Origin of the sequence: Corynebacterium ciconiae DSM 44920 (assembly GCF_030440575.1) — a bacterium.
GTDB lineage: Bacteria > Actinomycetota > Actinomycetes > Mycobacteriales > Mycobacteriaceae > Corynebacterium > Corynebacterium ciconiae.
On record NZ_CP047189.1, the window covers coordinates 1,034,225 to 1,091,256 of the forward strand.

The 57,032-nt window shown below is 62.5% G+C and carries 54 protein-coding genes (2 of these 54 running past the window's edge); 40 read left to right on the plus strand and 14 right to left on the minus strand.

Features of this window, described 5'->3' with window-relative positions:
• Window positions 1-468, plus strand: partial view of a MogA/MoaB family molybdenum cofactor biosynthesis protein gene (locus CCICO_RS04600; protein WP_018020014.1) — the 3' portion only. 126 nt of this gene lie to the left of the window's left edge; only the last 468 of its 594 coding nucleotides appear in the window; the start codon falls outside the window, past its left edge; its stop codon occupies window positions 466-468.
• Between the two features lie 17 nt (window positions 469-485).
• Here CCICO_RS04600 and mobA read toward each other — a convergent pair whose 3' ends face one another.
• The 3 genes from mobA to CCICO_RS04615 all read right to left on the minus strand — a co-directional run bounded on the left by mobA (window position 486) and on the right by CCICO_RS04615 (window position 2,986).
• On the minus strand, window positions 486-1,133 hold the full coding sequence (gene mobA / locus CCICO_RS04605) for a molybdenum cofactor guanylyltransferase (RefSeq protein ID WP_018020013.1): 648 nt from the start codon (window positions 1,131-1,133) through the stop codon (window positions 486-488).
• Window positions 1,130-1,618 carry a cyclic pyranopterin monophosphate synthase MoaC gene (gene moaC, locus CCICO_RS04610; RefSeq protein WP_018020012.1) on the minus strand — a complete coding sequence of 163 codons (489 nt, stop codon included), beginning with the start codon at window positions 1,616-1,618 and terminating at the stop codon, window positions 1,130-1,132. Before moaC ends, mobA begins: the two co-directional genes overlap by 4 nt.
• Window positions 1,619-1,702: 84 nt before the next feature.
• Entirely contained in the window at window positions 1,703-2,986 is a 1,284-nt protein-coding gene (locus CCICO_RS04615) for a molybdopterin molybdotransferase MoeA (protein ID WP_018020011.1), read from the minus strand.
• Between the two features lie 70 nt (window positions 2,987-3,056).
• Here CCICO_RS04615 and CCICO_RS04620 point away from each other — a divergent pair, with 70 nt between their 5' ends.
• Complete coding sequence (locus CCICO_RS04620) at window positions 3,057-3,476, plus strand: molybdenum cofactor biosynthesis protein MoaE (protein ID WP_018020010.1); 420 nt, start codon at window positions 3,057-3,059, stop codon at window positions 3,474-3,476.
• 22 nt (window positions 3,477-3,498) lie between these two features.
• Here the strand turns inward: CCICO_RS04620 and CCICO_RS04625 are convergent, their stop codons facing one another.
• From CCICO_RS04625 to CCICO_RS04635, 3 genes are all read right to left on the minus strand, one after another.
• Complete coding sequence (locus CCICO_RS04625) at window positions 3,499-3,759, minus strand: MoaD/ThiS family protein (protein WP_018020009.1); 261 nt, start codon at window positions 3,757-3,759, stop codon at window positions 3,499-3,501.
• A gap of 93 nt (window positions 3,760-3,852) precedes the next feature.
• On the minus strand, window positions 3,853-4,929 hold the full coding sequence (gene moaA / locus CCICO_RS04630; protein ID WP_018020008.1) for a GTP 3',8-cyclase MoaA: 1,077 nt from the start codon (window positions 4,927-4,929) through the stop codon (window positions 3,853-3,855).
• 132 nt (window positions 4,930-5,061) lie between these two features.
• Window positions 5,062-6,879: a long-chain fatty-acid--CoA ligase gene (locus tag CCICO_RS04635; RefSeq protein WP_018020007.1), complete on the minus strand. Its 1,818-nt coding sequence runs from the start codon at window positions 6,877-6,879 to the stop codon at window positions 5,062-5,064.
• 712 nt (window positions 6,880-7,591) lie between these two features.
• On the opposite strand from CCICO_RS04635, the gene rho reads away from it, so the two are divergent.
• The 20 genes from rho (at window position 7,592) to CCICO_RS04735 (ending at window position 29,031) form a co-directional block, all read left to right on the plus strand.
• Window positions 7,592-9,613 (plus strand): transcription termination factor Rho, encoded by a 2,022-nt coding sequence (gene rho, locus CCICO_RS04640; protein ID WP_018020006.1) that lies wholly within the window; start codon window positions 7,592-7,594, stop codon window positions 9,611-9,613.
• 1 nt (window position 9,614) lies between these two features.
• Window positions 9,615-10,688, plus strand: coding sequence for a peptide chain release factor 1 (gene prfA, locus CCICO_RS04645; protein ID WP_018020005.1), 1,074 nt, complete (start codon window positions 9,615-9,617; stop codon window positions 10,686-10,688).
• 1 nt (window position 10,689) lies between these two features.
• Entirely contained in the window at window positions 10,690-11,550 is an 861-nt protein-coding gene (prmC, locus tag CCICO_RS04650; protein ID WP_040357771.1) for a peptide chain release factor N(5)-glutamine methyltransferase, read from the plus strand.
• A 200-nt stretch (window positions 11,551-11,750) separates the two neighbouring features.
• Window positions 11,751-14,942, plus strand: coding sequence for an alkaline phosphatase (locus CCICO_RS04655; RefSeq protein ID WP_018020003.1), 3,192 nt, complete (start codon window positions 11,751-11,753; stop codon window positions 14,940-14,942).
• Window positions 14,943-15,048: 106 nt separating this feature from the next.
• Window positions 15,049-15,864 carry a TIGR03943 family putative permease subunit gene (locus CCICO_RS04660; protein WP_018020002.1) on the plus strand — a complete coding sequence of 272 codons (816 nt, stop codon included), beginning with the start codon at window positions 15,049-15,051 and terminating at the stop codon, window positions 15,862-15,864.
• A 124-nt stretch (window positions 15,865-15,988) separates the two neighbouring features.
• Window positions 15,989-16,897, plus strand: coding sequence for a permease (locus CCICO_RS04665; protein WP_051067270.1), 909 nt, complete (start codon window positions 15,989-15,991; stop codon window positions 16,895-16,897).
• A gap of 164 nt (window positions 16,898-17,061) precedes the next feature.
• Complete coding sequence (locus CCICO_RS04670) at window positions 17,062-17,718, plus strand: L-threonylcarbamoyladenylate synthase (RefSeq protein ID WP_018020000.1); 657 nt, start codon at window positions 17,062-17,064, stop codon at window positions 17,716-17,718.
• Between the two features lie 247 nt (window positions 17,719-17,965).
• Window positions 17,966-19,138: an MraY family glycosyltransferase gene (locus CCICO_RS04675; protein WP_018019999.1), complete on the plus strand. Its 1,173-nt coding sequence runs from the start codon at window positions 17,966-17,968 to the stop codon at window positions 19,136-19,138.
• Window positions 19,139-19,210: 72 nt separating this feature from the next.
• Entirely contained in the window at window positions 19,211-19,633 is a 423-nt protein-coding gene (locus CCICO_RS04680; protein ID WP_026161496.1) for a Cg1360 family ATP-synthase-associated protein, read from the plus strand.
• Window positions 19,634-20,108: 475 nt separating this feature from the next.
• Complete coding sequence (atpB, locus tag CCICO_RS04685; RefSeq protein WP_018019997.1) at window positions 20,109-20,885, plus strand: F0F1 ATP synthase subunit A; 777 nt, start codon at window positions 20,109-20,111, stop codon at window positions 20,883-20,885.
• A gap of 86 nt (window positions 20,886-20,971) precedes the next feature.
• The gene (locus CCICO_RS04690) at window positions 20,972-21,211 is read left to right on the plus strand and encodes an ATP synthase F0 subunit C (RefSeq protein ID WP_018019996.1); all 240 of its coding nucleotides are present in this window, start codon (window positions 20,972-20,974) and stop codon (window positions 21,209-21,211) included.
• Window positions 21,212-21,241: 30 nt separating this feature from the next.
• Complete coding sequence (locus CCICO_RS04695; protein WP_026161495.1) at window positions 21,242-21,811, plus strand: F0F1 ATP synthase subunit B; 570 nt, start codon at window positions 21,242-21,244, stop codon at window positions 21,809-21,811.
• Window positions 21,812-21,816: 5 nt separating this feature from the next.
• Window positions 21,817-22,635: a F0F1 ATP synthase subunit delta gene (locus CCICO_RS04700; RefSeq protein ID WP_018019994.1), complete on the plus strand. Its 819-nt coding sequence runs from the start codon at window positions 21,817-21,819 to the stop codon at window positions 22,633-22,635.
• Window positions 22,636-22,695: 60 nt separating this feature from the next.
• Entirely contained in the window at window positions 22,696-24,372 is a 1,677-nt protein-coding gene (gene atpA, locus CCICO_RS04705; RefSeq protein ID WP_208854324.1) for a F0F1 ATP synthase subunit alpha, read from the plus strand.
• Window positions 24,373-24,423: 51 nt separating this feature from the next.
• Window positions 24,424-25,401 carry a F0F1 ATP synthase subunit gamma gene (locus tag CCICO_RS04710; protein WP_018019992.1) on the plus strand — a complete coding sequence of 326 codons (978 nt, stop codon included), beginning with the start codon at window positions 24,424-24,426 and terminating at the stop codon, window positions 25,399-25,401.
• A gap of 3 nt (window positions 25,402-25,404) precedes the next feature.
• A complete protein-coding gene (gene atpD / locus CCICO_RS04715; protein WP_018019991.1) occupies window positions 25,405-26,850 on the plus strand; it encodes a F0F1 ATP synthase subunit beta in 1,446 nt (481 codons plus the stop codon).
• 10 nt (window positions 26,851-26,860) lie between these two features.
• Window positions 26,861-27,229, plus strand: coding sequence for a F0F1 ATP synthase subunit epsilon (locus CCICO_RS04720; RefSeq protein WP_018019990.1), 369 nt, complete (start codon window positions 26,861-26,863; stop codon window positions 27,227-27,229).
• A 237-nt stretch (window positions 27,230-27,466) separates the two neighbouring features.
• Window positions 27,467-27,934 (plus strand): DUF2550 domain-containing protein, encoded by a 468-nt coding sequence (locus CCICO_RS04725; RefSeq protein WP_018019989.1) that lies wholly within the window; start codon window positions 27,467-27,469, stop codon window positions 27,932-27,934.
• A gap of 42 nt (window positions 27,935-27,976) precedes the next feature.
• On the plus strand, window positions 27,977-28,669 hold the full coding sequence (gene nucS, locus CCICO_RS04730) for an endonuclease NucS (RefSeq protein ID WP_018019988.1): 693 nt from the start codon (window positions 27,977-27,979) through the stop codon (window positions 28,667-28,669).
• Between the two features lie 68 nt (window positions 28,670-28,737).
• Window positions 28,738-29,031 carry an Rv1322 family protein gene (locus CCICO_RS04735; protein WP_026161494.1) on the plus strand — a complete coding sequence of 98 codons (294 nt, stop codon included), beginning with the start codon at window positions 28,738-28,740 and terminating at the stop codon, window positions 29,029-29,031.
• 30 nt (window positions 29,032-29,061) lie between these two features.
• Here the strand turns inward: CCICO_RS04735 and mce are convergent, their stop codons facing one another.
• Window positions 29,062-29,520, minus strand: coding sequence for a methylmalonyl-CoA epimerase (gene mce, locus CCICO_RS04740; RefSeq protein WP_018019986.1), 459 nt, complete (start codon window positions 29,518-29,520; stop codon window positions 29,062-29,064).
• A gap of 162 nt (window positions 29,521-29,682) precedes the next feature.
• Here mce and CCICO_RS04745 point away from each other — a divergent pair, with 162 nt between their 5' ends.
• Both CCICO_RS04745 and CCICO_RS04750 read left to right on the plus strand, forming a co-directional pair.
• Window positions 29,683-30,024 carry a thiamine-binding protein gene (locus CCICO_RS04745; RefSeq protein ID WP_018019985.1) on the plus strand — a complete coding sequence of 114 codons (342 nt, stop codon included), beginning with the start codon at window positions 29,683-29,685 and terminating at the stop codon, window positions 30,022-30,024.
• 8 nt (window positions 30,025-30,032) lie between these two features.
• Entirely contained in the window at window positions 30,033-30,938 is a 906-nt protein-coding gene (locus CCICO_RS04750) for a tetratricopeptide repeat protein (RefSeq protein ID WP_018019984.1), read from the plus strand.
• Here the strand turns inward: CCICO_RS04750 and glgB are convergent.
• Both glgB and CCICO_RS04760 read right to left on the minus strand, forming a co-directional pair.
• Window positions 30,935-33,142, minus strand: a complete 2,208-nt coding sequence (glgB, locus tag CCICO_RS04755; protein ID WP_018019983.1) for a 1,4-alpha-glucan branching protein GlgB — start codon at window positions 33,140-33,142, stop codon at window positions 30,935-30,937. The two genes, CCICO_RS04750 and glgB, sit on opposite strands and share 4 nt — an antisense overlap.
• A gap of 312 nt (window positions 33,143-33,454) precedes the next feature.
• Window positions 33,455-35,485, minus strand: a complete 2,031-nt coding sequence (locus tag CCICO_RS04760; RefSeq protein WP_026161492.1) for an alpha-1,4-glucan--maltose-1-phosphate maltosyltransferase — start codon at window positions 35,483-35,485, stop codon at window positions 33,455-33,457.
• A gap of 281 nt (window positions 35,486-35,766) precedes the next feature.
• Between CCICO_RS04760 and CCICO_RS04765 the strand changes: the two genes are divergently transcribed.
• The 7 genes from CCICO_RS04765 (at window position 35,767) to CCICO_RS04795 (ending at window position 42,914) form a co-directional block, all read left to right on the plus strand.
• Window positions 35,767-36,624, plus strand: coding sequence for an ABC transporter ATP-binding protein (locus CCICO_RS04765; protein ID WP_026161491.1), 858 nt, complete (start codon window positions 35,767-35,769; stop codon window positions 36,622-36,624).
• A gap of 20 nt (window positions 36,625-36,644) precedes the next feature.
• Window positions 36,645-37,466 (plus strand): NUDIX hydrolase, encoded by an 822-nt coding sequence (locus CCICO_RS04770; protein ID WP_083878309.1) that lies wholly within the window; start codon window positions 36,645-36,647, stop codon window positions 37,464-37,466.
• A gap of 33 nt (window positions 37,467-37,499) precedes the next feature.
• Window positions 37,500-38,672 (plus strand): class I SAM-dependent methyltransferase, encoded by a 1,173-nt coding sequence (locus CCICO_RS04775; protein ID WP_018019978.1) that lies wholly within the window; start codon window positions 37,500-37,502, stop codon window positions 38,670-38,672.
• Between the two features lie 57 nt (window positions 38,673-38,729).
• Window positions 38,730-39,527 carry an electron transfer flavoprotein subunit beta/FixA family protein gene (locus CCICO_RS04780; RefSeq protein ID WP_018019977.1) on the plus strand — a complete coding sequence of 266 codons (798 nt, stop codon included), beginning with the start codon at window positions 38,730-38,732 and terminating at the stop codon, window positions 39,525-39,527.
• Between the two features lie 30 nt (window positions 39,528-39,557).
• A complete protein-coding gene (locus CCICO_RS04785; protein ID WP_018019976.1) occupies window positions 39,558-40,508 on the plus strand; it encodes an electron transfer flavoprotein subunit alpha/FixB family protein in 951 nt (316 codons plus the stop codon).
• A gap of 120 nt (window positions 40,509-40,628) precedes the next feature.
• The gene (locus CCICO_RS04790) at window positions 40,629-41,753 is read left to right on the plus strand and encodes a cysteine desulfurase family protein (RefSeq protein WP_018019975.1); all 1,125 of its coding nucleotides are present in this window, start codon (window positions 40,629-40,631) and stop codon (window positions 41,751-41,753) included.
• Between the two features lie 84 nt (window positions 41,754-41,837).
• The gene (locus tag CCICO_RS04795; RefSeq protein WP_018019974.1) at window positions 41,838-42,914 is read left to right on the plus strand and encodes a GTP-binding protein; all 1,077 of its coding nucleotides are present in this window, start codon (window positions 41,838-41,840) and stop codon (window positions 42,912-42,914) included.
• 36 nt (window positions 42,915-42,950) lie between these two features.
• Here the strand turns inward: CCICO_RS04795 and CCICO_RS04800 are convergent, their stop codons facing one another.
• Together CCICO_RS04800 and CCICO_RS04805 are read right to left on the minus strand one after the other, a co-directional pair.
• Entirely contained in the window at window positions 42,951-43,721 is a 771-nt protein-coding gene (locus CCICO_RS04800; protein WP_018019973.1) for a spermidine synthase, read from the minus strand.
• A 45-nt stretch (window positions 43,722-43,766) separates the two neighbouring features.
• On the minus strand, window positions 43,767-45,758 hold the full coding sequence (locus CCICO_RS04805; RefSeq protein ID WP_018019972.1) for a chorismate-binding protein: 1,992 nt from the start codon (window positions 45,756-45,758) through the stop codon (window positions 43,767-43,769).
• A 106-nt stretch (window positions 45,759-45,864) separates the two neighbouring features.
• Here CCICO_RS04805 and CCICO_RS04810 point away from each other — a divergent pair, with 106 nt between their 5' ends.
• From CCICO_RS04810 to CCICO_RS04825, 4 genes are all read left to right on the plus strand, one after another.
• A complete protein-coding gene (locus CCICO_RS04810) occupies window positions 45,865-46,539 on the plus strand; it encodes an aminotransferase class IV (protein WP_018019971.1) in 675 nt (224 codons plus the stop codon).
• 380 nt (window positions 46,540-46,919) lie between these two features.
• Window positions 46,920-48,017: a tRNA 2-thiouridine(34) synthase MnmA gene (mnmA, locus tag CCICO_RS04815; RefSeq protein ID WP_018019970.1), complete on the plus strand. Its 1,098-nt coding sequence runs from the start codon at window positions 46,920-46,922 to the stop codon at window positions 48,015-48,017.
• Entirely contained in the window at window positions 48,017-49,003 is a 987-nt protein-coding gene (locus CCICO_RS04820; RefSeq protein ID WP_018019969.1) for a uroporphyrinogen decarboxylase/cobalamine-independent methonine synthase family protein, read from the plus strand. The genes mnmA and CCICO_RS04820 overlap by 1 nt, the downstream gene beginning before the upstream one ends.
• A 200-nt stretch (window positions 49,004-49,203) precedes the next feature.
• On the plus strand, window positions 49,204-49,362 hold the full coding sequence (locus CCICO_RS04825; RefSeq protein ID WP_018019968.1) for a hypothetical protein: 159 nt from the start codon (window positions 49,204-49,206) through the stop codon (window positions 49,360-49,362).
• A gap of 43 nt (window positions 49,363-49,405) precedes the next feature.
• Here the strand turns inward: CCICO_RS04825 and CCICO_RS04830 are convergent, their stop codons facing one another.
• The gene (locus CCICO_RS04830; protein ID WP_018019967.1) at window positions 49,406-50,077 is read right to left on the minus strand and encodes a 3'-5' exonuclease; all 672 of its coding nucleotides are present in this window, start codon (window positions 50,075-50,077) and stop codon (window positions 49,406-49,408) included.
• Between the two features lie 96 nt (window positions 50,078-50,173).
• On the opposite strand from CCICO_RS04830, the gene ligA reads away from it, so the two are divergent.
• A complete protein-coding gene (gene ligA / locus CCICO_RS04835; RefSeq protein ID WP_051067264.1) occupies window positions 50,174-52,261 on the plus strand; it encodes an NAD-dependent DNA ligase LigA in 2,088 nt (695 codons plus the stop codon).
• Here ligA and CCICO_RS04840 read toward each other — a convergent pair.
• Window positions 52,233-52,889 carry an ACT domain-containing protein gene (locus CCICO_RS04840; protein WP_026161490.1) on the minus strand — a complete coding sequence of 219 codons (657 nt, stop codon included), beginning with the start codon at window positions 52,887-52,889 and terminating at the stop codon, window positions 52,233-52,235. The two genes, ligA and CCICO_RS04840, sit on opposite strands and share 29 nt — an antisense overlap.
• Before the next feature lie 160 nt (window positions 52,890-53,049).
• Here CCICO_RS04840 and gatC point away from each other — a divergent pair, with 160 nt between their 5' ends.
• The 3 genes from gatC to thpR all read left to right on the plus strand — a co-directional run bounded on the left by gatC (window position 53,050) and on the right by thpR (window position 55,617).
• Window positions 53,050-53,343 (plus strand): Asp-tRNA(Asn)/Glu-tRNA(Gln) amidotransferase subunit GatC, encoded by a 294-nt coding sequence (gene gatC / locus CCICO_RS04845; protein ID WP_018019964.1) that lies wholly within the window; start codon window positions 53,050-53,052, stop codon window positions 53,341-53,343.
• Window positions 53,344-53,361: 18 nt separating this feature from the next.
• A complete protein-coding gene (gene gatA / locus CCICO_RS04850) occupies window positions 53,362-54,846 on the plus strand; it encodes an Asp-tRNA(Asn)/Glu-tRNA(Gln) amidotransferase subunit GatA (RefSeq protein WP_018019963.1) in 1,485 nt (494 codons plus the stop codon).
• A 111-nt stretch (window positions 54,847-54,957) separates the two neighbouring features.
• Entirely contained in the window at window positions 54,958-55,617 is a 660-nt protein-coding gene (gene thpR / locus CCICO_RS11380) for an RNA 2',3'-cyclic phosphodiesterase (RefSeq protein ID WP_363324758.1), read from the plus strand.
• Window positions 55,618-55,706: 89 nt separating this feature from the next.
• Here thpR and CCICO_RS04855 read toward each other — a convergent pair whose 3' ends face one another.
• On the minus strand, window positions 55,707-56,030 hold the full coding sequence (locus CCICO_RS04855) for a hypothetical protein (RefSeq protein WP_018019961.1): 324 nt from the start codon (window positions 56,028-56,030) through the stop codon (window positions 55,707-55,709).
• A 59-nt stretch (window positions 56,031-56,089) separates the two neighbouring features.
• Here CCICO_RS04855 and CCICO_RS04860 point away from each other — a divergent pair, with 59 nt between their 5' ends.
• Window positions 56,090-57,032: the 5' portion of a DHA2 family efflux MFS transporter permease subunit gene (locus CCICO_RS04860; protein ID WP_244264000.1), read on the plus strand. 569 nt of this gene lie beyond the right edge of the window; 943 of the gene's 1,512 nt are visible here — the first part of the coding sequence; its start codon is at window positions 56,090-56,092; its stop codon lies beyond the right edge, outside the window.

The window sequence follows — 57,032 nt, forward strand, 5'->3', positions numbered from 1 at the left end:
GATCTTTCGGGGCCGAAGGCTCGGCAGGGGTTATGCGACTATGGGGTCACGGTCGGGCAGATCACCGTGGTTGAAGACGGCGTGGAGTCGGTGCAAGAGGCCATTATCGAAGCGATCGAAGCGGGCGCGCGAGTGGTGTTTACCACCGGTGGTACTGGCGTGTCGCCGCGGGATCTCACCCCGGAGGCGACGGCGCCGCTGCTCGATGTGCAGTTGCATCAGATCTCCACGCAGATTCTGCTCCGCGGGCTGCAGGCAACCCCGTTGGCGGCATTGTCGCGGGGGCTTGTGGGTATTGCGCGCCGGGCCAGTCAGCGCCCGGCAGTGATCATCAATGCCCCTGGTTCGCGCGGCGGGGTGGCCGATGTGCTTGCGGTGGTGGGCCCGCTGCTGAGCCATATTGTGGATCAGATGGATGGCGCGAGCGAGCACGAACACCGGGAACACGAGCACCAGCACGAGCGGTGAGGTCTACGGGTCTGGTGTTAGTCGGAGGGAAAGTCCTCTAGGGCCGCGAGGGTGTCGTAGTCGCGTTCGGAGCCATCGCCTGGGATCTCGCCGATGCGTTGATTGCTCAGCAGCGCCGAGACCGCAGCCCCCGCGCATTCTGAGAGCTCTGCCACGGCGCGCGTCAGCGACTCGGTTCGCCAGAGCGCGCACAGTGGCTGTCGGTGGCCATCGCTACTACGCACCAGAGTGAGATCGATCCCAGGGCGCGGAGCAGGCTTATCGACGCCCACCTCCCGTCCATCATCACCTTCGTCCTGCGTGTTTTCTGCGAGGGCCGCGGCAAGCTGCGGATAGAGCCTGGCTGAATGAGGCGCATCCACCGCGAGCACCAAGGTGGTGGGGTGGGGCGGGTGATCTGCCGCAAGGCGGGTAACCCCCGCGGCGATCGCCGCTACAGGTCCTGAAAAAGGCGGCGTCTCGCGGGCCTGCACCACCCCTGCCGGCAGCTGCACCGCGCGGGTGGTGACTAGGCAGACGCGTGCGCTGGGCAGGTAAGCGTCGATAGTGGCAAGACAGTGGTCGATGAGCCGGCGGCCGTGCACCGTTACGGTGGCTTTATCCCGTCCGCCCATGCGGCTGCCCCGGCCGCCAGCCAGCAGGATCACATCAACGCCGGTGCTCATTGGGGAATCTCGCGGGACCAGTCACCCGAGCGGCCACCCGACTTGGCGATAATTGCGCTTCGGCGAATATAGGCGGATCGATCCACGCCTTTCACCATGTCGATGACGGCGAGTGCCGCGACGGACACGGCGGTCAATGCCTCCATCTCCACCCCGGTGCGATCGGCGGTGCGCACCGTCGCGGTGATCGCCACGTGATCGTCGCGGAGCTCAAGCTCCACCGAGCAGCCGTGTACCCCGATGGTGTGGGCCAGCGGCAGTAGCTCGGGCACTTTCTTTGCCGCGGAGATGCCCGCGATGCGCGCCACCGCCAGCACATCGCCCTTGGGCACGCGGTTATCCCGCAGCGCGCTCATCACCTCAGAAGAACAGGCCACCTCGCCATACGCAGTGGCCTCTCGCACGGTGGGGGTTTTGGCGGTGACATCCACCATGTAGGCAGTGCCGGCCTCGTTGAGGTGGGTGAACGTGAGATCCTTACTCATGGGAGGTCCTTACAATAAGTGAGCTATTTCGGTGGGGGATGTGGTTGGGTACTCGGAGCTGCCTTCGGGGCACTGGCGGTGGTACTAGAGCCGAGTGCACAGCACTCGAATCTCGTCGCCATCGTCTCTATCACCAGCCCCTGCGGGCACGATGGCTAGCCCATCAGCGACTGCTAGTGAGCTGATGAGATGGGAGCCAAGGCCGCGATGATGGGCGGGCACAGCACGCACCGTGGTCGCCGTAACCGGCCCAGTGCGTTCGAGGCACACCGGCACGAATCTAGCGCGCCGGGCGTCGCCGGGAAAGTGCCCGCCGGCGGTAGCTACGACGATAGGAAGATCCCACTGGCCAGGGGTGTGCACTCTGCTGCGTAGTAGCCGTATGAGCGCAGCGACGTAGAGATGGAAGGAGGCATACACACTCACCGGATTGCCCGGCAGGCAGGCGATGAGTGTGGAGTTGACCAGCCCAAGGCCTTGGGGCTTACCAGGCTGCTGGGCGATGGCGCCAAACCACACCCCGTGCTGGCTAAGGACTTCTTTGACCACGTCGAAGGAGCCTGCGGAGACACCGCCGGAGGTGATGATCATATCGGCCCGTTCGCTGAGTTCACCTAGGGTGCGCTCAAACTCTGCAGGCGTATCGGAGCTGCAGTGTACGCGGATGCAGTCGGCGCCAGCTGCGGCGACAAGCGCGGCGAGCATCGGGCCGTTGGAGTCGGGGATCTGCCCCGCGCCGAGTTCCTCGCCGGGGGCGCGTAGCTCATCGCCGGTGGAGAGCACAGCCACGGTGGGCACGGAGTAGACCTCCAGTTCGGAGTGGCCTACTGAGATCGCTGTGGCTAGTACGCCGGCATCCACCACGGTGCCCGCGCTCAGCACAGTCTGTTCGAGGTGGACGTCTTCACCGGCGGCACGAATATGCTGCCCTGCTCTGGCTGTGCCCTGCAGGCATACCTCGGCGGGGCACTCGCTCAGCCCGATCGGCATATCGGAGGCCTCCACTGGGACCACGGCCAGCGAGGTATCGGCAACGGAGCCGGAGACCTCGATCGGTGCGCCTGTCATGATGCGCACGGCTTCGCCCGGTTGGGGGCTGCGTGGGGCGCTACCGGCGGGCACATCGGCCACCACCGGCAGGGTGGTGCTATCTCCTGTGAGATCGGTGTAGTGGACAAGGAAACCATCCATCGCCGAGTTGTGAAACGCCGGGATGGGGTAGCGGGCGCGAATATCGGTGGCGAGCACCCGCCCGCGTGCCTGCTCGACCGCGCACATCTCGGTGGTGGGGGTGGTTGAGGCGAGGTAGCGCTGACCGAGCTCGGCAACGGCGCGCAGGTGATCGTCGACACTGCGAAACTGTGGCATAGTAGGCAAGTCTAGCGAGTGCCGGTGAGTGCGCTCCGTCAACCGCCGCGCAGAAAGGATATCCCTCTCAATGGTCGCCACCAGCTCCGGAATGTGCACCGAGCCGATCGATATGGCCGCGCTTTCAGCGGCGGTGGCTTGCCCCGAGGCGGGGGCGGTAGTCACCTTCGATGGCCGGGTGCGCAATCATGACCACGGCCATAGTGTGACCTCATTGGAGTACTCCGCGCACCCAGCGGCGGGGCGCATCATCGTGGAGGTGGCAGAGGAGATCGCTGAGCGCTTCGATCTTCACGCCGTGGCGGTCTATCACCGCACTGGCGCCTTGGGGATTGGCGATGTCGCGCTCGGGGCGGCGGTGGCTTCCTCCCATCGTCAGGAGGCCTTTGCCGCCATCGCTGCGCTTGTCGACGCCATCAAGCTGCGCCTGCCAGTGTGGAAGAAACAATATTTCGCCGACGGCACCTACGAGTGGTCGAACTGCGCCTAAACATCTCAGCCCTGCTTCGGGCTTAACCGCCAGCGAAGGGCGGCAGAAGATCCATGCTCTCTACCGTCTCGAGCGGGCGGGAGGAATCCGCCTCCAGATGATCGTCGATGAACACCGCACAGCTTCCCAGCACCGATGCGGCCGCGGGGTAGCGCTGAGCCAGCGCCGCCCGAGCATCAGCGACTGTGGCATGGGCCGGCATCGAGAGCGTGCACTGTTCGCAGCCGACGGCATCGGCGGCAGCGGCAAAGAAACGAACCTTGACGTTCAGGTCATTGGTCACGGGCGGATATTCTCCTTGAAATCGGACTCACAGGCAGATCGGGCGCGGCTAGCCTCGCTTAAGAATACGCGGAGGGCTCAACCGAGATGGCCTCTATCCACCAATTTCAGACATCAGGCGCTGCGGCTGAATGAAGCTGCGATCATCAATTCCGTGGCCAGCTTTTTTCTCAGCCATGCCCTGGGCCCATGCGGCCATGATCTCCTCATCGCTCGCCCCTGAACGCAGCAGTGAGCGCAGATCCGTCTCGCTCCGAGAAAAGAGGCAATTGCGCATGAAACCATCGGCGGTCAGCCGTGAGCGATCACAATCGCCGCAGAAGGGGTGGGTCACAGCCGCAATCACGCCGATCTCACCGGAGTGGTGGGGGTGGTCACGCTCGACCGCAGTCCACAGCTCTGCAGGGGCTGAGCCGCGCGGGGTAGAGGAGGGACTCAACTCGAAATCCTTCGCCAGTGTCTCCACAATGTCGCGGGCGGTGATCATGATGTTGCGATCCCACTGCTCGGGCGGGCCTAAAGGCATTTGCTCAATGAAGCGCAACTGGGCCCCGGTGCGCAGGGCGAAATGCGCAAGCGGCAGGATATCTTGTTCGTTCGAACCCGGCATCACCACAGTGTTGATCTTCACCGGTGATAGCCCCGCCTGTAGTGCCGCGTCGATCGATGCCAGCACATCGTCTAGCCGGTCGCGGCGAGAGAGGACGTGATAGCGGTGGCGATCAAGAGAGTCCAAGGAGATATTGACGCGGTCAAGGCCGGCGTCGACAAGCTCAGCGGCCCTCTTATCCAACCCCAAGCCATTGGTGGTCAAGGCGGTACGCGGCGCGCGGCCTTCATCGGTGCGCAAACTAGAGGCGAAGGCGATGATCTCCGGCAAAGAGCGGCGCAGCAGCGGCTCACCGCCGGTGAAACGCAAGTGGCGGATACCGAGGCGCTCTACCGCGATGCGCAGAAGACGGCACACCTCTTCATCGCTGAGAGTCTTCTCTTGGGCCAGCCAGTTCAACCCCTCAGCTGGCATGCAATAGGTACAGCGCAAATTGCATTTATCGGTCAACGACACCCGCAGATCTCTAGCCACGCGGCCGAATGTGTCCTGCAAAAGCAGACGAGAAGGCTCGCCGGTGGCCTCGCGCGGTGAGGGATAAGAGGCAGTGTCGATGTTCATGGTGCAGACCAGACTATAGCCGCACCGTAGCTCATGCCACCACGGCGCGTCGAAGGCCGGCGCCTGTGGGCGGGTTCGAACCGAGGTTTGCTCATGCTGTGCGGCGTGGCGATCGACGTGTTGGCGGTGGTTTTAGTCCGTGCTGTCGCCTTGGCGCTGTGCGGTGTCGTGCTGGGTCGGCTCGGCGCTCGGCTGCGCACCCGCTGGCTGCTCGGTGCGCTGGGTGTTGCGTGGCGTGGACGAGCCGGGGCCGATCAACTTAATCACGCAATAATCCCCATCGCGCAGGTGCATGCGCAGGTCCTTCTTGTCGAACTTATCCACGCTCGTCTTATCGATGCTGTCCACAAAGGTCCAATACTCCGGCAGCATCCAGCGCGGCAGGCGTTCCCTTAAACTATCGCGCAGCCGCTCGGCGGTGGCGCGGGTGGGCTCCACCCCAGGATGCAACACGGTCACCGACAGGGGGCGCTCGCCCCACTTATCGTCTGGGTAACCAATCACTGCGGCCTCCACGACGTCATCGTGTTCCATCACCATGTTTTCCAGCTGCACTGAGTAGATCCACTCGCCGCCGGAGCGAATCACATCTCGCGCACGATCCTCGATGGTGAGGAAGCCATCCTTGGTCACTGACCCCACATCGCCGGTCTTCAACCACCCATCGGCGGTAAACTGCTCGACCGCATGATCTACCGGTTCGCCCCTAAACACCGCAGCGGGCTTGTCGTCGTGCTCAGTGGGGGAGTCATAGTAGCGCTCGGTGACATAGTTGCCGCGTACCTGGATCTCGCCCTGGTTGCGGTCGGTAGAGGACTGGATAGCACCATCGTTGACCACCCGGAACTCCACAGAGGGTGAAAATCGGCCCTGGGAGGTGCGATACAGCCAGCGGCGCTCGCCAGAGGCGCCCACCGGCGGCCTGGAGACCGTGCCCACCGTGGATGTCTCTGTCATGCCCCACACATGCACCACATCAACGCCATAGCGTTCTTCCCACAGCTGGATCAACACCGGCGGCACCGGGGATCCACCCACAAACAGCTCGGTCAAACTCATGCGCTGGGGCGGGTGCGAGAGATAGTGCACCATGAGAGAAATCCACAAGGTGGGCACCCCGTGGGCCATACGCGGATGGCAGGTTTCAATGATCTCCGCGAGCCGCGGGGCCGAGACATCCGGGCCCGGCATAATCAGCGGCGTGCCGGACATAAACGCCGTCACCGGAACCCCCCAACTCAACACGTGATAGATCGGCACACAGCACAAAAAGGGCACCCCGTGGGCGATCGCCATCGCATCGCTCGAGCGTAACTCCAAGGTCTGAATGTAGATCGAACGATGGGAATAGGCCACGCCCTTAGGTGCGCCCGTGGTGCCCGTGGAATAGCACATCGCCGCGGCGGTGGTTTCATCCAACTCCGGCCAGTCGAAGTGGGCCGGGCGTCCATCGAGGAGTGCTTCGTAGGAATAGACCGGCAGATTCTCGGGGATGAGCTCGCGCAGCCGCGCTGGGTCCTCAAGGCCGGTAAACACCACCGCAGTTACGGTGGGGCAGCCCTGCAAAATCGAGCCCAAAGGTGCGGCGAGGGAAGGATCGGCCACAATCACCCGGGTTTCGGCGTGATTAATAATGTGGCGGATCTGATCGTGCATAAGCTGCTTATTCAGCGGTGCGAATACCGCCCCCATACACGAGGCGGCGAAAAGCACCTCGAGGTGTTCGGCGCAGTTGAACATGAACGTACTCACGCGTTGATCGCCGTCGATACCGAGCTCATCGCGCAGGGCATGGGCGAAGGCAGCCGCACGGGCGCCGATGGCCGAAAACGTTGTGGTCTCGGGGCCGTTATCCGTCCACGTGGTCACGGTGGTGTCGCCGAAGACGGTCGAACCGTAATCCAGAATCCGCGCCAAGGACAGGGGAATATCGTGCATGGTGCTGCGCATAGGCTCTAGCTTAACTGTTTGCCCCGCCACTCTCGCTGCACTGTATAGATAATGCTGACTACGCGGCTCGATCACAGCGTTGATGGCTTTCGTGGCCGGCCCTGTGCGCACAGCCCTATGGTGAGGCGGCCCGATCCGGTGAGGCGTAGTGGGTGAGCAAGGCAGTGGGCAGCGGACTGGGTCGGCGGTGGTGTCTCTTCGCAGGAGAGTTACAGCTCTGTTATGATCGACTGTCAGTAGCACGCACCTCGACACTGGTTGGGGATCGTGCACTACGCTCTCGGTGCGAACACAGGCGTCAACGAGGCTGCAGACGTCGCACACACACCCCGCACTCCTTCACAACACCTCCACGGTGGTGAGTTGCGGTGCCGTGCGGACCTACGCAGCGTTTATCATGCGTTGATCGATCGCCTTGGAGGAGGCGGCCTCACCGCTCGTGCTTATCGACGTCCACGTGGACGGCCATGAGCCCGCACTCCGCGGCGCCTCGCGTTTACGCCACGCGTTCGACTACCTGCCGGCGTGTTGTCGCTGGAGAATCACTATCCGCAGGTAGTCCCCACATCAAACTCCACAGTAGCTTTTAACCTCGAATGCCCATCCGTGCCCTCATCCTTGGGCAGGTGTTCCTACCCGCTGCATACGGCGTGTTTCCTGCATGGCCGCGGCGATCTACGGGGGATGAAGAAAAAGCGATGAAAGGAACTTCGTGACCGATAAGGACACTTCCGCTAAGGACCTCAACTCCCTGCGGCTGCCGGAACTGCGCGCCATGGCCCGCGACTTGGGGCTGCGCGGTCTCTCCGGCAAGCGCAAGGTTGAGCTCGTCGATGCCATCAAGGCCGCCCAGTCCGGCGCTGCCGGTGGCAATGGGGGACAGGGCTCGAAGCGCGCTGCGGCGAACAACGATGCCGCGGAGACTTCCGCCGACACCGAGGATCACTCGCCTCGCTCGCGGCGTCGTCGCGCGACTGCTAAAGCCCACACCCCAGAACCGCACGAGGGCTCCAACGATCCCGGAGCTGAGAAGTCCGCGAAGTCCGAGCAGAACAGCGAGAAGGCGCAGAAGGCCGACAGGGCTGAGTCTTCTCAGAACTCCGACTCCGAGGAGGAGCCGGTGTACTACGAGTCCCGCTCCGCAGCCCGACGCGCCCGCCGCCACAAGCAGCGCCAGATTCAGCGCGAGCGCCGCGAGAATGACCGCGGCGAGGATGAAGACGATAACAACGATTCCGAGGACACCTCCTCGAACGACAATCGCGACAATCGCGATAACCGTGACAACCGCGAGCGCGATAATCGTGACCGCGACCGTGACAACCGCGAGAACCGCAATCGCGATCGCGACAACCGCGGCAAGAATAAAAACCGCGATCACCACGATGGCGATGACTCTGAGAACAACGATGATCAGGGTGGCAATCGCCGCAATCGTCGCGATCGTAATGACAAGGGCGGTCGCCGCAACCGCCGCGAGCGCAATAACCGCCGCGGCCGAGGCAACGATCGTAATGACCGCAATGACCGCGGCAATGACGGCCAGGATGATAACGACAACCGCAATGATGACCAGCTGCAGCCGGTGGCTGGCATTTTGGACATCGTGGATAACAACGTCGCCTTCGTCCGCACGACCGGCTACCAGGCCGGCACCCAGGACGTGTTCGTTAACCAGAACATGATCCGTAAAAATGGGCTGCGCCGTGGTGATGCAATCACCGGCCAGGCCAAGGTGGGCGGTAACAACCGCGGCAACAACCGCCGCCAGAAGTACAACCCCTTGGCACGGGTCGATACCGTCAACGGCATGAGCGTGGACGAAGCCCGCCAGCGTCCGGACTTCTCTAAGCTCACCCCGCTGTATCCGAATCAGCGTCTGCGTTTGGAGACCGAGCAGAAGATCCTCACCACCCGCGTGATCGATTTGATCATGCCCATCGGTAAGGGCCAGCGTGCCCTGATCGTCTCCCCGCCGAAGGCCGGTAAGACGACGATCCTGCAGAACATCGCGAACGCTATCGCCACCAATAACCCTGAGTGCTACCTGATGGTGGTGCTGGTGGACGAGCGCCCCGAGGAAGTCACGGACATGCAGCGCAGCGTCAAGGGTGAGGTCATTGCCTCCACCTTCGACCGCCCGCCGAGCGAGCACACCGCCGTGGCCGAGTTGGCCATCGAGCGCGCAAAGCGTTTGGTGGAGCAGGGCGAGGATGTTGTGGTGCTGCTGGATTCCATCACTCGTTTGGGTCGTGCCTACAACAACTCCTCTCCGGCCTCGGGCCGCATTCTCTCTGGTGGTGTGGACTCCAATGCGCTCTACCCGCCGAAGCGGTTCTTGGGTGCTGCCCGCAACATCGAAAACGGTGGCAGCCTCACGATCATTGCCACCGCTATGGTTGAGACCGGTTCTGCTGGCGACACCGTGATCTTCGAGGAGTTCAAGGGCACCGGCAACGCGGAGCTGAAGCTGGATCGCAAGATCTCCGAGCGCCGCGTCTTCCCGGCCGTGGATGTGAACCCCTCTGGTACCCGTAAGGACGAGCTGCTACTCGCCCCGGAGGAAGCCCGCATCGTGCACAAGCTACGCCGGATCCTCTCCGCGCTGGATAACCAGCAGGCTATCGATCTGTTGATCAAGCAGCTGAAGAAGACCAAGAACAACGGCGAGTTCATGGTGCAGGTGGCTTCCTCCGCGCCGATGGCGGCCGACCAGGAGGAGGACTACTCCTAAGATGAGCCAAGTTTCAGCAGTTGATGACATCCTGGCCGAGTATCACGGCCTGGAGCAGCAGATGGCTGATCCTGAGCTGCACAACGATCAAAAGGCCGCGCGCCGCGTCGCAAAGCGATACTCGGAGCTGGGCCCGATCGTGAAGGTGTACCGGGAGCTGGAGTCCACCCGCGAGGACCACGAGGCCGCCAAGGAGATGGCCTACGAGGATCACGATTTCGCGGAGGAAGCCGAGCGCCTCGGGCAGCGTGCCGTGGAGCTCGAGGAGCAGCTGGCCGATTTGTTGGCCCCGCGCGATCCCCACGATGGCGATGACATCGTGATGGAGGTCAAATCCGGTGCCGGTGGCGAGGAGGCTGCGCTCTTTGCCGGCGAGCTGGTGCGCATGTACCAAAAGTTCGCCGACAAGAACGGTTTCTCCACTGAGGTGCTGGATTTGGCCGAGTCGGATCTGGGTGGCGTGAAGGACATCACGCTGTCCATCCGCTCGAAGCAGCCCTCCCGCGACGGCGCCTGGAGCGTGTTTAAGTTCGAGGGCGGAGTGCACCGTGTGCAGCGCGTGCCCGTCACCGAATCGCAAGGTCGTATCCAAACCTCGGCGGCCGGCGTGCTCGTCTACCCCGAGCCGGAAGAGGTGGAGGATGTGGAGATCGACGAGAAGGATATCCGCGTGGACGTCTACCGTTCTTCCGGCAAGGGCGGCCAGGGCGTGAACACCACTGACTCGGCCGTGCGCATCACCCACCTGCCGACCGGTGTGGTGGTGACCTGCCAGAAGGAGCGTTCGCAGATTCAAAACCGCGCCCGCGCCATGCAGGTGCTGGCCGCTCGTCTGCAGCAGATGCGGGAGGAAGAAGCCGAGGCTGAGGCCGCCGAGGGGCGCGCCAGCCAGGTCCGCACCATGGACCGCTCGGAGCGTATCCGCACCTACAACTGGCCGGAAAACCGGATCTCTGATCACCGCATCAACTACAAGGCCAACAACCTTGATTCGGTGCTGGACGGCCAGCTCGAGGAACTATTCACCGCCCTGCAGGCCGCCGAACGCGCCGCACGCTTGGAGGCGGAGAACTAACGTGACCGACCTTCTGGTCCGGCAAGCGTTACACGAGGCAACCGCTCGTCTTATGGCGAGTGGTTGCCCTTCTGCGCTTATCGACGCCTCCTCACTGCTCGCACACCACCTCGGCATTGAGCGATCCCAGCTGTTTTTTCATCACGGTGACGCTCTGCCGCGCCCTGTGGACTTTGACGCGCTCATTGCCCGGCGCGCACGCCGAGAACCCCTCCAGCACATCCTCGGCGTCGCCGCCTTCGGGCCGGTGGAGCTGGCGGTGGGGCTGGGGGTGTTTATCCCGCGGCCCGAAACCGAGATCTTGGCCGAGTGGGCCATCGCGCGTCTTCGAGCGATGCTCGCCTCGGGGGTGCGCACCCCTCGCGTGGTGGATCTGTGCAGCGGATCGGGGGCGCTGGCCTGCTGGATTGCCCACGCTGTGCCGCAGGCAGAGATAGCAGCAGTCGAGCTGAGTGCCACGGCGCGGAAGTACACTACGCAGAACACTTCGCGCTATCCGAGGATCACTGTGGTTGCCGGTGATGCCACCGATCCTCGGCTGCTGTCTACGTGGAGCGGGCAGGTGGATGTGGTGGTGACAAACCCGCCCTATGTGCCGGAAGGTAGCGTCGTCGAGCCGGAGGTGGCTGCTGATCCCCACGCGGCTGTGTTCGCTGGGGCAGATGGGATGAGCGTGATCGAGCCGATGATCCCCGTGGTGGCGCGATTAGTGCGCCCGGGTGGGCACGTCGGCATCGAGCATGACGACGCCACTTCTGCCACCGTGTGCGCGGCGCTGGAGAGTAGTGGGTGTTTCCATGGTGTTGAGGCCCTGGCTGATCTCAACGGCATCGCCCGCTTCGCGGTAGCTGAACGAAACTAAGTAGTTTCCCAAGCGTCATCGAGTGTTCATGCGGGTGTCGCTCGGCGGTATGGGATGGGACACACCACTTTTCTAGGGTGGCACTCTGAGGCATCGACCATGCCCGAGCCACCGCGCCCTGCAGCCGCTGAACAGTGGTGTGTGCTGAGCGTGGCAGGTGGCTGCCGACGTGGATAGCTCGAGGGAATACAGACACCATCATGGCGATTTCTACCCGTACCGCACGCCTGTCACTGGCGGGGTTGCTTATTGTTGCGCTCACAGGATTCGGCCTCAACCACAGCGCTTTTGACCCATCACAGCGGATGCAGGCGCCGCTCGCTGTAGCCGAGACCCCCACACCCGATACCCCGGCGGGGGATATGAGCAACTGCCGTGTCGTGGGAGAAGACGGCAGCGTTGTAGCCCCAGGCCCCGGTGATTGTGCCCGTTTTGGCACAGCGGGGCAGGGCAGAAGCGCGGCGAAGGCCCGCAATGTGATCCTGATTGTGGGTGACGGTATGGATCAACAAACCATCACCGCGGCACGAAACTATCTCAAGGGCGCGGGCGGACGCTTCGAGGGCATTGATAATCTGCCAGCCACCGGCGCCTACACCCATCATTCGATCGACCGCGATGGCAGCTTCAACCTGGTGACGGATTCCGCGGCCTCCGCCACGGCGTGGTCCACCGGCACCAAAACCTATAATGGCGCGATTGGGGTAGACCTTGAGGGCAAGCCTGTGCGCAACGTGGTGGAAATGGCCAAGGAACGAGGCATGCGTACTGGCAATGTCACTACCTCTGAAATCCAGGACGCCACCCCAGCAGCTATGGGGGCACATGCTGTGGACCGCGCGTGTTATGGACCTGAGGAGGATAAGCAGGAGCGCTGCCGTGGTGGGGAATATTCCGCGCAGTATCGCGAGAATGGCGGGCTCGGGTCAATCTCTGAGCAGCTGGTGGAAACCCGTGCGGATATCACCTTGGGTGGCGGAAGGGAATCCTTGGAGCACATCGTGCAGGAATCCGGCCCTGCTCGTTCTCCTTTCATCGACAGTGACATGCAGTGGCACAAGGGCCGGAGCGTGCTCGACAACGCCATTGATGCCGGCTACACCGTGGTCACCACCGCCGAAGAGTTACGTTCTGTCGATCATGCCTCGGTGGAGCATCCCGTGCTGGGCGTGTTTAATGACGGCAATCTCACCACCCGGTTTGCTCCCTCCTCTGCTTCTGTTGGCGGGGCGCAACGAGCACCAGATACCTGCACCCCGAACAATATCGGCACCGAGCCTGAACTGGCGGAGATGACCTCCACTGCGCTGCGGCTGCTCGATGAGCCGAAGTCCGATAAGGGGTTCTTCTTGCAGATCGAATCCGCCAGCATCGATAAGCGTCATCACGCCGCCGATGCCTGCGGCATGATCGGCGAGGTGGAGCGCATCGACGAGGCGGTGAAAGAGGCCCTCGATTTTGCTCGCGAGGACGGCGAGACCCTAGTTGTGCTCGCCGCCGATCACGCGCACTCGGCCCAGATCCTTCCCGATGGCACCGAGTCGGTGAGCCCCGCCACCCGCCTGACCACAGCCGATGGTGTGGGCCAAGCCATTGGTTATGGCACCCTGCCCGCTGGGGTGATCGAGGGCGAGGAGAAGTTTTCCACGCAGCACAATGGCTCCGAGCTGCGGGTCGCGGCCTTCGGGCCTGGGGCGGAAAATGTCATTGGTGGAATCGACCAGACCGATCTGCACTACGTGATGGCTAATGCGTTGCGCCTCGGCGACTGGGAGGTGGCACAATCTTCCTCTTTCGACACTATCGATCTGAGCACGGCCGCCGCGCCGCGAGATGATGTGCGCGAGACCTGTTATCTGGTCCGCGCCGATGGCCGAGCGCCACAGCCTGGCGACTGCGCCCACTACGGCAGGAGCGGCCACGGGTTATCGACGGAGAAGGCGAAAAACGTGGTCATGATGATCTCCGATGGCACTGGCAATTCCGAGATCACCTCGGCGCGCAACTATCTCGTCGGCCCCTCGGGAAGGCTGCCCGGCTATGACAACTTTGATTTCACCGGCAGCGCCACCACCTATGCTCTCTCGGCGAGCACTGGTCAGCCGGATCTTGTCACCGACTCCGCTGCGTCGGGCTCGGCCTGGAACTCTGGGATCAAAACCTATAACGGTGCGGTGGGAGTGGACGTCGCCGGCGCACCTGTGCCCACCATGGCGGAATTAGCCAAGGCCAAGGGCATGAAGATCGGCAATGTCACCACCGCTGAAGTCCAAGACGCAACCCCGGCTGCTTTTGCCGCCCATGCGGCGCACCGGAAGTGCTATGGGCCGGAGAAAGACAAGAACAACGAGAAGTGTCAAGGCCCAGAGATGGACGCACAATATCGCGAGAATGGAGGCCTAGGCTCGATTTCCGAGCAGATCGTGGATCTGCGTGCCGATGTGACCTTCGGTGGGGGCCGCGAAGCCTTTGAACAGATCGTGCAGCGCGGCGGCACTTGGGCGGGCAACACGTGGACCGAAGGCAAAAGCGTTGTGGATAATGCCAAGGAGCAGGGCTACCAAGTTGTCAGCACCACCGAGGAGATGCAGCGGCTCCGCGAGGCGAACACTGCGCACCCTGTGCTGGGATTATTTGCCCCAGGTAACATGCCGCGGCACAACAGTCAATCCATCCCCACTGAAGATGGGGCGGTAGCACCCGCCCAGCAGTGCAGAGCGAATCCCGAGCGCGGCCCTCAGATCCCGACCTTAGAGCAGATGACCACCACTGCGCTGGAGCTATTGCGTAACGAGGAGGGCTTCCTACTACAGGTGGAGGCCGCCTCCGTGGACAAGGCCGGCCACGATGCCGATGCCTGCGGGCAGTTCGGTGAGTTCAGTGACTATGATGCCACGCTGGCCGCAGTCCGAGACTGGGTGGAGGCCACCGGCGAGCCGACGTTAATTATCTCCACCACAGATCACGCGCACACCTCACAGATCACCAACCCAGGGGCACTCACGGCAGGTCGCACCATCACCGTGGCCGGTACCACCCCAGGGGTGGAGATGACGATGAACTACGCCACCGCCCCCTCCAACGAGGAGGATGTGGCCCTCGGTGGACAAACCCACACAGGAGCCCAAATCCAGGTGGCTGCCTCCGGACCTGGTGCGCAGAACGTGGTGGGGCAGCTGGATCAGACCGACATCTTCTATGTGGTCGCCCAAGCCCTGGGCCTGGACACCGATCCCACTGCCATCGATCTCAGCCCCCAGTGGGATAAGCAGACGCAGTACGACGCCACCTCCCCGAATTCCCACACGCTCTGGTGGCTGCTTGCCGGTGTGGCGGTGATCGTAGTCGTCGGCAGCATCGCTTATGCCACGAGCCGTTCTCGCTCGGCCTAGACCCAAGGCGGCGGGCGCACTACCGTCTCGTGTCCGCCACTACCTACACTTATTTTCGGTATAACTCTGATGCGTAGTAGCCCTCGGAAAGGACACTGAAATAGCCATGTCTCGGTGCGACCACCCATCCGCGCCCTCGCCGTGCTGCTGTGCGGAACCGGCGCCGGCGGGCCCCTCGGGCACCCGCTCTACGGTGCTAGCAGCCACCATCGTGCTGCTACTGGGCATTGTGGCCATGGCACTCGTGATCACCGGTCAGCTGAACAACTATGTGCAGCCCTTCTTCCGGCCGTTCATGGCAATCACCGCGGCGGCATTGATCGGCTTAGGGCTGTGGACCCTTGTTCGTCTCAGCCGCGATATCGCGGGGGCGGCGGGGGAGCACCCAGTGCGCTCCAGTTCGTGGTTGTTGCTGGTGCCGGTGCTACTCGCGGTGCTGTGTGCGCCTGATCCGCTCGGGGCGTCGATGCTGGGTTCCACCGCGGTGGGGGGAGCGTCGGCAAGCATGAGCGATGCTCACACCCAGCGCGCCCAACAGATCGTGCGCGTTGAACGCAACCCTGATGGCACCATCGCGTTTCCCGAGCTGGCTCGTGATGAGATCAATGAGATCACCCTGGAGGACCTTGCCAATCGTTTCTACTTCGGCGATCGGGACCAACTCGACGGGGTGCGCATTCGGCTTGAAGGATTCGCCTCCCGTGACCCTCAAGGGAAGTGGGCTGTGGGGCGGTTCAAAATCTATTGCTGCGCCGCGGATGCCATCCCGTACCAAGCGGGCGTCGATGGGCTCAACGATCCCAGCCCAGATCAGTGGTACCGGCTCACCGCCACGATAGATACAGCGGCGAATTCCCAGCTGCCGATGCTGCGCGTAGCCGAGGCCACAGCCATTGACCAGCCCGAACGCCCCTACCTTTAGAGAAAGCAGGTATGAGATGACATCCCCAGTGGATACTGCCGAGTCCTCGCGCCGGGCTGCCCGCCCAGCGCGGCGCTGGTGGCTGATCCCTGTCGTTGCAGTGGCGGTGCTTGCGGGGATCCTGATGCTGGTGCATCTTCGTGGGCCACTACTACCCCTCCATGGCTCGGTAGAGTCGTGGGCCTCCATCACCGTGGCCATCACGCTTCAGGCTATGCCCTTTTTGGTGTTGGGCGTGATCGTTTCTGGGGCGATCTCGGCCTTTGTCTCAGATTCTGCACTCCGAAGCATCACCCCACGCAATGAGTTCCTTGCCGTGCCCACTGTGGCGACCTCTGGGCTACTTCTGCCGGGGTGTGAGTGCGGCTCTGTTCCCGTTAGTGGCTCACTTATTCGGCGAGGGATCCCTCCGGCGGCGGCGCTCGCGTTTATGCTTGCCGCCCCAGCCATCAACCCCGTGGTGTTGGTCTCAACCGCCGTAGCGTTCAATGGCTATCCCCTCATGGTGTGGGCCAGACTGATCGCCTCGCTTGCAGCCGCCATATTGGTGGGGTGGATGTGGATCAGCATCAGGGGCGAGGAGTACATGGACATCGGCCGCGGCCACGGGCACCACCACGTTAAGAGGCTGGACGTATTTCGAGCCTCCGCGCTCAACGATCTCATGAACGCCGGCGGCTTTCTCGCCCTCGGGGCTATGGCTGCCGCCCTGATCAAGGTCACCGTGCCGCAATCCTGGTTTGAGGTGATCAACGATTACCCTCTTATGGCCATCGCCGTGATGGCGGCGCTCGCCATCGTGCTCAGCCTCTGCTCCGAGGCCGACGCCTTCATCGCCGCCTCCTTTACCCACGTCTCGCCCACAGCCCAGTTGGTGTTTGTGGTGGTCGGCCCCATGGTGGATATCAAACTCATTGCCATGCAATACGGCATGTGGGGCAAAGACTTCGTGCTCCGGTTCGTTCCCTTTGCCCTTGCGTTTTCCATCCTTAGCGCGGTCATCGTAGGCGGGATTGTCTTCGGCGGAGTCTAAACCACAGTGCCGCGTACGGCAGTGCCGATCGCACGACATGGCGACGGTGGTAGGTGATGCCGTTAGTGCCGTGTGCACTGCGGGGCGTACTATTTTTGCTACACCATCACACGTGCAGATAACGACGGCACGTGTGCCGATGACGTAGAAGGAGAGAACTCGACGTGAGTCGGATCTTCGATTGCTCCCAGGACGATAGACGCGAGCTTGGTGTTCGCACCGCCGCGGCCGAGGTTGCGGAAGGAAAGCTGGTTGTTCTTCCCACCGACACCCTCTACGGGCTGGGATGCGATGCCTTCAACAATCAGGCGGTCAGCCAGCTCCTAGCCACCAAGCGCCGCGGCCCGGACATGCCGGTGCCAGTGCTCATCGGCAGCTGGGACACAGTCCGAGGGCTGGTGCACACCTACACCGACAAGGCGCAGCGTCTCGTGGAGGCGTTTTGGCCCGGCGGGCTGTCGATCGTGATCGAACAGGCCCCGTCGCTGATGTGGAACCTCGGCGATACCCGTGGCACCGTCATGCTACGCATGCCTTTGCACCCCGTGGCTATCGAACTGCTGCGCACCACCGGCCCCATGGCCGTCTCCAGCGCCAACATCTCCGGCCAGCCGCCGGCCACCACCGCCCAGGACGCTAAACAGCAGCTGGGCTCCGCGGTATCGACATATCTGGACGGTGGCACCTGCGCCAAGGGCGAGCCATCGAGCATCGTCGATCTCTCTGGCAACAACACTAGGCTGCTACGCGAAGGAGCTATCTCGGCCGAGCGCATCGCGGAGGTACTCGAGATCGACCCCGAACAGCTTCGAGCCCGATAAGACCGCGGGGCACCCGTCGCGGTGCAGGGGCGGCGGCGCCCTCGCCTCGGCGAGGCAGGAAGCTAGCGGAGCCGGGCAGGTAACTAAGCAGGGCAGAAGCCCTCAGTGCGTGGCCTACACTGCGGAAGTGAGAGAAGTAGATACCCCACGGCTGCTCTTAGGCAGGCTGATGCGTAGTAGCCTTGCTGGGCACGGCCACTACGCAGCAGCGTGGAGACACGGCATAGCGTGAGGAAAGGACAACACTATGGGCGCTGGTGGAGCGGGAGTTCCGCTGCGTGAGCTTGCGCTCATCCTGCTGGTGGCGTGCGCGGTCACCTACCTCACCACCGGCATCATCCGGCACTCGGTGGTGCGCGCCGGGCTACTCGCAGATATTCGAGATCGCGATGTGCACAAATCTCCCAAGCCGCAGCTCGGGGGAGTAGCAATGTTCACCGGGCTGGTGCTGGCGGTGGTCATGGCCTCCCAGTTGCCGGCGTTGACCCGCGGTTTCATGCCCATGACCCCAGAGATGCACGCCGTTCTGTGGGCCAGCATCGTGATCGTTGTGGTCGGCGTGATCGACGATGTCTTCGAGCTCGATGCCATCACTAAGTTGATTGGCCAGGTATTGGCCGCGATTGTGATGAGCGCGCTCGGTCTCTCATGGGCGCTGATCTACGTGCCCTTCGGGGAGGGCACCACCGTCATTCTCGATAGTGTCCAGTCTACGGTCTTTACCACCCTGTTTACCGTGGCGTTGATTAATGCCATCAATTTTGTCGATGGCATCGATGGCCTCGCCGCCGGGTTGGGCATGATCGCCGGCGCGGCGATTCTCGTCTTCTCTCTCACGGTGCTGCACGACCAAGGCGGTGCAGTCTCCGCCTATCCACCCGCAATCATCGCTGCGGCCTTGGTGGGGGTGTGCGCTGGGTTCTTGCCACACAACTTCGAACCCTCCCGCATCTTCATGGGGGATACCGGAGCTATGCTCATCGGCTTGTTGCTGTCTGCGGCGGCCACTTCGGCGTCGGGAAAGATCAACATGAGTCTCTACGGCACCGAGGACATCGTCGCCCTGCTCAGCCCGTTCATTGTGGTGGCAGCCGCGATCTTCATCCCCGTACTGGATCTAGTCTTGGCAGTGATCCGGCGAGTTTCCGCGGGGCGTTCACCTTTTGCCGCTGATCGCAAACACCTGCACCACCGGCTGCTCGACATCGGCCACACCCATCGTCGTGTCGTGCTCATCTTGTACACCTGGGTGTCGGTGGTTGCTTTCGGGGCAGTGGGATTTACCGTTTTTCCGGCGCGAATAGCCGGCCTGATCTTTGGGGTGAGCTTTGCGCTGGCAGTGGTGCTCACCGTGTTGCCCTCTCTGCGCCGGGCTCGCGGCACGCAGAAGAAACTGGCTTCGCGCCCGCAATCAGTCTGAGTAGTGTCCCAGGCGGATGCGCTCTTTTCGGTGAACGCTGCGCTGCTGCGTAGTGTGTACAATCTCCGCATTATGACTGAAAAATCCGCCTCGCAATTCGATGATCCGCGCCGCCCTTTGGTACGCGCAATGAAGATGGGCTCGCTCGCGCTGGTAGCTGTGACGGTGGTGTCACTTCTGCTGTGGTGGTTGCTTCGTGATCTTCCCGGGGTGTGGGGTGTGCTCCTCGGGGCGGCTATCGGCGGCGGTTTCGTACTGTTGACAGTGGTGAGCACCCTGCTGACGTCCCAGACTTCACCGGAAATGACGGGAGTGGTGGTTCTCGGTGGCTGGTTGGTGAAAATCGTCGTGCTCATCATCGTCCTGTGGGCGATTCGCGATCTCACATTCTACGATCCGATTGCACTCGTGGTCACCACAGTGGCGGCACTGGTCATCGTCCTCGGAGCTGAAGTGTGGGCGATCATGACCACCAAGGTGACCACCATCAATTAGCCGGTGCTTACTCCGGCTGCTTATCGACGCTCACCCGCCGCCCGAATCTGCGTATCTGCCTAAGAAGATACCCCTCTACTGGGGGATACCCGTGAGGCTGGTGGTGCATCTATATACTCTGGCCAATAGTTATCGCGAGAACCCGCGCCGGTGCAATCACCCCCATTGCAGGGGCGTTCACCCCTTGTGAGGCAGCTTACAAGGGGTGAAAAATGCCCGCTAAGCGCGGGTTTTCTGCGTGCCTAGGCGAGGGGTGGCCGCGGGCGTTTCATCTTTCGGGTGAAGTTGAGACAAGCCTGATAATCTAATCGACGGGCAAACGCTGCAATGTGCTGCCCACCATTGGCCGTCACGAGATGTGCGACGGAGTCCGGTACGGCCAAAGAAAATCAGACGTCCATCGCACCGAAGCTGCTCTGTACAGGGAGTTTCGGCCCGAACACGGGAGAGAACGCTGAGCGTTACAACACTGTCCATGAAGGGTGAGTTCCATCCGCCCTCTCTGGAACACGAATTTTCCCCGGGTCCAATTTGGTTCGAAGATACTTGGTTCGCAATCGACCGTCTGATGTTCGTCCGCCTGCTTATGGCGGTGCTGTTGGCGATCTTCTTCCTCGTGGCTATGCGCAACCCGAAGGTGGTTCCGCGTGGTCTGCAGAACGTTGCCGAGATGCTTCTCGACTTCGTTCGTATCCACATTTCGGAAGATATCCTGGGTAAGAAGGAGGGGCGCCGGTTCCTGCCGGTGATCGCCACCATCTTCTTCCTGGTTCTGGCCATGAATATCCCCTCGATCATTCCTGGCTTGAACATCTCCCCGAATGCCCGAATCGGCATGCCGCTGGTTCTAGCAATTTTCGGCTACATCGCCTTCGTTTACGCGGGTGCGAAGCGCTACGGGTTCTTCAAGTACGTCAAGTCCTCCGTGGTGATCCCGAACCTCCCATGGTTCCTTCACATCCTGGTGGTCCCGTTGGAGTTTTTCTCCACCTTTGTGCTGCGCCCCGCAACCCTCACTCTGCGTCTTATGGCCAACATGTTGGCCGGTCACATCATCTTGGTGCTGCTGTTCTCTGCCACTAACTTCTTCTTCTGGCAGATGAACGGCTGGACTGCGCTGTCCGCAGTGACCCTATTCGCAGCGATTGCATTCACACTGTTCGAGATGCTGGTCATTTTCTTGCAGGCGTACATCTTCGCTCTGCTCTCGGCCGTCTACATCGAACTGTCTCTGCACGCAGACGAACACTGACCCGCTGATTTCAGCGGACCAAAAAACCACACAATTTCAGGCTCAGTTAAGGAAGCGCTGAGCCCCTAGAAAGGGAACGACACATCATGAACGAAGTCATCCTCGCACAGGCCGCTAATGGTCTTGACGGCTCCATCGCAACTGTCGGCTACGGTCTCGCCACCATCGGCCCGGGCCTCGGCATCGGCATCCTGGTCGGTAAGGCTCTCGAGGGTATGGCTCGCCAGCCCGAGATGGCCGGTCAGCTGCGTACCACCATGTTCCTGGGCATCGCCTTCGTCGAGGCCCTCGCCCTCATCGGCCTGGTCGCCGGCTTCATCCTCTAAGACGAACAGACACGAAAGCACTAAAGACTCATGACGAACGTCTACACCCTTTTAGCAGCCAGCGAGGAGGATTTGCCCATGGAGGGGCACTTCTCCGTGCTGTTGCCTGCTAACTACGACCTCGTCTGGTCCTTTGTTTCGCTCATCGTAATCCTGTTCCTCTTCTGGAAGTTCGTACTTCCGAAGTTCCAAGAGGTCCTGGCCGAGCGTGAGGACCGGATCAAGGGCGGCATTCAACGCGCCGAGGCCGCACAGGCTGAGGCCAAGGCCGCGCTGGAAAAGTACAACGCGCAGCTTTCTGAGGCCCGCGCTGAGGCACAGCAGATCCGCGAAGAAGCCCGTGATAAGGGCAAGAAGATCGTGGACGAGATGAAGGCCGAGGCTACCGAAGAGAGCAACCGCATTATTGAGTCCGGAGAGAAGCAGCTTCTTGCTCAGCGCGAGCAGGTTGTTTCTGAACTGCGTTCCGAGATGGGACAGAACTCGATCAACCTGGCTGAGCGTCTGCTCGGGGAGCAACTCTCCGACAACGTCAAGCGGTCCGGCACGATCGACAACTTCTTGTCCTCGCTCGATAGCGTGGCTCCGGCAGGAAAGTGAGCGATATGCACGCAGCGAGCCGCGAGGCGCTAAACCACGCGTTTGGATACGTTGACCAGGTGGTCAATGGCTCCGATAACGCAGTAGCAGTTGCCGCTCAGACGGGTACCGAGTTGTTCGACATCGTCGATGCCCTCGATGCTGACCGTGGCCTGCGTGTGGCAGCAGCCGATACAGCCGCTCCGGCCGACGCTCGCGTTGGTCTGGTGAAGACGGTATTTGAGGGCAAGGTGTCTCACACCGCCCTTGGCGTGCTGTGCGACATTGTGAAGCTCAACTGGTCCAACCCGCGCGAAATGCGCACCGGACTTGTTGAGGTTGGACGACGCTTCCTGTTCCGCTCCGCACAGGAGCAGGGGCAGCTGAAGCAGGTGGAAGATGAGCTCTTCCGACTGAGCCGCATTCTGGAAGATGAGCCCGAGTTGACTCAGCTTCTCAGTGACCGGACCCAACCTGCATCTCGGAAGCGTGAGCTGTTTGCCAAGGTTCTCTACGGCAAGGTCACCGCGGTGACCGAGGCGCTTGCATTGCACGCCGTTGGTCGCCCCGAGAAGAACCCGATCGACGATCTGGCTTCTCTGGTGGATTCCGCTGCAGAGGTCACTGGCCGCTCAGTTGCCCATGTCGTTGCTGCATCAGAGCTCAACTCCACGCAGGAGCAGGCACTAGCGGACAAACTGGGACGTATTTACGGTCGTGAGATGAACGTCCACACCGAGGTTGATACCAGCCTCCTCGGCGGTGTGATCATCCGCGTTGGTGACGAAGTGATCGACGGCTCTACCAAGGGCAAGATCGAAAGAATGCGCCGCGCATTCGCCTAAACCCCGCACCGCGGGGTCTGTAGGCCACTTGGCACGAACACGACTAACTTTTTGGACAACATGCTGGACGAAACAACCGAGAGCAGGAAGAACATGGCGGAGCTGACGATCTCCTCCGATGAGATCCGTAGCGCGATTGCTAGCTACACCTCGAGCTACTCCCCGGAGGCCTCCCGCGAGGAGGTCGGCGTGGTCATTTCGGCAGCTGACGGTATTGCCCAGGTTTCGGGGCTACCGTCGGTGATGGCGAATGAGCTGCTCGAGTTCCCTGGCGGCGTCATTGGCGTCGCTCAGAACCTGGACACCGACCGTGTCGGCGTCGTGGTTTTGGGTAACTACGAGACTCTTAAAGAGGGCGACGAAGTAAAGCGGACCGGAGAGGTCCTTTCGATTCCGGTTGGGGATGACTTCCTCGGCCGCGTTATCAACCCCCTGGGCCAGCCCATTGACGGCCTGGGCGCAATTGAAGCAGATGAAGAGCGTGCACTGGAGCTGCAGGCACCGTCCGTGCTGCAGCGCCAGCCGGTCGAGGAGCCGATGCAGACCGGCATCAAGGCAATTGACGCAATGACCCCGATCGGTCGCGGTCAGCGTCAGTTGATCATTGGTGACCGTAAGACTGGTAAGACCGCCGTCTGTGTCGACACCATCCTGAACCAGAAGGCCAACTGGGAGAGCGGCGACCCGCAGAAGCAGGTTCGTTGTATCTACGTGGCTATCGGTCAGAAGGGCTCGACCATCGCCGGTGTCCGTGAGACCCTGCGCGAGCACGGTGCACTGGATTACACCACGATCGTCGCGGCTCCGGCCTCGGACGCCGCTGGCTTCAAGTGGCTGGCTCCGTTCTCCGGCGCCGCACTGGGCCAGCACTGGATGTACCAGGGTAAGCACGTTCTGGTGATCTACGATGACCTCACCAAGCAGGCCGAGGCCTACCGTGCGATCTCCCTGCTGCTGCGTCGTCCCCCGGGACGCGAGGCATATCCCGGTGACGTCTTCTACCTGCACTCCCGTCTGCTGGAGCGCGCTGCGAAGCTCTCCGACGACATGGGTGCCGGCTCACTTACCGCTCTGCCGATTATTGAGACTAAGGCCAACGACGTCTCTGCCTTCATCCCGACCAACGTGATCTCCATTACCGATGGTCAGGTCTTCCTGGAGTCCGACCTCTTCAACCAGGGCGTCAGGCCCGCAATCAACGTGGGTATCTCGGTCTCCCGTGTGGGTGGTGCCGCTCAGACCAAGGGCATGAAGAAGGTCTCCGGTAACCTGCGTCTGGATCTGGCCGCCTACCGTGATCTGGAGGCATTCGCTGCCTTCGCATCCGACTTGGACTCCGCTTCCAAGCGCCAGCTCGAGCGTGGCCAGCGCCTCGTTGAGCTGCTGAAGCAGGCTGAAAATAACCCGATGAGCGTGGAGGACCAGATGGTCTCTATCCACCTTGCGAACGAGGGCGTCTTCGACTCCGTTCCCGTTGAGGACGTCCGTCGCTTCGAGTCTGAGCTGCACGAGCACCTGCACGCCTTTGCCGGTGACGTGTACGAGCAGATCAAGGGCGGCGTGCCCTTCTCTGATGAGTCCAAGGATCAGCTGCGTCAAGAAGCCGATAACTTCGCGGCCAGCTTCCAGGCCTCGGACGGAACCCCGATCATTAATGAGCCGGAAGTTGATGCACTCGACGAGACGGAAGTCAGCAAGAGCCAGATTTCCGTGTCCAAGAAGGCTGCTAAGAAGTAAGCAGTGATGCACACAATGACCGTCCAAGGAAAAGAAGGGAGGCGATGATTCATGGCTAATCTTCGCGAGCTTCGCGACCGCATCAGGTCAGTGAACTCCACTAAGAAGATCACTAAAGCCCAAGAAATGATCGCCACCTCGCGAATCACCAAGGCCCAAGCACGGGTTGAGGCCTCGCAGCCGTACGCGGTCGAGTTGCACCGTGTGATCAACAAGCTGGCTTCCGCTAGCTCCCTGGATCACCCGATGCTCCACGAGCGTGAGAACGGCAAGCGTGCCGCCGTGTTGGTGGTTTCGAGTGACCGAGGAATGGCCGGTGGCTACAACCACAACGTGTTCAAGAAGGCTGCGGAACTTGTTCGCATGCTGGAGGATCGCGGTTACGAAACGGTGCGCTACGTCACCGGTAACAAGGGTGTTGGCTACTACAGTTTCCGAGGCGAAGAATTTGCGGGTGCGTGGACTGGGTTCTCGCAAGACCCGTCATGGAAAGAAACGCACGACGTGCGTCGTCACCTGATCGATGGCTTCCTTGCCAGCTCCGAGGGCTTCACCAAGCCCCGCGAAGGCTTGAAGGGCGATGAGGGCGAAGGCGTGCAGGGCTTCGATCAAGTCCACGTTGTTTACACCAAGTTTGAGTCGATGCTCACCCAGACCGCCGCTGTGCAGCAGGTGCTGCCCATTGAGCCGGTTCTGGAAACCCAGGAGTTTAACTCCGAGGAGTCCATCCTGACTCAGCACGAGGGTGTGGCCGCGGATTATATCTTCGAGCCCGACGCAGACACTCTTCTGGCAGAACTGCTGCCGAAGTACGTTTCGCGTACCGTCTACGCCCTGTTCCTGGAGGCCGCTGCGGCAGAATCCGCTTCCCGCCGCACCGCCATGAAGTCCGCTACGGATAATGCAACCGCACTGGTCAATGACCTTTCTCGCGTTGCTAACCAGGCTCGACAGGCTCAAATTACGCAGGAAATCACAGAGATCGTCGGTGGCGCGGGAGCGCTCGCCGAAAGCGGAGAAAGTGACTAAATTATGTCTACAGCTCTTCAAGAGCACGATACTCAGACCGCAGTTGCCGGTCGAGTAGTTCGTGTCATTGGGCCGGTTGTCGACGTGGAATTCCCCCGCGGCGCTCTTCCGGCACTCTTCAACGCCATGACTGTCGAGGTCTCCCTCGAAGCAGTGGCAAAGACCATCACCCTCGAGGTCGCTCAGCACCTGGGCGATAACCTCGTGCGCGCCATCTCCATGGCACCCACCGACGGCCTGGTCCGCGGTGCAGAGGTGACCGACACCGGCAAGCCGATTTCGGTGCCCGTGGGCGACGTCGTCAAGGGCCACGTGTTCAACGCCCTCGGTGACTGCCTCGACGAGCCGGGTCTCGGCCGCGATGGTGAGCAGTGGGGTATCCACCGCGAGCCTCCGGCATTCGACCAGCTCGAGGGTAAGACCGAGATCCTCGAAACCGGCATCAAGGTGATCGACCTGCTGACCCCTTACGTCAAGGGCGGCAAGATTGGTCTCTTCGGTGGTGCAGGTGTGGGCAAGACCGTGCTCATCCAGGAGATGATCACCCGTATCGCCCGCGAATTCTCCGGTACCTCCGTGTTCGCCGGTGTGGGCGAGCGTACCCGTGAGGGTACGGACCTCCACCTCGAGATGGAGGAGATGGGCGTGCTGCAAGACACCGCGCTTGTCTTCGGCCAGATGGATGAGCCGCCAGGAGTCCGTATGCGCGTGGCTCTGTCCGGTCTGACCATGGCGGAGTACTTCCGCGATGTGCAGCACCAGGACGTGCTGCTGTTCATCGACAACATCTTCCGTTTCACCCAGGCTGGCTCCGAGGTGTCCACCCTGCTGGGTCGTATGCCTTCTGCCGTGGGTTACCAGCCCACCCTGGCTGACGAGATGGGTGTGCTCCAGGAGCGCATTACCTCCACCAAGGGCAAGTCGATTACCTCGCTGCAGGCCGTGTACGTGCCTGCCGATGACTACACCGACCCCGCTCCCGCCACCACCTTCGCCCACCTCGACGCCACCACCGAGCTTGACCGTGGTATCGCGTCGAAGGGTATTTACCCCGCAGTGAACCCGCTGACCTCTACCTCTCGTATCCTCGAGCCCGGTATCGTCGGCGAGCGTCACTACGCAGTGGCCCAGCGCGTGATCGGTATCTTGCAGAAGAACAAGGAGCTGCAGGACATCATCGCCATCCTGGGTATGGACGAGCTCGGTGAGGAAGACAAGATCACGGTGCAGCGTGCCCGTCGCATCGAGCGCTTCCTGGGCCAGAACTTCTTCGTTGCTGAGAAGTTCACCGGTCTTCCCGGCTCCTACGTGCCGTTGGAGGACACCATCGACGCCTTCGAGCGCATCTGCAACGGTGAGTTCGACCACTACCCGGAGCAGGCCTTCAACGGTCTCGGCGGTTTGGACGACGTCGAAGCTGCCTACAAGAAGATCCAAGCGGAAGGTTAAGGGCTAAGCTATGGCTGACATCGCCGCAGAACTGGTCTCCGTGGAACGCGTACTGTGGTCCGGCCGGGCCACGATCGTCACCGCGCAGACCATCGAAGGTGAAATCGGCGTGTTGCCAGGGCACGAGCCTATGCTTGCTCAGCTCGTCGAAAACGGCGTGGTGACTCTGACCACCACAGACGGCCAGAAGAAGGTCGCCGCATGCCAGGGCGGCTTCTTCTCCGTCACCCCGGACAAGGTCACTGTTCTTGCTGACTACGCAACGTGGGCCGACGAGGTGGATTCTTCCGCCGCTGAGTCCGCGCTCGCCACCGGCGACGCTGTGGAGAAGGCTCGGGCAGAAGCCGAGCTGAAGGCGGTTCGTCGCCGCGAAGGCTAAAGCCCCTCAGGCTTGACACGCTAGTTACAACTCAGGCGCCATCCCTACTTTTTAGGGGTGGCGCCTTGGTGTATCGATGGCAGTGAGTGTTCTTGCCAGACATCAGAGGAGAAGGCGGGGAGATGGCGTCGAAAAGCGCAGCTCAGCGCGATAATGAAGAATATGGATCTTGATAGATGTAGACTGAGAATAATTTTCCAAGTCTCTTAAGGAGCATATCCGCGGCGGGAGAGTGGCATGGAAGTGCGAATTATCGCCAGTCTGATTATCGCGGCAGCCGGAGTGGCTGCGGTTCTCGTTCTGTGGCGGTTTCTCACGCTGCGCTCCCAAGGCACACCTGTGATTGTGCGGCGCCTTCCCGCCGAGGGCGTACACGGGTGGCGGCACGGAATGCTGCGCTACCGCGGCATGGTGCTGTACTACTACAAGGTGCGCTCCATTTTGCCTTTCCCGAATTTGGTGTTTAGCCGAGCCGATACCCACGTGGTTTCGCGGCGGCGGATTACCGCGGGGGAGGCTTCTTTTATGGAGCCGAACCTCTCCGTTCTCCAGCTGGATATTGCTGGCCAAGGCTACGAGGTGGCGCTTGATGCCCGCGGGGAGATGGCGTTGACCGCGTGGATCGAGGCGGCGCCTTCACGGCAGCGGATCCGCTCGAATCCGCGGGTGGCCCGCTGGTATTTTCGTGAAAGTCAAGGCCGCTAAGAGCACACGGGAGTAGCCGGAGACTCTGTTAATGTAGTCAGAATGCGACTCGTGATTGCTCGTTGTTCCGTTGACTACGTGGGTCGGCTCGAGGCCCATCTTCCCACCGCCGATCGGCTGCTCATGATCAAAGCAGATGGCTCCGTGTCCATCCACGCCGATGATCGCGCCTACAAGCCACTGAATTGGATGACTCCTCCGTGCACGCTCACAGAGCAGAGCATCGAGGACTCCGACAAGGCCGATGCCGGGGTGCGGTTGTGGGTGGTGGAAAACGCTAAAGGTGAGCAACTACGCATCACAGTAGAGGCCATTCATTCCGAGCTGGAATACGACCTAGGCGAAGATCCGGGTCTGGAAAAAGACGGCGTGGAGCAGCACCTACAGGAGCTTTTGGCTGAGCACATCACCACCCTTGGGCCGGGCTACACGCTTATCCGCCGCGAGTATTACACCGCGATTGGGCCGGTGGATATTCTTTGCCGAGACGAAAATGGCCAGACCGTGGCAGTGGAGATTAAGCGCCGCGGCGAGATCGACGGCGTGGAGCAACTCACTCGATATGTGGAGTTGTTGAACCGCGATGAACTCCTCAAACCGGTGCGGGGTGTGTTCGCCGCCCAGAAGATTAAGCCCCAGGCGAAGACGCTGGCTGAGGATCGTGGATTCTCCTGCGTAGTGCTCGACTATGACGAGCTGCGTGGACTCGAATCTGACGAGCTACGGCTGTTTTAAAAACTCTGCTACTACGCATCAGAGTGCGGGTGCGGTGTGCAGCCTAAGTGATATGGGAGGAGAGCGTTGTGCCGCGCAAGAATCGCAGGAATACCTCGGGCCGGTTTGCACCGCGCCCAGTGCCGCGGGATGGCAGCGGCTATCTAGGAACCCGGGTGGAGGAGGGGCCGAGCTATAGCTTTGGCCGCGACTACTATGTCCGCGAGATGGGCGGGCCATCTGCGGTGAAGGATTATGTGTGTCCGGGCTGCCAGGGGCCGATCTATTCGGGAACGGCGCATATTGTGGCCTGGCCGAAAGACACGATGCGCGGTGCCGCCGATCGTCGGCATTGGCACCGCGCATGCTGGGCCCGGCGCTAGCGCCGCGGGCCCACGAAGTCGCAGGGGGTATTACTTCACCGGCTCGGTGAGCTCCAGAAGCACGCCGCCGGCATCCTTCGGGTGGACGAAGTTGATGCGAGCTCCGCCGGTGCCTTGCTTCGGTGCGTCGTAGAGCAAACGCACGCCTTGGCTGCGTAGGTGCTCGCACAGGGCATCCATGTTGTTGGTGCGCAGGCACATCTGCTGCAGGCCCGGGCCCTTCTTGTCGATGAACTTTGCGATGGTGGATTGCTCATTCAGCGGGGCGAGCAGCTGAATCATGCCGTCGGTGGCGGACATGTTCTTCGGGCCGATCATGGCCTCGTGCACGCCCTGCTCTTCGTTGACTTCATCGTGGTGGTTCACCCAGCCGAAGGCGGAGCGGTAGAACTCTACTGCGGCGTCGAAGTCGGGGACGGCGATGCCCACGTGGTCGAGGCAGACGACGTACTCGTGGGGGATATCAATGCCAGAAATGTCATTACTCATGCCTTCCACTCTAAGCCAAAGCCTCCCCGTCGTGGGGCAGCAGCCAGCGATCGGCAGTGAGAGAAACCGCACTGTGGCGCCACAAGGCCCGCTCGCTTGTCGACGCCACCTCCCAGCCACTTCCACCGTGCCCGCTACAGTGCCACAGCTAGGATGTGACTCATGTTGATTGCCTTTTCTGTTGCCCCCACTGAAACCCCCACCGCAGACGCGGAGATGTCGGAGGCGGTTGCCGAGGCGGTGCGCGTGGTGCGTGCCTCCGGGCTGCCGCATGAGACGAACGCAATGTTCACGCTCGTTGAAGGTGAATGGGATGAGGTGATGGAGGTGGTCAAGCACGCAACCGAGGCGGTGCTGGCGGTGAGCCCGCGGGTGTCGCTGGTGCTCAAGGCCGATATTCGCCCCGGCTACTCCGGGCAGTTGCGGGGCAAAGTAGCATCGCTAGAAAAGCACCTGAGTGAGGACGCGGCCGCACTCACGGTGGACGAAACTACGCAGAATTAAGGAGCATCATGGCTGAGCAGGCCCCCGAACGTTTTGTTGCCGGCGCTATCGACCTTGGGGAGGTGAAAACCCGTGCGGATGCGCGCGCCCAAGCACAGGGACGAGATGCCAAGCAGGGTGTTTCGCCCGTTGTTACCGTGAGCGAGCAGAATATTCAGGCCGAGGTTGTTGAGCGGTCCATGCAGGTGCCGGTGGTGGTGCACATCGGTACGCAACGCTCGCCCGAGTCCGCGGAGATGCACACCGTGTTTACCCGGCTGGCTGGCATGCAGGAACAGATCAGCTGGATCTATGCCTATCTCGATGCCGATAGCACCCCGCAGCTCGCCCAAGCTTTGGGAGTACAGGGGCTGCCGACCGTGCTTGCGCTCGCCCAGGGGCGTCCCATCACCGATTTCCAGGGCGGTCAGCCCGAGGACGCCTTGCAACAGTGGACAGCTGCGGTGGTGGGGGCCGTGGCCGGCAAGCTGGAAGGCCTGCCCGGTGAGCCCGAGCAGGATGATCCGCGGATCGCACAGGTGCGCAGCATGCTGGACGCCGAGGAACCGGATGCAGACCAGGCGCTGGAGTTGCTGGAGGAGCTGCAGGCTGCGCAGCCGAAGGATGAGGAGCTGGAGCAGCTGCGTAAGCGCGCCGAGGTGATTCAGCGGGCCCGCGCGGCGGAGGCCGCAGCGGGGGATGAAGATGGTGCGACGGAGGGTGGCGTCGATAAGCACTACGCAGCAGCCGATGCGCTCATCGCCCGCGGGCGTGTGGAGGAGGCTTTCGATGGCCTCATCGCCGCGATCACTCAGGCCCAGGGAGACGACAAGGCGGCCCTGAAGGACCGCCTCATCGAGCTGTTGGGCATGTATGACGCTGCTGATCCGCGCGTGCTCGCGGCGCGGGGCAAGCTGGCCTCGGCGCTGTACTAGCGCTCGTTATCCAGCCGGTACCACTGCGCGGACAGCGCTGGGATGTGCAGCGTAGTGGAGTAGGGGTAGCCGTCCCAGGCGTTATCGGCGGCGTCGAAACCGCTGCCGATATCGTTGGCCGCCCCCTCATAGGCACCCGCGTCGGTGTTGAGAATCAGCGACCAATGTCCAGCCTCGGGCACACCGACGGTGTAGGCCGGCTGGGAGGAACCACCGAAGTTGAACACGCACAACAGCTTCTCGCCCTGATCGCCGGTGCGGTAGAAAGCGAGAATGTTGTTGTCCGCGTCATCGGATTTCGCCCAGCGGAAACCAGCCGGATCGCTGTCGAGCGAGTAGAGGGCCGGCAGTTCCTTGTAGGTGGAGTTGAGATCGCGCACCAGCTGGTGCACGCCGCGGTGGAACTCTCCCTCCCAGCCGTCCATATCCTCCCAGTCGATGGAACGGTTTTCGCTCCACTCCCGCGACTGGGCAAACTCCTGGCCCTGGAAGAGCAGATTCTTGCCCGGGTGAGCCCACATGTAGGCGAGCAGGGTACGCACCCCGGCAGCCTTGTTCCACGGATCTCCCGGCATGCGGGTCCAGAGTGTGCCCTTGCCGTGCACGACCTCATCGTGGGAAATGGGCAGCACATAGCGCTCGGAGTAGGCGTAGACCATCGAGAAGGTGATCTCGTGGTGGTGGTACTTGCGGTTGATGGGATCCTGCGAGAAGTATTCGAGGGTGTCGTTCATCCAGCCCATGTTCCACTTCAAGGAAAACCCCAAGCCGTCGTTGTAGGTGGGGGCGGTCACCCCTGGCCATGAGGTGGATTCCTCGGCGATAGTCAGCACTCCAGGGAAGGTGTTGGCCACGGTGGCGTTCACTTCTTGCAGAAGCTGCTTGGCCTCGAGGTTTTCGCGGCCGCCGAACTGGTTGGGCAGCCATTCGCCCTCATTGCGGGAGTAGTCCAAATAGAGCATGGAGGCCACCGCGTCCACGCGCAGGCCGTCGATGTGAAACTCCTTGCACCAGTACAGCGCGTTGGCCACGAGGAAGTTGCGGACCTCGGTGCGGCCGAAGTCGAAGACATAGGTGCCCCAGTCCTTTTGCTCGCCGCGGCGCCAATCCGGGTGCTCGTAGAGCGGCTCGCCGTCAAAGCGAGCAAGGGCGAACTCGTCCTTGGGGAAGTGTGCCGGCACCCAGTCCACGATCACGCCGATGCCTCGAGCGTGGAAGGCATCCACCAAGGCGCGGAACTGATCCGGGGTGCCCCACCGCGAGGTGGGTGCGTAGTAGCCGGAGACCTGGTAGCCCCACGAGCCGCCGAAGGGGTGCTCGGCCACAGGAAGGAACTCCACGTGGGTGTAGCCCATGTGATCCACATAGTCCACCAGCTCCACGGCGAGATCCTCATAGGTGCGACCCTGTTTCCACGAGCCGAGGTGCACCTCGTAGACACTCATCGGCTCGGCCTGGGCGTTCGACCGCGCCCGAGTGGTAATCCACGCATCGTCTTTCCACTCATAGGTGGATTCCGTCACGATCGAACCGGTCGCCGGCGGCACCTCCGCCTGACGGGCTAACGGATCGGCCTTGTCGCGACGATGCCCCTGCTTGGTCTGGATGGCGTACTTGTACACCTCGCCGACCCCGACTCCAGGGATGAACACTTCCCACACCCCGGAGGAGCCGAGCGAGCGCATCGGGTACTGCGCCGGATTCCAGCCGGAGAAACTACCCACCACGGCGACACCGATCGCATTCGGCGCCCATACCGCGAAGGAGGTGCCCACCACGGGCCCCATCTCCGTATCGATCGTGCGCACATGCGAGCCCAGCACCTCCCACAGCCGCTCGTGTCGCCCCTCACCAATGAGGTACAGGTCCGTTTCACCCAAGGTGGGCAGGAAGTGATAGCCGTCCGCCACTGTGCGCGGCTGCATACCGGGCCACGTCACGCGCAGGCGGTAGTCAATCGGCTCCGAAGAGGGCAGGAGGGCGGCGAAAATACCGTCGGTGGTGTGGACGGCCTCTAGGGTGGTGCCGTCGGCGGTGAGGATCTCCACTCGCTCCGCGCCAGGCTGGCGAGTACGGATCACCGCGCCACTGGGGGTCGCGTGCCAGCCGTAGAAAGCGTGCGGGTCGTGATGCTGGCAGAAGCGCAGCCGTTGCAGGTCGTGGTCAGGGATGCCGAGGGTGGGATCGTGAGGATCGAAGGGCATGGGGTGAGCTTTCTTATCTACAAGGTGGATTGTCGAAGATCGCTACTACGCATCAGAGTTACGCCGGGAAATGGTGAGCCCGTGGGGCTTGCCTGGCGCCTGAAGCGGCGGCGGGAAATCAGCAATAAAACGCGATGGATACAAGCGGCGATGCCCGCCGTATACAGCGGATATACGGGCATCGAGAGGAGGTATATCGTCAGCGGCGAGGAGGAATAAGCGCTTATTAGACGCCACCTCGCTGCCACCCCCGAACTCTGCTGCGTAGTAGCAGCAGAGTTCGGTGTCCCTCAGACCGCTATGGCTGCGGCTTTAGAGCCGGTAGTCCTCGATGCTGCGCCAGGCGAGCTGCTCGCGCCGGGCGGGCGGCACATCGGGCAGGACGAAGATGTGGGCGACGTTCTCCCAGGGTTTGAGGTTGACGTAGTTGTGTGCGCCCCAGGTGTAGCGGCTGCCGGTGATCTGGTCGGCGACTTCGAACTGGGCGTCCCAGTCTTGGCCGATGGCTTCCATGTTGAGGTGCACGGTGGCTTCGTGCTCGTTCCACGGGTCGAGGTTGACGATCACGAGCACGGTGTTGCCGGTGAGGGCGTCCACCTTGGAGTAGGCGATCATCTGGTCGGAGTCGATGTCGTGGAAGTGGATAGCACGCAGCTGCTGGAGGGCGGGCTGTTCGTGGCGGATCCGGTTAAGGGTGGTGATGTAGGGCTCGAGGGAGTCGCCATTGCGCAGTGCCCCGTCGAAGTCGCGGGGGCGCAGCTGGTATTTCTCGGAGTCCATGTATTCCTCGCTGCCAGGTGCCACGGCTTCGCCTTCGTAGAGTTCGAAGCCGGAGTACATGCCCCACAGCGGGGAGAGGGTGGTGGCCAGTGCGGCACGAATAGCGAAGGCGCCGCGGCCGCCTTCTTGGAGGGAGGCGTGCAAAATGTCGGGGGTGTTGACAAAGAGATTAGGCCGGGAGATATCGGCCATGCGGGCGATTTCGAGGCCGAACTCAGTGAGCTCCTGCTTGGAGGTTTGCCAAGTGAAGTAGGTGTAGCTCTGGGAGAAGCCTGCCTTGGCTAGGCCGTAGAGGCGGGGCCGGCGGGTGAAGGCCTCGGCGAGGAAGATCACCTCGGGGTTGGTTTCGTGCACGGTGGCGATGAGCCATTCCCAGAAGTTGGTGGGTTTGGTGTGCGGGTTATCCACGCGGAAGGTGGTGACGCCGCGCTTGATCCAGAACTTCACTACGCGCAGGATTTCCTCGTAGATGCCCTGCTGGTCGTTGTCGAAGTTCAGCGGGTAGATGTCTTGGTACTTCTTGGGCGGGTTCTCCGCGTAGGCGATGGTGCCATCGGGCAACACAGTGAACCATTCGGGGTGTTCTGCGGCCCAGGGGTGATCGGGGGCGCACTGCAGCGCCAGATCGAGGGCGATCTCGAGGTCGAGTTCCTTGGCGCGCGCGATGAGCTGGTCGAAGTCATCGAGGGTGCCGAGCTTGGGGTGTACGGCATCGTGGCCGCCGTCAGCGGAGCCGATGGCCCACGGCGATCCCACATCCTCCGGTTCGGGAACAAGGGTGTTGTTGCGGCCTTTGCGGTTGATCTCGCCGATGGGGTGAATCGGCGGGAAGTAGACGGTGTCGAAGCCCATGGCTTTGATTCGGGGGAGTTGTTCGGCGGTGCTGGCGAAGGTGCCATGCACCGGGGCGCCGGTGTCATCCCATCCGCCGGTTGAGCGGGGGAAGAGCTCATACCAGGAGCTCACGAGGGCCTTGCGGCGCATGACCTCCACTTTATGGGTGCGGCCGCGGGTCAGTAGTTCGCGCAGCGGGTGCAGATCGAGAATGCCGATGACATCCTTCGACAGTGCTGGGGCCACGCGGGCGCGCACATCGGCGTCGGAGCGCAGGGTGGCGGCGACGTCGAGAAGCTGCTCGTAGTAGGCCTTCGGTGCGCCCTTGGCTGCGCGTTCGAAGAGCTGGGCGCCGGTTTCGAGATCGTTGGCCAGCTCGGCGGCGGTTTGGCCGGCGTGAATCTTGGCGGTCACCGCGTGGCGCCAAGTGGCCATCGGATCCGACCACGCGTCCACTCGGAAGCTCCACTGGCCGGGCACATCGGGCACAAAGATTGCGTGGTGCTCGTCTTGGTCGAAGGAATCGGCACTCATCGGGATGCGCTTCATCTTCGGGGCCACCGAGGACTCCTTAGGGCCCTTGACATTGAGGGTGGCGGAGATAGCATCATGCCCCTCGCGCCAGATCAAGGCGAAGACGGGAACGACCTCACCTACCACGGCCTTAGAGGGGCAACGATTCCCGGAGATGTACGGGCGGACGTCATCGATACCGAGTCTGCCAGTCACAATAGACACCACTTTCTCTCGCTCCGCGCCATCGTTGATGAGTGATAAGCGCGGGCTATTTCTATAGACGATGCGACGTTGATCCCCAAGTCTACTGGCTTCAGAGGGGATGTACAGGCTGCTCCTTTTGGAATCTTGACCACAGTGATGCGGCATGTGCTGTGCGCTTATCGACGTCACCTCCCCTCCCATCACCCCCTCTCACCAGCTTCGATCCGCTGGGTGGCTGCAGCTGAGGGAGTGCAGGGTGTGGCTCACCCACCGCGGTGCATTTTTCCGCCATGATGGAGGCTATGAGTTCCTCGCCGATAGCCCCCACCGACCCGGACCTATTGATCGATTTTCGCGACATCTCCTTTGTGCGCGATGGCCGCACCTTGCTGGGTGATATCACCTGGCAGGTGGAGTTGGATGAGCGCTGGGTTGTGATCGGCCCGAACGGGGCTGGGAAAACCACGCTGTTTCGCCTCGCTGCTGCGGAGGCTTTCCCCACCAGTGGCGTGGCGTTTCTCATGGGCGAGCAGGTAGGTAAAACCGATATGCGTGATCTGCGCACCATGATCGGCATGACCTCCTCGGCGATCGGCGGGCGCATCCCCGAGAACGAAAAAGTCGCCGATCTGGTGATCTCCGCCGGCTATGCCATCTTGGGGCGCTGGCGCGAGGCATATGAGGACATGGATTTCGAGCACGCCATCGACACCCTCGAGCAGGTGGGGGCGCTACATTTGCGGGACCGCACCTGGGGAACGTTGAGTGAGGGCGAGAAGAAGCGCGTGCTCATCGCGCGGGCGCTAATGACGAACCCCGAGCTGCTCCTGCTGGACGAGCCGGGTGCGGGGCTTGACCTCGGCGGGCGCGAGGACCTCGTCGGATATTTGGGTGAGCTCGCCATGGACCCCGATGCGCCGGCCACGGTGATGATCACTCACCACGTGGAGGAAATTCCGCGCGGCTTCACCCACGCGATGCTTCTCGATGAAGGCGGCATCGTGGCCCAGGGCCTCATCGACGATGTCCTCACGAGCGAAAACCTCACCACCACCTTCCACCAGCAGATCACCCTCGATCGTATCGACGGGCGCTACTTCGCGCGCCGAGCGCGCACCGGCGGCGCCCACCGCGCCCCGCGCTCCTAGGGCTACTACGCATCAGAGTTATGGACCGCCCCACCGCCCGGGATCTCTCCCAAACTCCTTTCACGCCAACGCCAGGGTGCTGCGCCCCAACGCCGCGCCGGGCCGCGACTGTGGTGCTGGTGCGCGATGGCGACTGGGGGTTGGAGGTGTATGCCCAGCACCGGGTGAGCTCGATGCCCACCTTCCCCTCAGCCACGGTGTTTCCAGGCGGTGGGGTGGACCCGGGAGACTATCTAGCCCCAGGGTTTCGCGCCGAGGTATGGCAAGGCCCGAGCGCACACCAGTGGGGTAAGGATCTCGGTGTCGATCCTGCCGATGCCGTGGCCATAGTGACGGCCGCGGTGCGGGAGCTGTTTGAAGAAACCGGCACGCTCATCGCCCAGCATCGCAGTGGCGAGCTCTTGCACCACGCCGGGCGCTACCACCATCAACGCGTGGAATTGGAGAGCAAACGGCGTGGGTTCGCCCAGTTCCTGCAGCAACAGCAGCTGCTGCTGGCGTCGTCACGGCTGCACCCCTTCGCTCGCTGGATTGGGCCACCTGGGGCCGAGCGGCAATTCGACGCCTTTTCTTTTGTGGTGCGCGCCCCAGCGGAGCAGGTGCCCGATGCAGTATCTGGGGAGACCGCGACCGCCGGTTGGTATCGCCCCAGCGAGCTCCTCGCCGACTGGGAGGGTGGGAAAATCCAGCTAGTGCTACCAACATGGTCAAAACTGCAGGTGCTCAGCGCCGTGAACTCCGTGGCCGAGCTATGGGCGACGCTGCCGGAGGTGGATATGGAGCCGATCGTCGATAAGCCGGAATGCAATAGCTATTTCGGGCGCGTGATCTCTGATGCGTAGTAGCTTCATAGGCGGCCACTAGACTGGGCGATTATGTCCTTTATCCCCAGCGAGGTCAGTTTTCTAGCGACCCACCAGGAAGCGATCGAGCAGTGGGCGCGGGAGCATGCGTGCACACAGGCGAGCATGATCGCAGATCACGCCGCGGCGCGTACTGAGTTTGGCGACTATGGCCGCGCCGTCATCGAGCTCATCAGCGCCCGCCGTTCAGCGGCACAGAAGTTTCACGCCCCGAGCTCGAGTCTCCTGATGTGCCATGAATCGGCCCAGCAGGCCACCCCGTGGCAGGTGGCTGCCGCGCGCGCTCAGCGGCTACGCGAGCTGTGCGGAAACGAGGCGCTGGTGCACGATGCCACCTGTTCGATCGCTAGCGAGGGGCTCGAGGCCCAGCGGGCGGGGCTGCGCTATGTGGGCTCGGATCTCGACGCTGCGCGAGTGGCCATGGCAGTGCACAATCTGGCGGCGCATCGCTGTGTGCGCGCAGACGCCCTGAAGCCCGTGGTGCCAAGCGCCGATGTGGTCATCGCCGATCCGGCGCGCCGGGCTGGTGGGCGGCGGATCACGAAAGTGGAGGATCTCGTGCCGCCGCTGCCTGATCTGGTGGCTGCCTATCCATTGACACCGCTGGTGATTAAGTGTGCCCCAGGCATTGATTATTCTCAGTGGCCTGGCGCGGTCACCGTGGCGAGTGTTGCCGGGGCGGTGAAAGAGACCTGCCTGTACACCGAGCAGCTGGGTGGTCCCTCGCGCGAGGCGTGGGTGATCAAGGAATCCGGCGAGCTGGAGCGCTACACCAGTGCGGAGGAGCCGCCGCAGGCTCAGGTCGGCGAGGTGGGCCGGTTCATAATTGACCCTGATGGGGCTGTGGTGCGGGCGGGGCTGGTGCGCGCCTATGCCGCGCGGCACGGGCTGTGGATGCTGAATGAGCACATCGCGTATCTCACCGGCGAGGAGATACCGCCGGGGGCGAGTGGCTTCGAGGTGCTCGAGGCGGTGTCGATGAAGCAGCTGCGTCAGGTGATGAAACGGCGCGATGCGGGCAGCCTGGAAATTTTGGTGCGCGGGGTGGATGTGGATCCAGATGCGTTGCGCAAGAAGTTGAAGCTGCGCGGATCCAGGCCCTATGCCTGCGTGATTGCGCGGCTTGATCAGGGCGCGATGGCCTTTGTCTGCCATCCGCGGAAGCATTACGATGGTGACCGCTAAGAAAATAGACAACAAAAGTGTGTTGAAAAACTACTCCGAAGGAGATTGAACGAGCTCATGCCAGCATTGGTTGCACTGGTCAAGCACGTACCCGATACGTGGTCCACGAAGTCGCTCGAGGAGGATTTCACCCTCGATCGCGCGGCGGCGGACGAAGTGATCGACGAGATCAACGAGTACTCGGTGGAACAGGCACTACGCATCAGAGAAGCTCACCCTGACGCGGGCTTCCGGGTGGTGGCGCTGAGCATGGGCACCGAGCGAGCCGAGGAGGCTTTGCGCAAGGCGCTATCCATGGGTGCCGATGATGCTGTGTTGCTTGTCGACGATTCTCTGGCGGGCTCCGATGCGATGGGGACAGCTTGGGCCTTGCACAACGCGATCAACACCATCGATGATGTGGCGCTCATTATTGCCGGTAACGCCTCCTCGGATGGACAGATGGGAATGATCCCAGGCATTTTGGCGGAGTATCGGCAGCTGCCTGCACTCACCACGGTGGCGGATGTGAGCGTCGATACTGCCGCAGGAGTCGTGGAGGCCACCCGCACTGATCATCAGGGCAGCTACGAGGTGAGCGCCTCGTATCCGGCTGTTGTCTCTATCAATGAGCGCGCCGCCAAGCCGCGCTTTCCCAATTTCAAGGGCATCATGGCCGCTAAGAAGGCCGAGATCACTCGCATTGATCTTGCCGCCATCGGCGTGGATGCCTCCCAGGTGGGGGTGGCGCACTCGGCCACCGTGGTGCAGGCCGCGACGCCGCGTCCGGAGCGTGGATCCGGCGAAATCATCCGCGACCACGGCGAGGCCGGCAAGGCCATCGCTGATTATTTGGCCAACGAGGGCCTGCTCTAAAGCGCAGTCAGAAAGGCGTAGTGAACAACGATGACATACGTACTTGTCAAGCATTCCCATGGTGAGCTCGACGCAGTCACTGCCGAGCTGATTAGCGCCGGCCGTCAGCTCGGCGATGTCTCTGCTGTGGTGGTTGGAACCCCTGGCACCGCAGAGAGCTTCGCCGCTCAACTTGGGCAGTGGGGGGCGGAGATGGTGATCGCCGCGGAGTCGGAGTCCGTGGATAACCGGCTGATCATCCCTGAGGTGGATGCCCTATCCATGCTCGCCGCCGGGCAGCCGGCACCAATCGTGGTGGCAGCCGGGGTCGTCGGTTCGGAAATCGCCGGACGGCTTGCGGCGCGCGTTGCCTCCGGTGTGCTCAATGATGTGGTGGGTATTAACCCCGATGGCACCGCCGAGCAGTCCATCTTCGGTGACAGCTACGCGGTCACGGCCGCAGTCGGTGGCGATAGCCCGATCTATGCGCTGCGCGCCGGGGCGATCACGCCTGACGCCGCCCCCGCCTCCGGGGCGCTAGCCACCATTGATCTGCCGAGCTCTTCGCCGCTGGACGTTCAGGTGCGCTCCTTCACCCCGGCCGAGCGGGGCGACCGGCCGCAGCTGAGCCAAGCCTCCGTGGTGGTGGCCGGTGGTCGTGGCCTCAGCTCCGCCGAAGGATTTGCGGAGCTGGCCGAGCCCTTGGCTGATCTTTTCGACGGCGCGGTGGGTGCCACCCGCGATGCCGTGGACGAAGGTTTCTACGATGCCAACTACCAGATCGGCCAGACCGGCGTGACCGTCTCCCCGGATCTCTACATCGGGCTCGGCCTCTCGGGCGCAATCCAACACAAGTCCGGCATGCAAACCTCCAAGCGCATCGTGGTGATTAATAACGATGAGGATGCGCCGATCTTCGAGATCGCGGACTTCGGCGTGATCGGCGATGTCGACGACGTGGTGCCGCAGCTGATCGACGAGATCAACAGTCGCCGCGCTTAAAGCAGCGAGCCCGCCGCGCACCTGCCTCAAGTGGGCGGTGTGTGCGGCTCGGGCAGTGTGGGATGAACAACTCTGCTGCGTAGTAGCACGGCCATAACCCAGATTCAGGGTGAGGAAACAATGACGCGAATCTATATGGACTACGCAGCAACAGCACCGCTGCGCCCCTGCGCCCGTGAGGCGTGGATCGAGACTTCATCGGCGCTCAATCCCGGCGGGCAGTATCGCTCCGGTCGGGAGGCGAACGCCTTGGTCTCCGAGGCGCGCGAGACGATCGCGGAGTGTCTGGACTGCGAACCCATCGAGGTGGTGTTTACCTCCTCCGGCACTGAGGCAGACAATCTTGCCGTTGCGGGCTTCGCCGCAGCCAAGCCTGATCTGCCCGTAGCGAGCAGCCCGATTGAGCACCCGGCCGTGCGCGAAGTGGTATCGCGCTTGGGGTGTGACTACTTCAGGGTGGGCGCCGATGGGGCGGTGGACCCTGATTCTATCCGCGAGGTGCTCGGCTCGGCCCACTCGGTGGCCACGATGATGCTGGCCAATAACGAAACGGGCGTGGTGCAGCCGGTGGATGCTCTCGTGGAGGCTGCCGCGGCAACGAACACTCCGGTGCATATCGACGCCGTGCAAGCGGTGGGGCATATTCCGGTGAGTTTCCGTGAGCTGGGCGCACATACCGTGGCGGCCAGTGCCCACAAGTTTGGCGGGCCGCGCGGGGTGGGGCTGCTGCTGGCGCGCCGATCGCCGGTGCCGAGTCCGATCCTGCACGGCGGAGGGCAGCAACGCGGTATCCGCCCTGGGACGGTGGACGTGGCCGGTGCTGTGGCTACCGCTGTCGCTTTGCGGGAGGCGTGCGCGGAGATGAGCGTCGAAAAGCAGCGCCTAGAGGCGCTGAGTGAGCAACTACGCAGCAGCCTTGCGCAACAGATCGACACTGTGATCGTGCATGGTCGGGGCCAGCGTGTGCTGCCTGGGCATGTGCATCTGAGTGTGCCCGGCGCGGAGGGCGATAGCTTGATCATGCTGGCGGATAGCGCGGGAATCGAGTGTGCGACTGGTTCGGCATGCGCGGCTGGGGTCAATCGCGCCAGTGAGGTACTGCTGGCGATGGGGGTTTCGGAGGCGGATGCGCGTTCGGCGGTGCGTTTTTCGCTTGGCCGAGACACTACGCAGGAGGATGTTGAGCGGGTGGTGCAGGAGTTTCCGCGGATCGTGGAGATGGCGCGCCTCGCTGGAATGTGCTGATGGACGAGGCTGGCGTGGCTAGGCGAGAGCGCCGCCCACGGGCCGTTAATGGAATTTGTTTCCAATAGTGTAGGGTGGTGGACCATGAGTTCACCTATCACACCTGCTGCCACGACCCCTGTGACTGTGCTGTCCGGTTTCCTCGGAGCCGGAAAAACCACGCTGCTGAACCACCTGCTGCGCGACGCCCGTGAGCGCAGGATCGCGGTGATCGTCAATGACTTCTCCGAGATCAATATCGACGCCGACCTCATCGCCAACGGCAGCCACCTCCAGCGCGGGGAGGAGCGCTTCGTGGAGCTGTCCAATGGCTGCATCTGCTGCACGCTGCGCGAGGATCTCGTCGATAGCGTCGGCGAGCTAGCGCGCTCCCAGCGTTTTGACCACATCATCATCGAATCCACGGGAATCTCCGAGCCGATGCCCGTGGCCGCCACCTTCGAGTGGACCTTCGAGGACGGCACCCGCCTGTGCGACGTGGCCCCCATCAACTCGATGGTCACTCTCGTAGACGCCTCCACCTTCATCACCCAACTTCAGCGCGGGGCCAGCTTCGATGAACACGACGAGCGCACCATTGCCGACCTGCTCGTGGAGCAAACCGAGTTCGCCGATCTTGTCCTCATCACTAAAACCGATATCGCCGGCGACGCCGCCACCGGGGCCACCATCGACGCCGTGCGGGCTATGAACCCGCGGGCCCGGATCGTGCCCGTCACCCACGGCGAGATCGCCGCCGAAGCGATCCTCGACTCCTCGCTCTATGATGTCCAGACCGCCGCGACCTACCAGGGCTACACGGAGGAACTCGCCAATCCGCACACGCCTGAAACCGAGGAATACGGCATATCCTCCGTTGTGTTCCGCGGCGATCGCCCTTTCGATCGTGAGCGTTTGGTCAAAGCACTACGCAGCACAACTGGATTGGTCCGTTCCAAAGGCCACTGCTGGCTGGCCGACCGCCTCGAGATGGCTCATGTGTGGAGCCAGGCTGGGCCCAACCTCACCATCCAGCCGGCTGCGCCTTGGGCGAATGCTGGGGTGGCACCGTCCAATGAAGTCGTGCTCATCGGGGTGAACTTCGATCACCGCGCCGCTCTGCGGGCTTTCGAAGAGGCCATGCTCACCGATGAAGAAGCACGCGAGCTTGTGCGCTCATAGGCTGCGTTGCGGTGTGGATGTAGCGGCGCGCGGTGCTTAAGTGAAATCGCACCGCGCCGGTACAACGCTGCTGCGTAGTACATCTGGGGCGGGCAGCGGCCGCTGCGAAGCCACCAATACCGCGTTCGCGGTGCGCGCCGAGCCGGACTTCAATACTGCAGCCGGGGCGATGATGCCGGTGTGGGCGAAGAAGGTGGCCAGTACGTGGCGTTCTGTGTGGACCGTGCCCGAGGTGTTGGCAAGATAGATGCCGTCCTCGGTGAGACTGCCGCGTACATGCTCGACAAACTCCGGTTGGGTCAGTGGGGCGGGAACTGTGCCGCCGGCGAAGCAGTCCCGGATGATCACGTCGCGGGAATCGGGCCGAAAGGTCGATACGGTCGCGGCGGCCTCGCCCACGCGTATCTTCACCTGCGGCGCGCGCGGGATATCGAACCACTGTCGAACCCGCTCGGCCAGCAGCGCATCATATTCCACCACCGTGTTGCGCGAGCGCGGATAGGAGTGCGCGAAGTAGCGCGGCAAGGAGCAGCCCCCTCCACCCAAGTGCGTAATGCGTAGCCGCTGCGGATCCAGATGCGCCTGCACATGCTTGTCGACGCAGGCCGCAATCCAACGCATGTACTCGAAAGCGAGATAGCCTGGCTCGCCAATTTTCACATGTGAAGAGGGATGTCCGTCTATATAGAGCCACCAGCCGTGATCGTACTGCAGCTCTGCCGTGCCATGGCTGAGCTCATAGCTACCGGCAAGCGCTAGAGTGCTGCCAGATGGCTGCGATCCACGGCGGGGACGACGAGGTGACATCACAATAATCCTTGTCAAAAAAATGAAGTACAGCGAAGACGAACGTTACTGAGCTGAGGTGGTGGCATAGGCTCCAGCTGGCGGCGGGAACCTAGGGGAGGGATGCGCTTGCCGCTGGGAATCCCCCGCCGTGGAACCCGGAAATTCCACCCCTAGCAAGTCTAAGAACAGCTGAGACTTTACCGCGATTTCCTCCCATTCGGCCTCGGGCTCCGAGAGCGCGGTGATGGCGCCGCCCACGCCGAAGCTCACCTCTGAGCCGCGGAGCACAAAGGAGCGGATCACCATTGCCAGATCGATGGCGCCATCGCTACTGAGATAGCCGAGCGCGCCCGAATAGATGCCCCGAGCTTCTCCTTCGAGCTCGTCCAGGATCCGCATTGTTGCCACCTTGGGCGCGCCCGTCATGGAGCCGCCCGGAAAGCAATCCCGCACGAGAGTGAGCGCATCTTCTCTGTTGCGTAGTAGCCCAGAGACAGTCGACACTAACTGATGCACGCTCGGATATGTTTCCACATCGAAGAGCTTATCCACCGTGATCGATCCTGGTTGGCAGTGACGGGTGAGATCATTGCGCACCAGGTCCACGATCATCAAGTTTTCCGCCTGTTCCTTTTCAGTGTGCAGCTGCTGCGCGAGCGCTCGATCGATGGCAGGGTCGCTATCGCGACGGCGGGTTCCCTTGATGGGTTTTGACACAGCCCGCCCCGTGGCGTCGATGCTGAGCATCTTTTCCGGTGAGCAGGACAGGATCTGCACATCGGGAAATTCGAGCAGCGCCGAATAGGGCACCGGGTGATGGCGGCGGAGATAATCGAAGGCCTGGCACACATCGAACGTCGCCTCCGCATGCAGCTGGGTGGTCAGACACACCTCATAGGTGTTTCCTTGGCGTATGTGCTGCTGCGCGTGGGAGATCTTATCTAGATAGCGTGCCCGGTCATCGCGGATGCGCGCCGGGGAGAGCAGTGTCACCGCTGGGCGTGTGGGAGGCGCTGAGGACGCGGTGTGCTGCTCGGCGGGGAGGGCGGAGATGGCGTCGATAAGCGATTGATCGTGATTGCCTCGGGATACAAGGTGCATGCGTGCCTGCGCGCGATCTACTACTACGCAACAGTCCACCCACATCCACTGGCTGGCCGGATCGGTGCTACTCGGCGTGAGGCTGGCCGCGTCAGGATCGTGGGTGTCCGTGTCGTAGGTGAAATACCCCACCCAGCCGAGCCGGAAAGATCCCAGCTCAGGGGCGTCGCGATCGATATGGACGCTGGGTTGGGTGCGTGGGCCATCGAAGCCAAAGGACTCCACCTGGGAGCCGATACCGATATAGCTGAAGCGATCCTGCGCCGAGCTGAGCCACATTGAGGCTGATGCGTAGTAGCGTGAGCGCTGACGAATGACGCGGTACAGCTCAACCTCATCAACGAGATGATCAAAGGTGTGAATCTGCACCTGCGCCCCCGTGTGCTCGGCAGCGAGATGCAGGAAGTTATCGAGAATCTTCAACCCCGCATCGGTGCGAATCGACTCGGGGTGAAATTGCACGCCCCACTGCGGCAGGCTGCGGTGCGCGATCGCCTGAATCACCCCGTCGTGGGAGCGCGCGAGCACCTCGAAACAGTCGGGCAGCCGCGTGATCGCCAGGGAATGATACCGAGTTGCCACGCAGTCGGCCTCGACGTCTCTAAACAAAGCACGCCCACTGTGGCTTATCGACGCCACCCTCCCGTGCATCGGCTCCGGGGCGCGGCTCACCTCGCCGCCGGCCATCGCTGCCATCGCCTGCGCCCCTAGGCAAATCCCCAGCAACGGGATACTCCTCTCGGCGGCTAGGCGCAGCGCAGCGGCGGATGATCCCAGCGCCTGCGGATCGTGCGGGCTGCCAGGGCCCGGGGATATGACGATCGCGTCCACATCATCGACCGAAGGCAGCGGGGCGCTATTGCGCACTACAGTGACGCTCGCGCCCAAACGATGGAGGTAGTCAACGAGGTTGTATGTAAACGAATCGACATTATCGACCAGCAGCACCTTCATGGCCCCTAATCCTAGAAGCACCCTCTCCGCGCCGCGGCCCCCGCCCCCGCTCACCGGCGGCTTATTACTATGGATTCTCATCTCCCCACTGCGCGCAAGGAGGATCATGAGCCCCACCCCACACGGTCACTTCACCACCTTCCTCAACACCCGCCCAGTTCGTGGATGGGAACTGCATCTTCGCCGCCTCCAACGCGACGCCCGCGCCCTCGGTAGCTGCCTCGACATGCCCCGTGCGCTTCTCGACGCCACCCTCCACCCCCATCTCACCGCCCTGCCCAGCGGCCCGTGCGTCATTAGAATCACCGCCTATCATGACACCCTCGACGTCACCACTCGGCCGATGCCAGCCCACTGCGGGGCGCCGATCGCCCGAGTAGAGGAGGTGAGCTACAGGCGCTACTACGCAACAGAGAAACACACCGATATTGAACCCGTCCGAGAGCTCATCAGCCACGCCCGCGACCGCGGTTTCGATGACGTCCTCTTCCGCAGCCCGGACAGCGGCGAACTTACCGAGGGATCCTTTTGGTCCTTGGCAGTCATCCAGGGCAGCCAGGTGGCCATCCCTGCTGCCTCAGACATTCTTCCCAGCACCACCGTGGAGCTGTTAAGCGCAGAGCTGCCGGAGCTCGGCTGGAAGCGCGAGCATATTCACCGGCTATCGGATTATGACGGCGCCGTTGCCCTCAACGCCGTCCATGGCGTTCGCCAGATTGGTCAAGCCCGAGGACTTGCGCAGCACGTGATCGGGCTGATGAAACAACAGTGGCTGCTCTAGCCGCACTACCGCGTGTCCAATCCCGCTTCGCGGGCTACTGAGGTTCGAGACAGTCGCGTGCGAGGCGTTTCCTTATATATAGGACAGCAGAGTCAGATGAGGCCCGTCCGCAGATCTTGTCGGGGCACGTGGGCGTCGATCAAGCGCCCACAAAGCGATGGGGATGCGGCATAGACACCAGTTGTGCCAGCACCACCTTGAGGCTTGTGGACACTGGTCAAACTCTGCTGCGTAGTAGCAGATCTACATCTTCTGCCGCACGCCTGTTAGGATGAGGCCTCGTTTCACCATGGCGCCACGACCGTGGTGGGCTACGGCTAGATAGTCCGCGACGTGCCGACACCGCGGCGCGGGGGAGTGCAGCAGAGAGGAGATCGGGCATGCGAGTTCTCGCAGCGATGAGCGGTGGGGTGGATTCTGCGGTGGCTGCTGCTCGGGCAGTCCGGGCAGGGCATGAGGTGATTGGCGTGCACTTGGCGTTGTCACGCGATCCCCAGTCGGTGCGCGAATCCTCCCGCGGATGTTGCTCATTGGAGGACTCGGCGGATGCGCGCCGGGTGTGCGACAAACTCGGCATCCCGTTTTACGTGTGGGACTTCTCGGACAGGTTCAAAGAGGACGTCATCGATGATTTCGTGGAGTCCTATGCCGCCGGAGAAACCCCCAACCCGTGCCTGCGCTGCAATGAAAAAATCAAGTTTCGGGCCTTGCTCGAGCGGGGTGTGGCGCTCGGATTCGATGCCGTAGTTACCGGCCACTACGCACAACTGGCTCAGCCGGACGATGGCGGCGACGGCTATCTGCGCCGCTCCGTCGACCCAGACAAGGATCAGTCCTATGTGCTGGGGGTGTTGGGTATCGAGGAGATCAAGCGCTGCATGTTCCCGGTGGGCGATACACCCAAGCCGCAGATCCGCGAAGAGGCCCAAGAAATGGGATTCGCCGTGGCCTCCAAACCGGATTCCTATGACATCTGCTTCATCCCCGATGGCAACACCCAGGCGTTTTTGGGCAAGCACATTGGCTTGCGTCCAGGGGCAATCGTGGATCAGGAAGGCCAGGTATTGCGCCAGCATTCCGGCGTGCACGAGTACACCATTGGCCAGCGCAAGGGCCTAGACATTAAGGCCCCGGCCGCGGATGGGCGTCCGCGCTACGTCACCGACATCGATGCCTCCACGGGCACGGTCGTGGTCGGCCCCCGCGAAGCGCTGACCGTCACCCGCATCGAGGCTGATCGGGTGAAGGTGCTTCATCCGGACATGCAAGGCGAGTTCGACTGCGAGGTCCAGGTGCGCGCCCACGGGGGCGTGGTTGCCGCTCGGGCGCAGGTAGACCGCGAGGCGGATCGTCTCGTTCTCGACTTGCGCGAGTCGTTGAGCGGGGTGGCGCGCGGCCAGGCCGCAGTGCTCTACCTGCCCGACCCAGGCGGAGACATCGTGCTCGGCTCCGGCACCATCTGCGGAACGGCCCGCTAATGGTCGCCTACGCCGTCGGCCCCATGCCCGGGCTTTCGCTTATCGACGCCGCCTCTGTCATCGAAGGCGAAACCGGCGAGCATCGCGCCATCCCCCAACTTCCCCAACGAGGCCTCGGCTCGGACGCCATCGGCCGCACCGCCAGCCTGCTCGAGGGGCTTGCATTTTCCCGCGGGCCCCGCTCGTGGCGCATGGATGCCCGCCCCCAAATCGCGAGCCGACGCACCCTTGATCGCACCGAACGCGATCTCGACGAACTCGAATCCTGCTGGGGCACCACCGTCGGCGGCGTGATCAAACAACAGATCATAGGCCCATGGTCCCTTGCCGCCTCGATCGAACTCAGCAACGGCCAGCTTCTCCTCCGCGATCCCGGTGCCCTCCGTGATCTCCATGCCAGCCTCAACGAGGGAATCGCCCGCCACATCGCCGACATCCGCAAGCGCTACTACGCATCAGTGTGGCTGCAGATCGACGAGCCGCTTCTCGAGCCCATTGTGCGCGGAACGCTCACCCCCGCAACCACGCTGGATCCCATCCCGGCGCTACATCGGGAGGAGCTCGCCCCCGCGTTGGGTGCACTCGGGGCCAGCGCGGATCGACGCATCCTGCACGTGCCCAAGCTCACCCCGGATCACGTCCGCCTAGGCATGGCGCACGACGCTATTCTCAGTAGCCCCAGCGGCTGGGATTCGCCTACCAAGGATGCGGTTGCTGAGGCCATCGAACAGGGCACAAGCCTCGGCCTGAAGCTGGTGCGTAGCGACGATCGCGTCGATGATCTGGGGGAATGCCCCCGTAGTAGGGCCCAGGAAGTCGCCGGGATCATTGACGAGCTAGCGCTGGCGCGCAGCGTTCTCACCGACTCGGTGGATATTGCGCCCGCAGAAGATCTCAGCCACGGCGATCTGCTTGGCGCTGCCGGGCAGCTGGCGGTGGCCCGAGTAGTCAGTGACATGCTCACCCGGGATGCGGGGGATCTTTAAGCAGATTCCTCCTGGCTCGCGCTGCGCCATACCGGGTGGTGTGGGCGCGGGGTTGTGCCTTGGCGGCGCCGGCTGCGCTGGGTGGGTGGGCGTCGATCAGCGCTGTGATGGCACGCGAAAACTCTGATGCGTAGTAGCATTCGGGAAGTGAGCTAGGATTGGCAGCGCATCTATTTCAGGCTGATCCAAGGAGAACCGTCGTGAGCCCAGTCGGAGGCGAGGAGCTGGATCCGGAGTCGCTGCCGAAGAACAAATACGGCCTGCCGGATTTCACTGGTGATGATCGCACCAGCACCGTGGTGGGCATAGCCGTTTCTGTTATTTTTCTCGCCGTGATTGCGGCGGCCATTATTCTCTAGGTGCCGCCGCGCACCGTGCAGTGCCGGCGGGGTAGGTCAAGGTTTAGCCGCGCATCGGCCACACGGTGCTCACGCTGGTGGAGTCCTTGCCGCGGCTTTCGAAGTATTTTTTCAGGCTTGATTGCGACTCGTAGTACCACACGGCCTGCTGTTCCATGAGTTCATCGGCGTCCATCTGGGCCAGCTCCGGCCACATGCGTAGCTGCTTCCACGCGATGCGTGCGGCGGCGAGGGCGTCGGCGGTTGCTTCGTGCGCGTTGTCGAGCCGCACCCCATAAAACTCGCACAGGCTGCCGAGCGTGCGGCGCCCTTTGCGGTAGGGATCCTTAGCCTTATCGATCACATACGGGTCATAGACCAATCCTTTAATCACAAAGTCTTGGGAGCGCTGCCGCAGAATCGTCAGGTCAAAGGTGCCGTTGTACACCACGAGGCTTTGGCCTTCGGACCAGCCGCGGTAGATACGCTCGATCGTCTCGCTCAGCACCTCATCGTGCGGGCGGCCGTGCTCGCGCGCATACTCCGTGCTGATGCCGTGGACCTTCGTCGCTTCCTCGGAGATGGGCACGCCCGGATCGGCCAGTAGCTCCAGTGGCTCCACCTCGCGGCCTTTGATGGACACCAGCGCCGAGGTGACGATGCACGCCTCGAGAGGGTCATTGGTGGTGGTCTCCAGATCAAAGGTGAGCATGTTCTGCGGATCGAAGTGAGTCATAGTTCCATAGCTTAAACTGCGTGCCGGACACGAGTCGTGAAGGCTTCGTAGCAGCTGCCCCCGCATGCTTATCGACGCCGCCTCGCCGGAACTCTGATGCGTAGTAGCACCAGAAATCGAGGTGGTTCACACACGCTAGACTGTGGAGGCGTGACTACGAACGATCTGCGCAAAAAGTGGGACGAGCTAGCGACGGCTGTACGCCATCACCGCGAGAAGTACTACAACCAGCAGCCAGAGATCTCGGATGGCGAGTTCGATCGGCTGTTTCGTGCGCTGGAGCAATTAGAGGCCGAGCATCCCGAGCTGCGGGTGCCGGATTCGCCGACGCTGCAGGTGGGCGCGCCGGTGGCGGAGTCGTCGAGCTTCGCTAATGTCACTCATTTGGAGCGGCTTTATAGTCTGGACAATGTTTTCACCCTCGAGGAGCTTAGGGCGTGGCTGGAGCGCACTTCTGCGGAGGAGTATCTCACTGAGCTGAAGATCGATGGCTTGTCGATCGATCTGGTCTATCGCAATGGACAGCTCGAGCGGGCAGCCACCCGTGGCGACGGCCGGGTGGGGGAGGATATTACCGCCAACGCCAAGGTGGTCGAGGACATCCCGCACCAGCTGCAGGGCAGCAAGGATTACCCAGTGCCTGAGCTAGTCGAGATCCGCGGCGAGGTATTCATCGCCATCGAGGATTTCGCCGATGTCAATGCTGCTCGCATCGATGAGGGCGGCAAGCCCTTCGCTAATCCGCGCAATGCTGCCGCGGGTAGCCTGCGGCAAAAAGATACCGCGGCGGTGCGGCGCCGGAAGTTGCGCATGATCTGCCACGGTATCGGCGCCCGAAAAGGTTTCGCGCCGGCATCGCAGCACGAGGCCTATGAGGCGATGACTGCGTGGGGTTTGCCCACCTCCGCCTACACCACCACGGCCGGAAGCGTCAGCGAGATTATTTCGCAGGTGGAGTATTGGCAGAAGCATCGCCACGACGCCGTCTTTGAACTCGATGGCCTTGTAGTCAAGGTCAATGACCTTCAGCAGCAGCGCGACTACGGGGCCACCTCTCGGGCGCCGCGCTGGGCGATCGCCTACAAGTATCCGCCGGAGGAGGTAACCACCACGCTCGTTGATATTCGGGCGAGCGTTGGCCGCACTGGGCGGGTCACCCCGTATGCGGTGATGGACCCGGTGTTCGTCGCCGGCTCGACGGTGAGTATGGCCACCCTGCACAATCCCGAAGAGGTGCGCCGTAAGGGAGTCCTCATCGGCGACACAGTGGTGATCCGCAAAGCCGGGGAGATCATTCCGGAGGTACTCGGCCCGGTGGCCGATACTCGCGACGGCAGCGAACGAGACTACATTTTCCCCACGCTCTGCCCCGAGTGCGGCGCCCGCTTGCGCCCAGCTAAAACCGACGACGCCGACTGGCGCTGCCCCAACACCCGATCCTGCCGCGGTCAGCTCACCGGCCGATTGTCCTACCTTGCCTCGCGCAGCGCCTTCGATATTGAGGCCCTCGGCGAGAAGGGCGCCCAGGATCTCATCGACCGGGGCATCCTCCGCGACGAAGCCGGCCTGTTTGACCTCAGCGAAAAGGATCTGCGCGCCTCTGCGGTCTACACCACCTCCACCGGTGCGATTAACGCCAGCGCGAAGAAGCTACTGGATAATCTCGCCGCCTCCATGACGGTGGAGCTGTGGCGGGTACTCGTGGCCCTATCGATCAGGCATGTTGGCCCCACCGCCGCCCGCGCCCTCGCGCAGCATTTTGGATCCATCCCAGCGCTTTTCGACGCTCCGCTGGAGGAGATTGCCGAAGTCGAAGGGGTAGGCCGCACCATCGCGGAATCAATCGCCGACTGGTGGGAGGTGGACTGGCACCGCGCCATCGTTGAACGGTGGGCGGCCAGCGGAGTGAGAATGACGGAAGAGCCGTCCGCTGCAGCCGAGCTGCCCCAGGTACTCGACGGCATGAGCATCGTGGTGACCGGCACGCTCGAGAACTTCACCCGCGATGAAGCCAAGGAGGCCATCATCTCCCGCGGCGGTAAGGCGGCATCCTCGGTATCAAAAAAGACCACCTATGTGGTGGTCGGGGAAAATGCTGGATCCAAGGAAACCAAGGCCCGAGACTTGGGCCTTGACATCCTCGACGAGGCCGGCTTTATGCAGCTTTTAGGATTGAGCCAATAACCTGGCCCACATTGCCGAGGTGCTCCACCTCGCTGGAGAGGAAGTCCGGTCCACCGGGGCGGCCCACCACCAGTAGCAAGTCGGTGGACCCCAGCGGCACCACGGCCAGCGAGGCGTCCAAGAGAGCCCAGTGCTCGGGCACCCATGTTTCCTCCTCGGGATCGAGCAGTCGCGCCGACTGAACGTTGATCTCCGGAAGGTTGCCGTCGTCTTCGGGGGCTGCGGTGGAGGCGGCGACGCGCCCAGCCGGCCCGAGCACAATGGCCCACCCAGAGGTCATTGTGCGGGGGATGACGTCGACAAGCTCCTGCATAGCTACATCGATGCGCGAGGAATTTTCGGCGACAGCGGCCAGCATTCTGATCTGGCCGCGGCGATCAACCACGCCAGAGAAGGGGCGCAGCGAATCGACGATCACACCGGGGATTTCCTGCGCGGCGGAGACGATGCTGTCTGGAAGCGTGCCAGTCGGCAGATCCACCACGATGTCATCCATGACGGTGCCGCTGTCGAATTGGTGCACAACATCCACCGATTGGATATTGCCGCCAATGACTCCGATCGCCTCAGCAAGCAGGCCGAGACTGCCGGGTTCGTCGGGCAGGAGGACTCGTATTAGGTAGGACACACCGTTCATAGTAGCGACTTTTGTGATCCACGCGTCAGCGGGTGGGGTGGGCGCATGCCGCATCCGCCGGTGCACCGGGACGGCGCACTCTGATGCGTAGTAGCCGTACGTTAAGCTAGGGAAGTTACAGCGAAACCCTTAAGAGGAGGACGAATTCACCGTGGCTGATATTTCTCGTAGCGAGGTAGCCCACCTGGCTGATCTCGCCCGGCTAGCCCTAAGCGACGAGGAGCTCGATCACCTCGGCACGCAGATCATCAACATCGTTGATCACGTCGAGGCTGTGCAGGAAGTAGACACCGACGGAGTCGAGCCGATGAGCCACCCGCACTCGGTGTCCACCGGGATGCGCGAGGACGTAGTGAAGCGCTCGCTGAGCCCCGAACAGGCACTCGATCAGGCCCCCGACTCGGCCGAGCAGCGTTTCGCCGTGCCGCGGATTTTGGGCGAATAGAGAAGGGATACTGACCACATGAGCTCTTATGTTGAATCGAGCGTAGAACTCCTCTCGCTCAGCGCCGCCGAACTCGCTAAGAAGATCCACTCCGGTGAGCTCTCCTCCCGCGAGGTTACTCAGGCCTATCTCGACCGCATCGACGAGGTCGATGACGAGATCGGCGCGTTTCTCTATGTTGGCGCCGAGCAGGCCTGCGCTGCCGCCGACGCAGTGGACGAGGCCATCGCCCGCGGTGAGCAGCCGGCGTCGCCGCTGGCCGGTGTGCCGGTGGCCCTGAAGGACGTCTTCGTCACCACCGATGCCCCCACCACGGCGGCGTCGAAAATGCTCGAGGGCTACATGAGCCCCTACGATGCCACCGTGACCGCCAAGCTGCGCGAGGCAGGCATCCCGATTCTCGGCAAGACCAACATGGATGAGTTCGCCATGGGGTCGTCCACCGAGAACTCGGCCTACAAGCTCACCCGCAACCCCTACGACACCCAGCGCACCCCCGGCGGATCCGGCGGTGGCTCGGCGGCAGCATTGGCCTCGCTGCAGGCGCCGCTGGCGATCGGCACCGACACCGGTGGTTCCATCCGCCAGCCTGCGGCACTGACCAACACCGTCGGCGTCAAGCCCACCTACGGCACCGTGTCCCGATACGGCCTGATCGCCTGCGCCTCCTCCCTCGACCAGGGCGGCCCGGCTGCACGCACGGTGCTCGACACCGCCTTGCTGCACGAGGTAATCGCCGGTGAAGATCCCTTCGACGCCACCTCCGTGCGCAAGCCGGTGGCGCCTGTAGTCGAGGCGGCCAAAAAGGGCGCGCACGGCGATCTCAGTGGCATCACCGTGGGCTGCCCCAAGCAGTTCATTCGCGACGGCTACCAGGCCGGCGTACTCGAAACGATCGACGCCTCCCTCGAGCAGCTCAAGCAGCAGGGCGCAACCATCGTCGAAGTCGACTGCCCCAGCTTCGACCACGCCCTCAATGCTTACTACCTGATCCAGACCTCGGAGATCTCCTCCAACCTGGCGCGCTTCGATGGCATGCGCTACGGACTACGCACCGGCGACGATGGCTCCCACTCCGCCAATGACGTGATGGCCATGTCCCGCGCCGCCGGCTTCGGCGACGAGGTCAAGCGCCGCATCATCCTGGGCACCTATACGCTCTCAGTCGGCTACTACGACGCCTACTACCTGCAAGCCCAGCGCGTGCGCACCATGATCGCCCGCGATTTTGCCCGCGCCTTTGACAGCGTCGACGTCATCGCCGGCCCCGTCACACCGACCACCGCCTTCAACCTCGGTGAGAAGCTCGACGACCCGCTCGCCATGTACAACTTCGACCTGTTCACCCTGCCGCTGAACCTGGCAGGACTCGCCGGCATGTCCGTGCCCGCCGGCATGGCCCCCGACAGCGGCCTGCCCGTAGGCCTGCAGCTGATGGCCCCGGCCTTCTGCGACGACCGCCTCTACACCGTCGGCGCTGCCTTCGAAGCAGGGCGATCCTAAAGTGATGATCTGCTCCCCTTGCTGCGTGACTACGCATCAGAGTTATGCGATCCGGGCAAGGGGAGCGTAGCCGCGTTTATCCGCCCAGATTGTGGGGTGGGTCAAGCGGCTGTGAGACTTAAAAGCACTGGTGAGGCGGCTGCGTTGAGTTCGACAAACCTGCGTGTATTTAGCGCGGTGTATCCGTCCATGGCTGCTAGAGAGCACCTGGCAACTCTGTTGCGTAGTAGCACTACGGACACGTGCCTGCGGTGGCAGTCATCAGATACGTGGCACATCACTTGTCAGTTTTACGGCCGCATTCCCTTAAACACCGTGGAGGAGATCAGCGGCTATCTGGCGGAGTCGCTCAGCACGGTGGCGCCGTTTCGCCTCGCACTGCAGGGCGCGGGCCATTTTCAACAGCGGTGTCTGTGGATCGGTGTGGGCGAGGGCAGCCACGCGATGAGTGAATGCATGCAGCGCTCGCTCCTGCCGGGTACCACGGCCGAGCATGACCCGCGCCCGCATCTCACCGTGGCGAGATGCCCACGAACTCCGCAGGTTGATCGACGCCACCAACAGCCACCGCACGCCGAATCCGTCCTCACTGGTCTTGCTGCCGATTTCACTAGTTATGTGGGGCCCTGTTTCCTCGTTGATCGGGTGCACCTGATGGCCTCAGAACTCGGTGCCGCGCCTGGAGTCCCAGCTCGGCACACCCTCATCAGCGAGATACCGCTAGGACAAAAATTGCCCCGCCTGACCTCGATAGGTCAGGCGGGGCGGTAGTGTGCGCAGACGCGGCGCGGTCTAGCTATGTGCAGCCGGTGCCGGCGGCACGGCTTGATCAAGCGCGGCGGTTGAGGCCGCGGAGGTGTTTAGGCCTTGTCGTTGAGTGCCCAAGCAGCGCCAGCAGAGGCTGCGGTGACAGAAAGCACGGCAGGCCAAGCGCCGATCTTCTTGGCCAACGGGTGAGAGAGGCCAAATCCGGCCACATAGAGTCCGGTCAGCCCGGCGGCCACAACTCCGCCGCTTTTGGCGTACCAGCTGCGGGCCGCATAGCCGCCGGCGGCAGCCAAGATCGCCCCGCCGAGTGGGCGGATTTCAGTTTCTCTAGCGGTGAGCCATCCGCCGATCAATCCGACGGTGACCATGGCGGCGGTATTGACCTGCTCAGCTTTTTTCAGATTCATACCGGCCATCGTAGCCTTCCAGCTCGGCCTGTGGGGCACGCCGCGGCAGCGGAGTAGACTCTCGTGCCATGTCTACTCCTCGTTTTCCTAGTCGAGACCGTGACGCGGCGTCGCTGAGTACGGGGGAGGAAGCTGGCAGGGAGGTGGCGTCGATAAGCATGCATTCTGAAAGCGCCGAGCGGAGCGAGTCGAAAGGCGAGGAGCAGAGGAGTATGCGGCCGCAGTGGAAGGCGCTGGCGGCGCTGTGCATCGGGTTTTTTATGATCCTGCTGGATCAGACCATCGTCGCGGTGGCCACCCCGCAGCTCTACGAGCAGCTCGATGCGACACTGACTCAGGTGGTGTGGGTGACAAGCAGTTATCTGCTGTGTTTTGCGGTGCCGCTGTTGGTGACGGGCAGGCTGGGGGATCGATTCGGTCAGCGCGAGGTCTACATAGTGGGCATGGCGGTGTTTACGCTGTCGTCGCTGGCGTGTGGGCTGGCGCAGTCGGTTCATGCGCTGATCATTGCTCGCGCTGTGCAGGGCATAGGTGCGGCGCTGCTGACTCCGCAGACAATGAGCGTGATCAACCGCATCTTCCCGCGCGATCGGCGCGGCGCCGCCATGGGGGTGTGGGGCGCTGTCGCGGGCCTGGCGAATCTCGCCGGGCCCCTGCTGGGCGGGGTGCTGGTGTCCCGTTTCGGTTGGCAGTGGATCTTTTTCATCAACGTCCCGATTGGGGTGGTCTCGATTGTGCTGGTGTGGGCGTGGGTGCCGTCGCTGGATCGGGTGGCGCGTCGCATCGACGTGGCAAGCGTGGCGATCAGCATGGCGGGGGTGTGCGCGTTCGTCTTCGCGGTGCAGCAGGGGCCCGCCCTACACTACGCAGCAGTCGTATGGGTGTTGCTGCTGTTCGCACTCTGCTGCGTAGTAGCATTCATCGTCCTGCAGCGCCGTGCCGCCCGCGCGGGTCGCGACCCACTGGTGCCGCTGGAGATTTTCGGATTTCGGAACTTTTCCATTGGGGCGT

Bases quoted from the DNA above. Each gene is read 5' to 3' on its own strand.
- mobA (WP_018020013.1), bottom strand. From the start codon at position 1,133: ATGAGCACCGGCGTTGATGTGATCCTGCTGGCTGGCGGCCGGGGCAGC.
- moaC (WP_018020012.1), bottom strand. From the start codon at position 1,618: ATGAGTAAGGATCTCACGTTCACCCACCTCAACGAGGCCGGCACTGCC.
- CCICO_RS04615 (WP_018020011.1), bottom strand. From the start codon at position 2,986: ATGCCACAGTTTCGCAGTGTCGACGATCACCTGCGCGCCGTTGCCGAG.
- CCICO_RS04620 (WP_018020010.1), top strand. From the start codon at position 3,057: ATGGTCGCCACCAGCTCCGGAATGTGCACCGAGCCGATCGATATGGCC.
- moaA (WP_018020008.1), bottom strand. From the start codon at position 4,929: ATGAACATCGACACTGCCTCTTATCCCTCACCGCGCGAGGCCACCGGC.
- CCICO_RS04635 (WP_018020007.1), bottom strand. From the start codon at position 6,879: ATGCGCAGCACCATGCACGATATTCCCCTGTCCTTGGCGCGGATTCTG.
- prfA (WP_018020005.1), top strand. From the start codon at position 9,615: ATGAGCCAAGTTTCAGCAGTTGATGACATCCTGGCCGAGTATCACGGC.
- CCICO_RS04655 (WP_018020003.1), top strand. From the start codon at position 11,751: ATGGCGATTTCTACCCGTACCGCACGCCTGTCACTGGCGGGGTTGCTT.
- CCICO_RS04660 (WP_018020002.1), top strand. From the start codon at position 15,049: ATGTCTCGGTGCGACCACCCATCCGCGCCCTCGCCGTGCTGCTGTGCG.
- CCICO_RS04665 (WP_051067270.1), top strand. From the start codon at position 15,989: ATGCTGGTGCATCTTCGTGGGCCACTACTACCCCTCCATGGCTCGGTA.
- CCICO_RS04675 (WP_018019999.1), top strand. From the start codon at position 17,966: ATGGGCGCTGGTGGAGCGGGAGTTCCGCTGCGTGAGCTTGCGCTCATC.
- CCICO_RS04680 (WP_026161496.1), top strand. From the start codon at position 19,211: ATGACTGAAAAATCCGCCTCGCAATTCGATGATCCGCGCCGCCCTTTG.
- atpB (WP_018019997.1), top strand. From the start codon at position 20,109: ATGAAGGGTGAGTTCCATCCGCCCTCTCTGGAACACGAATTTTCCCCG.
- CCICO_RS04690 (WP_018019996.1), top strand. From the start codon at position 20,972: ATGAACGAAGTCATCCTCGCACAGGCCGCTAATGGTCTTGACGGCTCC.
- CCICO_RS04695 (WP_026161495.1), top strand. From the start codon at position 21,242: ATGACGAACGTCTACACCCTTTTAGCAGCCAGCGAGGAGGATTTGCCC.
- CCICO_RS04700 (WP_018019994.1), top strand. From the start codon at position 21,817: ATGCACGCAGCGAGCCGCGAGGCGCTAAACCACGCGTTTGGATACGTT.
- atpA (WP_208854324.1), top strand. From the start codon at position 22,696: ATGCTGGACGAAACAACCGAGAGCAGGAAGAACATGGCGGAGCTGACG.
- CCICO_RS04710 (WP_018019992.1), top strand. From the start codon at position 24,424: ATGGCTAATCTTCGCGAGCTTCGCGACCGCATCAGGTCAGTGAACTCC.
- atpD (WP_018019991.1), top strand. From the start codon at position 25,405: ATGTCTACAGCTCTTCAAGAGCACGATACTCAGACCGCAGTTGCCGGT.
- CCICO_RS04720 (WP_018019990.1), top strand. From the start codon at position 26,861: ATGGCTGACATCGCCGCAGAACTGGTCTCCGTGGAACGCGTACTGTGG.
- CCICO_RS04725 (WP_018019989.1), top strand. From the start codon at position 27,467: ATGGAAGTGCGAATTATCGCCAGTCTGATTATCGCGGCAGCCGGAGTG.
- nucS (WP_018019988.1), top strand. From the start codon at position 27,977: ATGCGACTCGTGATTGCTCGTTGTTCCGTTGACTACGTGGGTCGGCTC.
- mce (WP_018019986.1), bottom strand. From the start codon at position 29,520: ATGAGTAATGACATTTCTGGCATTGATATCCCCCACGAGTACGTCGTC.
- CCICO_RS04745 (WP_018019985.1), top strand. From the start codon at position 29,683: ATGTTGATTGCCTTTTCTGTTGCCCCCACTGAAACCCCCACCGCAGAC.
- CCICO_RS04750 (WP_018019984.1), top strand. From the start codon at position 30,033: ATGGCTGAGCAGGCCCCCGAACGTTTTGTTGCCGGCGCTATCGACCTT.
- glgB (WP_018019983.1), bottom strand. From the start codon at position 33,142: ATGCCCTTCGATCCTCACGATCCCACCCTCGGCATCCCTGACCACGAC.
- CCICO_RS04765 (WP_026161491.1), top strand. From the start codon at position 35,767: ATGATGGAGGCTATGAGTTCCTCGCCGATAGCCCCCACCGACCCGGAC.
- CCICO_RS04770 (WP_083878309.1), top strand. From the start codon at position 36,645: ATGGACCGCCCCACCGCCCGGGATCTCTCCCAAACTCCTTTCACGCCA.
- CCICO_RS04775 (WP_018019978.1), top strand. From the start codon at position 37,500: ATGTCCTTTATCCCCAGCGAGGTCAGTTTTCTAGCGACCCACCAGGAA.
- CCICO_RS04780 (WP_018019977.1), top strand. From the start codon at position 38,730: ATGCCAGCATTGGTTGCACTGGTCAAGCACGTACCCGATACGTGGTCC.
- CCICO_RS04785 (WP_018019976.1), top strand. From the start codon at position 39,558: ATGACATACGTACTTGTCAAGCATTCCCATGGTGAGCTCGACGCAGTC.
- CCICO_RS04790 (WP_018019975.1), top strand. From the start codon at position 40,629: ATGACGCGAATCTATATGGACTACGCAGCAACAGCACCGCTGCGCCCC.
- CCICO_RS04795 (WP_018019974.1), top strand. From the start codon at position 41,838: ATGAGTTCACCTATCACACCTGCTGCCACGACCCCTGTGACTGTGCTG.
- CCICO_RS04800 (WP_018019973.1), bottom strand. From the start codon at position 43,721: ATGTCACCTCGTCGTCCCCGCCGTGGATCGCAGCCATCTGGCAGCACT.
- CCICO_RS04805 (WP_018019972.1), bottom strand. From the start codon at position 45,758: ATGAAGGTGCTGCTGGTCGATAATGTCGATTCGTTTACATACAACCTC.
- CCICO_RS04810 (WP_018019971.1), top strand. From the start codon at position 45,865: ATGAGCCCCACCCCACACGGTCACTTCACCACCTTCCTCAACACCCGC.
- mnmA (WP_018019970.1), top strand. From the start codon at position 46,920: ATGCGAGTTCTCGCAGCGATGAGCGGTGGGGTGGATTCTGCGGTGGCT.
- CCICO_RS04820 (WP_018019969.1), top strand. From the start codon at position 48,017: ATGGTCGCCTACGCCGTCGGCCCCATGCCCGGGCTTTCGCTTATCGAC.
- CCICO_RS04830 (WP_018019967.1), bottom strand. From the start codon at position 50,077: ATGACTCACTTCGATCCGCAGAACATGCTCACCTTTGATCTGGAGACC.
- ligA (WP_051067264.1), top strand. From the start codon at position 50,174: ATGCGTAGTAGCACCAGAAATCGAGGTGGTTCACACACGCTAGACTGT.
- gatA (WP_018019963.1), top strand. From the start codon at position 53,362: ATGAGCTCTTATGTTGAATCGAGCGTAGAACTCCTCTCGCTCAGCGCC.
- CCICO_RS04855 (WP_018019961.1), bottom strand. From the start codon at position 56,030: ATGGCCGGTATGAATCTGAAAAAAGCTGAGCAGGTCAATACCGCCGCC.